Annotated in this window: 50 protein-coding genes and 1 tRNA gene (1 of these 51 running past the window's edge); 14 read left to right on the top strand and 37 right to left on the bottom strand. The window is 52.3% G+C overall.

The window, feature by feature from the left end:
* The 11 genes from lipA to Abci_RS11030 form a co-directional block, all read right to left on the bottom strand.
* On the bottom strand, positions 1–311 hold the 5' portion of the coding sequence (gene lipA, locus Abci_RS11080; RefSeq protein ID WP_048839239.1) for a lipoyl synthase. Its footprint begins 661 nt before the window's first position; 311 of the gene's 972 nt are visible here — the first part of the coding sequence; the start codon lies at positions 309–311; its stop codon lies beyond the left edge, outside the window.
* Between the two features lie 137 nt (positions 312–448).
* Positions 449–1861, bottom strand: a complete 1413-nt coding sequence (gene lpdA / locus Abci_RS11075; RefSeq protein WP_048839238.1) for a dihydrolipoyl dehydrogenase — start codon at positions 1859–1861, stop codon at positions 449–451.
* A 16-nt stretch (positions 1862–1877) separates the two neighbouring features.
* On the bottom strand, positions 1878–3110 hold the full coding sequence (locus Abci_RS11070; RefSeq protein WP_048839237.1) for a pyruvate dehydrogenase complex dihydrolipoamide acetyltransferase: 1233 nt from the start codon (positions 3108–3110) through the stop codon (positions 1878–1880).
* Positions 3111–3122: 12 nt separating this feature from the next.
* Positions 3123–4484 (bottom strand): pyruvate dehydrogenase complex E1 component subunit beta, encoded by a 1362-nt coding sequence (locus Abci_RS11065; protein WP_048839236.1) that lies wholly within the window; start codon positions 4482–4484, stop codon positions 3123–3125.
* A 6-nt stretch (positions 4485–4490) separates the two neighbouring features.
* Positions 4491–5501: a pyruvate dehydrogenase (acetyl-transferring) E1 component subunit alpha gene (gene pdhA, locus Abci_RS11060; RefSeq protein WP_048839235.1), complete on the bottom strand. Its 1011-nt coding sequence runs from the start codon at positions 5499–5501 to the stop codon at positions 4491–4493.
* Positions 5502–5619: 118 nt separating this feature from the next.
* On the bottom strand, positions 5620–6102 hold the full coding sequence (gene moaC / locus Abci_RS11055; RefSeq protein ID WP_048839234.1) for a cyclic pyranopterin monophosphate synthase MoaC: 483 nt from the start codon (positions 6100–6102) through the stop codon (positions 5620–5622).
* A 1-nt stretch (position 6103) separates the two neighbouring features.
* Positions 6104–6970 carry an indole-3-glycerol phosphate synthase TrpC gene (trpC, locus tag Abci_RS11050; protein WP_048839233.1) on the bottom strand — a complete coding sequence of 289 codons (867 nt, stop codon included), beginning with the start codon at positions 6968–6970 and terminating at the stop codon, positions 6104–6106.
* Between the two features lie 2 nt (positions 6971–6972).
* The gene (trpD, locus tag Abci_RS11045) at positions 6973–8097 is read right to left on the bottom strand and encodes an anthranilate phosphoribosyltransferase (RefSeq protein WP_048839232.1); all 1125 of its coding nucleotides are present in this window, start codon (positions 8095–8097) and stop codon (positions 6973–6975) included.
* Positions 8098–8099: 2 nt separating this feature from the next.
* On the bottom strand, positions 8100–8696 hold the full coding sequence (locus tag Abci_RS11040) for an anthranilate synthase component II (protein WP_048839231.1): 597 nt from the start codon (positions 8694–8696) through the stop codon (positions 8100–8102).
* Between the two features lie 56 nt (positions 8697–8752).
* The gene (gene trpE, locus Abci_RS11035) at positions 8753–10288 is read right to left on the bottom strand and encodes an anthranilate synthase component I (RefSeq protein ID WP_048839230.1); all 1536 of its coding nucleotides are present in this window, start codon (positions 10286–10288) and stop codon (positions 8753–8755) included.
* The gene (locus Abci_RS11030; RefSeq protein WP_048839229.1) at positions 10285–12201 is read right to left on the bottom strand and encodes a peptidyl-prolyl cis-trans isomerase; all 1917 of its coding nucleotides are present in this window, start codon (positions 12199–12201) and stop codon (positions 10285–10287) included. Before Abci_RS11030 ends, trpE begins: the two co-directional genes overlap by 4 nt.
* A 228-nt stretch (positions 12202–12429) precedes the next feature.
* Here Abci_RS11030 and tpiA point away from each other — a divergent pair, with 228 nt between their 5' ends.
* From tpiA to kdsA, 4 genes are all read left to right on the top strand, one after another.
* The gene (gene tpiA / locus Abci_RS11025) at positions 12430–13170 is read left to right on the top strand and encodes a triose-phosphate isomerase (protein WP_048839228.1); all 741 of its coding nucleotides are present in this window, start codon (positions 12430–12432) and stop codon (positions 13168–13170) included.
* A 26-nt stretch (positions 13171–13196) separates the two neighbouring features.
* Positions 13197–13568, top strand: a complete 372-nt coding sequence (gene secG / locus Abci_RS11020; protein ID WP_048839227.1) for a preprotein translocase subunit SecG — start codon at positions 13197–13199, stop codon at positions 13566–13568.
* Between the two features lie 141 nt (positions 13569–13709).
* Positions 13710–15341, top strand: a complete 1632-nt coding sequence (locus Abci_RS11015; protein WP_048839226.1) for a CTP synthase — start codon at positions 13710–13712, stop codon at positions 15339–15341.
* Positions 15338–16168, top strand: coding sequence for a 3-deoxy-8-phosphooctulonate synthase (kdsA, locus tag Abci_RS11010; protein ID WP_048839225.1), 831 nt, complete (start codon positions 15338–15340; stop codon positions 16166–16168). Before Abci_RS11015 ends, kdsA begins: the two co-directional genes overlap by 4 nt.
* 83 nt (positions 16169–16251) lie before the next feature.
* Here the strand turns inward: kdsA and gyrB are convergent, their stop codons facing one another.
* The 6 genes from gyrB to mutM all read right to left on the bottom strand — a co-directional run bounded on the left by gyrB (position 16252) and on the right by mutM (position 24276).
* On the bottom strand, positions 16252–18693 hold the full coding sequence (gene gyrB, locus Abci_RS11005; protein ID WP_048839224.1) for a DNA topoisomerase (ATP-hydrolyzing) subunit B: 2442 nt from the start codon (positions 18691–18693) through the stop codon (positions 16252–16254).
* A 99-nt stretch (positions 18694–18792) separates the two neighbouring features.
* Entirely contained in the window at positions 18793–19905 is a 1113-nt protein-coding gene (recF, locus tag Abci_RS11000; RefSeq protein WP_048839223.1) for a DNA replication/repair protein RecF, read from the bottom strand.
* A gap of 103 nt (positions 19906–20008) precedes the next feature.
* Positions 20009–21133, bottom strand: coding sequence for a DNA polymerase III subunit beta (gene dnaN, locus Abci_RS10995; protein WP_048839222.1), 1125 nt, complete (start codon positions 21131–21133; stop codon positions 20009–20011).
* A 127-nt stretch (positions 21134–21260) separates the two neighbouring features.
* On the bottom strand, positions 21261–22697 hold the full coding sequence (dnaA, locus tag Abci_RS10990) for a chromosomal replication initiator protein DnaA (RefSeq protein ID WP_048839221.1): 1437 nt from the start codon (positions 22695–22697) through the stop codon (positions 21261–21263).
* Between the two features lie 340 nt (positions 22698–23037).
* Complete coding sequence (gene rpsT / locus Abci_RS10985; RefSeq protein ID WP_048839403.1) at positions 23038–23307, bottom strand: 30S ribosomal protein S20; 270 nt, start codon at positions 23305–23307, stop codon at positions 23038–23040.
* A 123-nt stretch (positions 23308–23430) separates the two neighbouring features.
* On the bottom strand, positions 23431–24276 hold the full coding sequence (gene mutM / locus Abci_RS10980) for a bifunctional DNA-formamidopyrimidine glycosylase/DNA-(apurinic or apyrimidinic site) lyase (RefSeq protein WP_048839220.1): 846 nt from the start codon (positions 24274–24276) through the stop codon (positions 23431–23433).
* Between the two features lie 29 nt (positions 24277–24305).
* Between mutM and Abci_RS10975 the strand changes: the two genes are divergently transcribed.
* From Abci_RS10975 to Abci_RS10955, 5 genes are read left to right on the top strand one after another with little or no spacing between them, the layout of a single operon-like run.
* Complete coding sequence (locus Abci_RS10975) at positions 24306–25088, top strand: class I SAM-dependent methyltransferase (RefSeq protein ID WP_048839219.1); 783 nt, start codon at positions 24306–24308, stop codon at positions 25086–25088.
* A gap of 8 nt (positions 25089–25096) precedes the next feature.
* Positions 25097–26335 carry a bifunctional phosphopantothenoylcysteine decarboxylase/phosphopantothenate--cysteine ligase CoaBC gene (gene coaBC, locus Abci_RS10970; RefSeq protein WP_048839218.1) on the top strand — a complete coding sequence of 413 codons (1239 nt, stop codon included), beginning with the start codon at positions 25097–25099 and terminating at the stop codon, positions 26333–26335.
* A gap of 20 nt (positions 26336–26355) precedes the next feature.
* Complete coding sequence (gene dut / locus Abci_RS10965) at positions 26356–26835, top strand: dUTP diphosphatase (RefSeq protein WP_048839217.1); 480 nt, start codon at positions 26356–26358, stop codon at positions 26833–26835.
* Positions 26832–28598, top strand: coding sequence for an ABC transporter permease subunit (locus Abci_RS10960; RefSeq protein ID WP_048839216.1), 1767 nt, complete (start codon positions 26832–26834; stop codon positions 28596–28598). The genes dut and Abci_RS10960 overlap by 4 nt, the downstream gene beginning before the upstream one ends.
* 2 nt (positions 28599–28600) lie before the next feature.
* On the top strand, positions 28601–29956 hold the full coding sequence (locus tag Abci_RS10955) for an ABC transporter ATP-binding protein (protein ID WP_048839215.1): 1356 nt from the start codon (positions 28601–28603) through the stop codon (positions 29954–29956).
* Positions 29957–29980: 24 nt separating this feature from the next.
* Here Abci_RS10955 and msrA read toward each other — a convergent pair whose 3' ends face one another.
* The 4 genes from msrA to Abci_RS10935 form a co-directional block, all read right to left on the bottom strand.
* Entirely contained in the window at positions 29981–30511 is a 531-nt protein-coding gene (gene msrA / locus Abci_RS10950; protein WP_048839214.1) for a peptide-methionine (S)-S-oxide reductase MsrA, read from the bottom strand.
* A gap of 79 nt (positions 30512–30590) precedes the next feature.
* Complete coding sequence (locus Abci_RS10945) at positions 30591–33284, bottom strand: valine--tRNA ligase (protein WP_048839402.1); 2694 nt, start codon at positions 33282–33284, stop codon at positions 30591–30593.
* Between the two features lie 135 nt (positions 33285–33419).
* Positions 33420–34106, bottom strand: coding sequence for a DUF2497 domain-containing protein (locus Abci_RS10940; RefSeq protein ID WP_048839213.1), 687 nt, complete (start codon positions 34104–34106; stop codon positions 33420–33422).
* Positions 34107–34136: 30 nt separating this feature from the next.
* Entirely contained in the window at positions 34137–35564 is a 1428-nt protein-coding gene (locus Abci_RS10935; protein WP_048839212.1) for a TolC family outer membrane protein, read from the bottom strand.
* Positions 35565–35856: 292 nt separating this feature from the next.
* On the opposite strand from Abci_RS10935, the gene Abci_RS10930 reads away from it, so the two are divergent.
* A tRNA-Cys gene (locus Abci_RS10930) sits at positions 35857–35930 on the top strand.
* 74 nt (positions 35931–36004) lie between these two features.
* Here the strand turns inward: Abci_RS10930 and Abci_RS10925 are convergent.
* A complete protein-coding gene (locus Abci_RS10925; RefSeq protein WP_048839401.1) occupies positions 36005–36796 on the bottom strand; it encodes an SDR family NAD(P)-dependent oxidoreductase in 792 nt (263 codons plus the stop codon).
* 72 nt (positions 36797–36868) lie between these two features.
* Between Abci_RS10925 and Abci_RS10920 the strand changes: the two genes are divergently transcribed.
* On the top strand, positions 36869–38029 hold the full coding sequence (locus tag Abci_RS10920) for a GNAT family N-acetyltransferase (RefSeq protein ID WP_048839211.1): 1161 nt from the start codon (positions 36869–36871) through the stop codon (positions 38027–38029).
* Positions 38030–38038: 9 nt separating this feature from the next.
* Here Abci_RS10920 and thiL read toward each other — a convergent pair whose 3' ends face one another.
* The 3 genes from thiL to nrdR form a co-directional block, all read right to left on the bottom strand.
* Entirely contained in the window at positions 38039–39052 is a 1014-nt protein-coding gene (gene thiL / locus Abci_RS10915) for a thiamine-phosphate kinase (RefSeq protein ID WP_371861373.1), read from the bottom strand.
* Positions 38997–39530, bottom strand: a complete 534-nt coding sequence (gene nusB / locus Abci_RS10910; RefSeq protein ID WP_048839209.1) for a transcription antitermination factor NusB — start codon at positions 39528–39530, stop codon at positions 38997–38999. Before nusB ends, thiL begins: the two co-directional genes overlap by 56 nt.
* Before the next feature lie 67 nt (positions 39531–39597).
* Complete coding sequence (nrdR, locus tag Abci_RS10905; protein ID WP_048839208.1) at positions 39598–40074, bottom strand: transcriptional regulator NrdR; 477 nt, start codon at positions 40072–40074, stop codon at positions 39598–39600.
* Positions 40075–40226: 152 nt separating this feature from the next.
* Between nrdR and Abci_RS10900 the strand changes: the two genes are divergently transcribed.
* Complete coding sequence (locus Abci_RS10900; protein WP_048839207.1) at positions 40227–40712, top strand: copper chaperone PCu(A)C; 486 nt, start codon at positions 40227–40229, stop codon at positions 40710–40712.
* 76 nt (positions 40713–40788) lie between these two features.
* On the opposite strand, the gene glpK is transcribed toward Abci_RS10900, so the two are convergent.
* From glpK to Abci_RS10840, 12 genes are all read right to left on the bottom strand, one after another.
* Positions 40789–42288, bottom strand: coding sequence for a glycerol kinase GlpK (gene glpK / locus Abci_RS10895; protein ID WP_048839206.1), 1500 nt, complete (start codon positions 42286–42288; stop codon positions 40789–40791).
* A 29-nt stretch (positions 42289–42317) separates the two neighbouring features.
* A complete protein-coding gene (locus Abci_RS10890) occupies positions 42318–43139 on the bottom strand; it encodes an MIP/aquaporin family protein (protein ID WP_048839205.1) in 822 nt (273 codons plus the stop codon).
* A gap of 59 nt (positions 43140–43198) precedes the next feature.
* Positions 43199–44719, bottom strand: coding sequence for a glycerol-3-phosphate dehydrogenase (glpD, locus tag Abci_RS10885; RefSeq protein WP_048839204.1), 1521 nt, complete (start codon positions 44717–44719; stop codon positions 43199–43201).
* A 123-nt stretch (positions 44720–44842) separates the two neighbouring features.
* On the bottom strand, positions 44843–45610 hold the full coding sequence (locus Abci_RS10880; RefSeq protein WP_048839203.1) for a DeoR/GlpR family DNA-binding transcription regulator: 768 nt from the start codon (positions 45608–45610) through the stop codon (positions 44843–44845).
* A gap of 4 nt (positions 45611–45614) precedes the next feature.
* Complete coding sequence (gene recQ, locus Abci_RS10875) at positions 45615–47489, bottom strand: DNA helicase RecQ (protein ID WP_084597639.1); 1875 nt, start codon at positions 47487–47489, stop codon at positions 45615–45617.
* A 7-nt stretch (positions 47490–47496) separates the two neighbouring features.
* Positions 47497–47874: an OmpA family protein gene (locus Abci_RS10870; protein WP_048839202.1), complete on the bottom strand. Its 378-nt coding sequence runs from the start codon at positions 47872–47874 to the stop codon at positions 47497–47499.
* A gap of 112 nt (positions 47875–47986) precedes the next feature.
* Positions 47987–49687 (bottom strand): thiol reductant ABC exporter subunit CydC, encoded by a 1701-nt coding sequence (gene cydC / locus Abci_RS10865; protein WP_048839201.1) that lies wholly within the window; start codon positions 49685–49687, stop codon positions 47987–47989.
* 3 nt (positions 49688–49690) lie between these two features.
* Positions 49691–51412, bottom strand: a complete 1722-nt coding sequence (gene cydD / locus Abci_RS10860) for a thiol reductant ABC exporter subunit CydD (protein WP_048839200.1) — start codon at positions 51410–51412, stop codon at positions 49691–49693.
* A 116-nt stretch (positions 51413–51528) separates the two neighbouring features.
* Entirely contained in the window at positions 51529–53199 is a 1671-nt protein-coding gene (locus tag Abci_RS10855) for a sensor histidine kinase (protein WP_048839199.1), read from the bottom strand.
* Between the two features lie 97 nt (positions 53200–53296).
* Positions 53297–53458, bottom strand: a complete 162-nt coding sequence (locus Abci_RS10850) for a NepR family anti-sigma factor (protein ID WP_240554460.1) — start codon at positions 53456–53458, stop codon at positions 53297–53299.
* Between the two features lie 131 nt (positions 53459–53589).
* Complete coding sequence (locus tag Abci_RS10845) at positions 53590–54165, bottom strand: sigma-70 family RNA polymerase sigma factor (RefSeq protein ID WP_048839197.1); 576 nt, start codon at positions 54163–54165, stop codon at positions 53590–53592.
* 124 nt (positions 54166–54289) lie between these two features.
* Positions 54290–54709, bottom strand: coding sequence for a sigma-70 family RNA polymerase sigma factor (locus Abci_RS10840; protein WP_244877656.1), 420 nt, complete (start codon positions 54707–54709; stop codon positions 54290–54292).
* Positions 54710–54899: 190 nt separating this feature from the next.
* Between Abci_RS10840 and Abci_RS10835 the strand changes: the two genes are divergently transcribed.
* Positions 54900–55646: a response regulator gene (locus Abci_RS10835; protein WP_048839195.1), complete on the top strand. Its 747-nt coding sequence runs from the start codon at positions 54900–54902 to the stop codon at positions 55644–55646.
* 91 nt (positions 55647–55737) lie between these two features.
* Positions 55738–57552, top strand: a complete 1815-nt coding sequence (locus tag Abci_RS10830) for an ABC-F family ATP-binding cassette domain-containing protein (RefSeq protein ID WP_048839194.1) — start codon at positions 55738–55740, stop codon at positions 57550–57552.
* The last annotated feature ends 119 nt before the right edge of the window (positions 57553–57671 follow it).

Genomic DNA, 57671 nt, shown 5'->3' with positions numbered 1-57671 from the left:
TGGGGTAAGCCGGTAGTGACATTGCAGAAAGAGCAGGCGCGTGTGCAAATTTCCCCCATGATCATCATGGTTGCGTGGCGTTGAGACCAACATTCCCCAATATTAGGGCATGCCGCCTCCTCGCACACTGTCACCAGACGATTATCGCGCATGAGTTGACGGGTCTCATGATACACTGGGTGAGTAGGTGCTTTAACGCGTATCCATTCCGGTTTACGCGCAATCGGGTTATCTGGGCGGTGCGCCTTTTCCGGATGCCTGACTTTACTTGCTCCACCTTTACGGTGATCGATTAAGACACGAGTAGACATGATGCCCGCCTGCACACAAACTTAAGACTAAGGAATAGAACTGTGACGCTCCCTCCTTCACGTCAAGGCAGAAGCGTCACAGATAAGCTAGCAAAAGCATCACACCCGTGCGATGACCATATTAGGCTAGAGTTTTGCTAGAAATGCAGCGCCCCGCTATAGGCTGCCAAAACCGCTTCATGCATCGACTCAGAAATAGTCGGATGCGGGAAAATGGTTTCCGTCAGTTCCGCTTCGGTCAGTTCTCCGGAGCGTGCAATGACATAGCCCTGAATCATCTCGGTCACTTCTGCGCCAATCATGTGCGCCCCGAGTAGCTCGCCTGTTTGTGCATCAAAAACCGTTTTGACCAGCCCCTCGGTTTCTCCCATTGCCAAAGCCTTACCATTGGCAATCAGCGGGAATTTCCCGACACGCACTTTGTAACCGGCTTCCTTTGCGCGTGCTTCTGTGTAGCCAACAGAAGCAACCTGCGGCCGACAGTAAGTGCAACCGGGAATTTTGGTTGCATCAATAGGGTGTACGGTTTTGCCTGCAATAGCTTCCACACACATCACCGCTTCATGGCTGGCTTTGTGTGCGAGCCATGGTGCGCCTGCCACATCCCCAATGGCGTAAACGCCAGCCTCTCCCGTACGGCACAAAGCATCAGTTACAATATGCGTACGATCGACGGTTATTTTGGTGTTTTCCAACCCCAGATTTTCAACGTTCCCCACAATACCAACAGCCGAGATAACACGGTCTACAGTAATGTTATGGGTTTTACCGCCAGCTTCCACGGTAACCGTCACGTCTGTCGCATTTTTTGAAAGCGGGCCAAGCTTGGCGCTTGTGAAAACTTTCATGCCCTGTTTTTCAAAAGATTTCTGGGCAAGCGCGCTGATTTCTTCGTCTTCCACTGGCAGTACGCGCGGCGCAACTTCCACAAGAGTTACGTCTGATCCCATATTCCGGTAGAAAGACGCAAATTCAGTGCCAATTGCTCCAGAGCCAATAACGAGGAGCCGCTTGGGTAACTCATCCGGCACCAAGGCTTCCCGGTAAGACCAAACAAACTTACCATCAGGCTCAAGCCCGGGAAGCACACGGGCCCGCGCCCCTGTTGCTAGAATAACATGCCGAGCCGTAAGGGTTGTCTCAGCACTGTCTTTTTGGCTGAGTTTAACTTTGCGTTTACCTTCCGGGCCAATGCCGTCCAGCTTCCCATATCCGTTAAAAACGGGGACTTTCGCCTTTTTGAGGAGGTGCGCAACACCGGACGCAAGCTGTTTGGAAACAGCACGAGAGCGCCCCACAATTTTGGTGAAGTCAAAGCTGACCGCATCAGCTTTGAAGCCATACGTGTCTAGATCATGCAGCAGGTGGTTGATTTCTGAAGCACGCAGCAGGGCTTTTGTGGGAATACAGCCCCAGTTAAGGCAAATGCCACCAAGATGCTGAGCCTCTACAACACCGACTGAAAGCCCAAGCTGCGCAGCCCTCAATGCCGCGACATATCCGCCAGGGCCACCGCCTATGACAAGAATATCAAAATCTGTCTTACTCATGGGTGTGTTCCTAACTTCAAATCACGAGGCTTAAAGGGGATTCCACGATAGAACGGAAAGCGGAGAGCCACTCTGCTGCGGTAGACCCATCCACAACACGATGATCGACCGATAGAGTTACGGTCATGACGGTGGCTATAGCGATCTCACTCCCTTTTACCACTGGCAGCTTACGGCCTGCTGCAATAGCAAGGATGGCAGCCTGCGGCGGGTTGATGATGGCAGAAAAATCTTTCACACCGTACATGCCCATGTTGGAGATGGAGAAAGTGCCTCCCTGAAACTCTTCAGGTTTCAGTTTTCCAGCCCGTGCCCGTTTTACCAGATCTTTAGTTTCCTGACTGATCTGCTTCAGGCTCTTTTTATCGGCCTGTTTGACAATAGGCGTAATCAGCCCGTCAGGAATGGAGACAGCCACGGAAATATCAACATCATCATACATGATCATGGCATCATCAGTGAACGACGCATTTACGCTGGGAATACGCTTCAGAGCGACTGCTGCAGCTTTTACCAGCATGTCATTCACGGATAATTTGAACGTGTCAGGCCCTTCTGCCGGAGATGTGGCGTTGAGCTGGGACCGCAGCGCCAACAGGGCGTCCAACTCTACGTCAACAGACACATAGAAGTGCGGAACCGTGCTTTTTGACTCTGCCAGTCGCTTTGCAATGACCTTGCGCATTGTAGAATGCGGAACGATTTTATGGCCACCAGAGGAAAGTGGAGCTTCTGGTGTTTCCTGGCCTTTTACAGGTGCTCCCTTCTGGGCCGCGGCATCCACGTCTTTTCGTACGATACGACCGTTGGGCCCGCTACCTTTAACCGTAGTGAGGTCTATGTTTTTCTGGGACGCAACACGTTTGGCCAAAGGAGAGGCAAACACCCTGTTCTTGGGAGGTGTTGCGGCAGCAAGAGGTTGTGATGCTGCTTTTGGTTCGGAGGCAGCCGCTTCAGGTTCTTTTTTAACAGGGGCAGCAGTGGACGCGCTCTCTGGCACCGCCTCGCCTTCTTCTACAAGGATGGCAATGGGCGTATTTACACTAACGCCTTGTGTACCTTCCTGAACCAGAATGCGGCCAAGAATACCTTCTTCCACCGCTTCCACTTCCATGGTGGCTTTGTCGGTTTCAATTTCTGCCAGAACGTCTCCGGCAGAAATGGTATCCCCTTCCTTTTTGAGCCAGCGTGCAACTGCCCCTTCCGTCATGGTGGGGGAAAGAGCTGGCATAAGAACTTCAGTAGCCATGATATGGTTCCCTCACACTATGCCGCGCACGGCATCCACAATGTGGCTGGCCTGAGGCAAAGCGAGTTTCTCAAGGTTGGCGGCAAATGGCATAGGCACATCTTCCCCTGCGATACGCACAGGGGGTGCGTCCAGCCAATCAAACGCGTGTTCAATGACCTGCATGGCCACTTCCGCGCCAATGCCGGCAAAGGGCCAGCCTTCTTCAACCGTAACGAGACGGCTGGTCTTCTTCACGCTTTCAACAACGGTGGCGGTATCAAGCGGGCGCAGCGTACGCAGGTTGATAACTTCCGCTTCAATCCCTTGCTGTGCCAGTTCTTCAGCCGCCTGAAGCGCAACACCGACCATGATGGAGAATGTTACGATGGTAACATGAGCCCCTTCCCGCTCCACTTTGGCTTTACCAATCGGGAGAATGAAGTCTTCGTCGGTTGGGCACTCAAACTTCCGACCGTAGAGAATTTCGTTTTCCAGAAAGACGACGGGGTTCGGATCGCGAATTGAAGCCCGGAGTAGACCTTTTGCATCCGCGGATGACCACGGTGCTACAACCTTTAGTCCCGGTACATGTGCATACCAGCTTCCGTAACACTGTGAATGTTGCGCGCCTACACGTGCGGCTGCGCCATTAGGCCCACGGAACACGATGGGGCACCCCATCTGACCGCCTGACATGTAAAGCGTTTTAGCTGCTGAGTTGATGATATGGTCAATCGCCTGCATTGAGAAGTTCATGGTCATGAACTCGACAATGGGTTTAAGGCCGGTCAATGCCGCGCCAACAGCCATGCCGGTAAAGCCGTGTTCGGTAATGGGCATGTCTATGACACGCTTTTCACCAAACTCGGCCAGCAAGCCTTGGGAAACCTTGTAAGCGCCCTGATACTGCGCAACTTCTTCACCCAGAAGAAAGACATCTGGGTCACGACGCAACTCGGCCGCCATGGCCTGATTGAGGGCTTCACGCACAGTAATTTCAGCGGTGGGGCCCCAGTCCTTTTCAGGTTCTGGAGTGCTTAAAGCACGAGGTGCAGCAGACGCACTGACCGGGGAGGCCACCGGTGCATCATCCGTCTGATGTGCGGGTGCAGCCTGCGGTGCAGCCGCGGATTTTTCAGGGACTTCTTCCCCTTCGCTGACCAAAATAGCAATGGGAGTATTCACCGCTATGTTCTGTGCGCCTTCTGGCACAAGAATGCGGCCGAGAATACCTTCCTCAACAGCTTCAACTTCCATTGTGGCTTTGTCAGTCTCAATTTCTGCAAGGACATCACCACTGGAGATAGCATCCCCTTCTTTCTTCAACCACCGGGCGATTGTGCCTTCGGTCATGGTGGGAGAAAGAGCGGGCATTAAAATATCAGTAGCCATGAGTTATCAAGCCTCTAGCAGAACGTCAGTGTAGAGTTCGGCAGCGTCAGGCTCGGGGCTTGTCTGCGCGAATTCAGCAGAATCATTAACAACAGCTTTAATGTCGTTTTCGATGGCTTTCAGGTCTTCTTGTGTGGTCCCGGCATCCAACAGAATCTGACGGACGTGCTCAATAGGGTCACGCGTCTTGCGGATTTCGTCCACTTCTTCACGTTTACGGTATTTTGCCGGGTCAGACATGGAGTGGCCGCGGTAACGGTATGTCATCATTTCCAGCAAATAAGGGCCTTTGCCTGCACGGCAGTGGGCGACGGCTTCAACAGCAGCTTCGTTCACGGTTGCAATATCCATACCGTCAACGCGTCGGCCGGGAATGCCCCACGGCTCACCATTGCGCCACATTTCGTGCGAGGCAGAAGCACGCTCTACACTCGTGCCCATACCGTACAAATTGTTCTCGATAACAAATATGCAGGGCAGCTTATGCAAAGCAGCAAGGTTAAAGCTTTCGTAAACCTGACCCTGGTTAGCAGCGCCATCCCCAAAATAAGCAATCGAAACTTCGTCTGTACCGCGATATTTGTTAGCGAACGCCAGACCAATGCCTAAAGCAACCTGCGCCCCAACAATACCATGCCCACCGTAAAAATTCTTTTCGCGGGAGAACATGTGCATGGAGCCACCCTTCCCGCGGGAATAGCCGGTGGCGCGACCTGTTAGTTCAGCCATGACACCTCTGGGGGTCATGCCAGCAGCCAGCATTTGCCCATGGTCACGGTAAGAGGTGATAAGCTTGTCACCGTCTTTCAGTGCCATCTGAATACCGACAACAACGGCTTCCTGACCAATGTAAAGATGGCAGAAGCCACCAATCAGCCCCATGCCGTAAAGCTGCCCGGCTTTTTCTTCGAAACGGCGGATAAGCAACATGTCATGAAATGCTTGGGTAAACTGCTCGCGGGTCAGGGATGGCCCATTCCCCCCAGTTTTCTGAATATCGTCTTTACCCGCCTGCATCGGCTGTTTCCTTTTTTATAGTCAGAAGTGCAAAAAATTCAGGAAGTCTCTTAAAACCAGAACGACATGCTGCATCTCCAGCCGCTTGGCTGCCATGTTTTTTATCGGGTGCAACTGTCTATGACTTGGCGTCATAGTCTCCAGACTGTCCCCCGCTTTTATGCTCAAGGTGGATGTCGGAAATACGCATTCCACGGTCCACCGCCTTGCACATATCATAGAGCGTAAGCGCTGCGGCCGAGACCGCTGTCAGTGCCTCCATCTCTACGCCGGTTGTCCCTGTTGTAACAACGGTCACGCTGATCTCAATCCCGTTATCAATGGGCAAAAGATCAACCTGAACACTGCTGAGGGCCAGTGGGTGGCATAAAGGTATGATATCTGCGGTCTTTTTTGCTGCCATAATGGCCGCTATCCGCGCAGTTGCCAGCACATCACCTTTTGGTGCTGTGCCAGAGACAATCATCTCCAGCGTTGCTGGCAGCATGTAAATGCTACCTTTTGCTGTTGCGCGCCGCTTGGTGCTCGGTTTGCCCGAGACATCCACCATATGTGCATGTCCCGCATCGTTAAGATGCGTCAGCCGGGAAGATATGCTCATATCAGGAAGAGCCGAGAAGCGCCCGTACCGCCTGTCCTGGGTCTGGTTGCCGCAGGAGCGATTCCCCAACCAGAAAACCAGTGGCTCCAATTTCGGCCAAGCTCATGACGTCTGCGTGAGTTTTGATGCCACTTTCCGAGACAATAATACGGTCCGGCGGCACCAGAGGGGCGAGTTCACGGGTGGTCGCAATGTCTGTTTTTAAAGTTTTGAGATTACGATTGTTGATACCGATCAGGAACGTGTCGAGCGCCAGAGCTCTGTTGAGTTCCTCTTCATCATGAACTTCAACCAGAACGTCCATCTCCAGACCCTTGGCATGATCAACCAGTTCAAGGGCTTCTTCGTCTTGCAGGATACTCATGATGAGAAGAATGCAATCCGCACCAATCATCCGGCTTTCATAAACCTGCCACGGGTCGAGGATGAAGTCCTTGCGCAGCACGGGCAAGGAGCACGCGGCCCGAGCTGTCTGAAGATCCTCGTTCTGTCCGTGAAAGCAGGAGCTTTCGGTCAGAACAGAAAGGCAGGCCGCTCCAGCATGTTCGTAGGCCTGAGCTATTTTTGCCGGGTCATAGTGCTCTTGCAGGATGCCTGCTGAAGGAGAGGCTTTCTTTATTTCTGCTATCAGGCCAATGGAGCGGTCAGCGGCCTTTTCCTTGAGCGCACGACCAAACCCACGGGGCGCATCCTTACTTTCCTGGGCTCTGGCCGTAATCTCCTTTAACGGAAGAAGAGTTGAACGGTGCTCAACTTCAATCCGGGTGCGGGCGCAGATACGAGAAAGCACATCGGGCAACTCTTCCGCACGAATGCACGCTTCAACGTCAGATACGCCTGTAGTGGATGAAGAGGGTGTTTCGTTCATGGTCATCCTGTCACGTTTGGAGCATGCGTAGAGGCAGAAGATGTACGCAAACTGGTTAGGACTGCCAAGGCAGAGCCATCATCAAGAGGTCGGCTGACGTAGGACACACTCTCCTTAAGAGCTGTGGTGTCAATTTTCCCGTCAGTCAAAAGTTTGGTGCGGCCAGCAACATGCAGTGCGCATGCGGCATTCAATACGACGGTATCACGATACGCGCCGGAAGCACCGTTTAGAAGGGCTAAAAGCGCTTGCGCATTATAGGTCGCGTCATCGCCCTTAATGTCAGAAATGGGAGCCTGCCGTAAACCAGCCATTTCCGGGGTCAGGGTGAAATGATATTTCTGTCCCTGATCCAGCGCAACCACCTGTGTCGGGCCTGCCAGCGTTATTTCGTCAATACCCTGACACTCCCCTTCCGGTTGACCACACACAGCCCAGACTGTGTGTGATCCCAGAAGGCTCAAGACGTCCACAATATTGTCGAGCCACTCAGCGGAAAAAACACCCACAAGCTGACGTTGGACAGATGCCGGATTAACAAGCGGGCCAACTAAGTTGAAGAGTGTCCGGATACCGAGGGCTTTTCTTACCGGCGCGGCGTGCCGCATGGCGGGGTGGTGATGGGGAGCCGCCAGAAAGGTGAGATGGTGCTGTGTCAGCTGGTTGGAAAGGGCTTCCAAATTGTCCAGCGGTTCAATTCCCAGTGCAGCCAGAACGTCTGAGGCACCGGTGCGCGACGACACGGCACGGTTGCCGTGCTTGGCAACTGGAATGCCCAAAGCTGCCAGAACAAACGCAGTAGCTGTGGAAATGTTGAGCGTGCCGTAATTATCCCCGCCTGTGCCGCAGACATCTATGGTGTCGGGTGGCACGGTGGGCAGCGAAATCATGCGAGCGCGCAAGGCTCGCACAGCTCCCAGTAGTTCGGCCTGCCCTTCCCCCTGCACGCGCATGGCCGCGAGAAACGCGGCGATGCGTTCAGGAGAAACACCACCTTCTACAATGATGCCAAAAGCCTGCTCGATCTCATGGGTATTTAATCGCTGGCCAAGGCATAGCTTATTCAGCAGCGATAAAAACACCTCATCTGGTGAGAGGGCATTTTTAGGAAGAGAATAATTAGACATGCTTAAGGCTGCGGCTTTTTGGCAACCCATTCCTGCGCATGGGTCAAAAAATTACGCAAAATGTCATGCCCGTATTCTGAGGCAATGCTCTCGGGATGGAATTGCACGCCAGATATGGGATATTCCTTATGGCGTACCCCCATGATCACACCGTCTTCTGTCCAGGCAGTGACTTCCAGAATGTCAGGAATACTGTCAGGGGCAAGCGTCAGGCTGTGATAGCGTGTTGCCTTAAAAGGGTTAGGAAGCCCCTCAAAAACACCAGACCCATTATGGAAGACCGGGCTTATCTTGCCATGCATAGGTATAGGAGCACGAACCACGTCAGCCCCGAACACCTGCCCAATAGCCTGATGCCCAAGACAGACGCCAAAAACGGGTATCAGACCGGCAGCCTGTTTAATAAGATCACAGCAGATGCCAGCTTCGTTAGGTGAGCATGGCCCCGGTGAGAGAACAATGGCATCTGGGGTTAAGGCAAGAGCCTCTTCGACAGTTAAGCTGTCATTACGATGGACCTGACAGCTTTCCCCGAGTTCACCCAGGTAATGCACCAGGTTGAATGTAAAACTATCGTAGTTGTCGATCAGAAGGATCATTGCAGTATGATGGCCTTGTGTTGCCGTTGCGTCAAATATCAGGTGCTATAAGGCAGTCACCAGCCATGCTGAGTTTGGGTGAGTGCATGTTCTGCGGCGCGGAAAACGGCGCGCGCCTTCTGCCGTGTCTCCTCATACTCAGCTTCTGGCACGCTATCCGCCACAACGCCGCAGCCCGCCTGCACATGCATCATACCATCTTTAACAACGGCCATACGGAGCCCGATACATGTATCCATATCTCCGTCAGCTCCAAAATACCCTATGCAGCCAGCGTAGGTCGCCCGACGGGTTCGTTCAAACTCATCAATAATTTCCATAGCCCTGATTTTAGGTGCGCCGGTTAAGGTCCCCGCTGGGAAAGCGGCAACAAGTGCATCTAGCACGTCAACATCGGCTCGTACTGTGCCTTCCACATTGGAAGAGATGTGCATGACGTGGCTGAAGCGTTCAATAACGAAGCGCTCCGTGACCTTCACGCTACCAGCTTCGCACACGCGCCCAACATCGTTGCGGCCGAGATCAATCAGCATGAGATGTTCAGCAAGCTCTTTTTGGTCGCTGAGCAAATCCTGCTCAAGTTTCAAATCTTCTTCAGGGCTTTTGCCTCGCGGCCGTGTGCCAGCAAGGGGCCGTACGGTCATTTTACCATCTCGGACCCGGACAAGAATTTCCGGTGAGGAGCCGACGAGGGAAAAGGTTCCGAAATCTAGGTGGAATAGAAATGGTGCCGGATTAATCCGGCGTAGGCTGCGGTAGAGAGAAAGGGATGGCAGTGGGAACGCGGTAGAGAACCTTTGGCTCGGGACAACCTGAAACGCATCCCCTGCCGCAATATAGTCCTGTATTTTCTCAACGGTCTGACAAAATTCAGCTTTTGTGAAGGTAGAGTGCGGTTCCTGAAATTCGCCAATTACGGCTAGCGAACGGTCCAAAGGCAACCCGGCACTCAGGCACGTCTTGGCTTGGGTAAGAAGTGCCTGTGCGTTGTCCCACGCCGTTTTTGCGGTCTGGTGAGGCGTTGGGCGAATAGGTGCAGCCAGAATGAGCTCATCACTCACCGTGTCAAAAACCGCAAAAAGTCCGGGCCGAATAAGAATGGCTTCAGGTAAATTGAGGTCATCTACCGGGGCATGAGGCAGATGTTCCATCTGCCGCACCATGTCATAACCCAGATAGCCAAATAACCCGGCAATCATGGGGGGCAGGCCCGCAGGAAGGTCTAACTTACTTTCCTGAACCAGTGCGCGGAGCGAGGCAAGAGCCGGATCATGTTGCTTTTGGGGTGCCCCCCCAGGCTCATCAGGAGCCCGATCAAGCGTTACGTCCCCTGCATGGCAGGTCCAGACAAGGTCAGGCTTGAGAGCAATAACAGAATAGCGGCCACGGGAGACACCACCCTCTACACTTTCCAGAAGGAGAGTGTGTTTATGTGTGGTGCTATCAAAATGACGCAACCGCATGTAGGCGGAAACCGGTGTCAGCAGATCGGCTGGTTCAACAGAAAAGACAACACTTCCCTGCCCTTCGCTCCAGCGTTTTTCAACGTCCTGAAGAGAGGGAGAGGCTTGCAGGTGTGTGTTCAGGCTCATGGAGAAGATGTCCCGTCAAACCCAAGGGAACTCAGCGTGGCCGTAACAGCGCGTTCGGTAATTTTGGGAGGAAAGCGCTTGGCAAGTGCATCGACGTAAGAGGCAACCAAGTCATCCCCCTCAGATTGCGTCAAAGCGTCTCTCACCCGCTGAAATGCAACCGGGTCAGCCAATGGATCGGGCGTATAAACCTTGGTCACTGTGGCGATGAGGAAAGAGGTGTCGTCCTGCGCCATAACCGACTGACCGGCTTGCATTTGTGGCAGATAGCCCATCAGCTCGGAAGGAATGTTTTTATTGGGAGCGCTGCGCGAGAATGAAAGATCCTTAACGCTTTGTGCTGCACTCGCTGTCTGGGCAATTCCACCATGGTCTTTTGCTGCCGTATAAATGGCCGTAGCGCGTAGGTCCGCAGCATGTTTGCGGGCTTCTGCCTGCCAAGCGGCAAGAACATCAGCTTTCGCAAGCTCAAAGCTGCGGGGCGCTGCTGGTGTAATGGCGTCTACCTGCACGGCAAACCAGCTATTGTCCGGGCCTTCGATCAGGTTGGGCTGATTACCTTTTGGAAGGGAAAAGACCTTTTGAAGGAGAGCCTCGCGCAGCTTGCCTGATGCAGGAAGGGGGGCCGGTTCCTTGTCTTGCGTGTTGCCGTTGGCATCCATGGTGCCTGCGGCTGCAACCGCACCAATGTCAGCGGGAATGGAGTCTAGACCGCTGCCGGCAATGGCATCCTGCAATTGGCGGCTTCGTTCAGCGACAATGGATGGAGCTTTGGCTGTGCGATATTGTTGCAGAATATCTTGTTTGGCGACCTCAAATGGCGTGGTGCTTGGTGCCGTAATCTTGTTGACACGGAAAACAGTCCATCCAGCCTCGGTTTTTACAGGCCCCTGAACCTGGGTTAGAGGTGCTGCGAAAACAGCCTTGCTGAGAATTTCTGACGGGATCCCGGAAGCCCGTGTTCCTGGCATGTCCACAGAGGCTCCGCCTTTGGATGCAGCCTGCACGGCATTCCAGTCCGCACCACCCTGCCACAGGGCAGCCGTCTTGCGCGCGGCTTCCTCGTCAGGGAGGGTTACAACCTGCACATCGCGTGTTTCAGGCACGTTGTAACGTGACGATTCCTCGTCGTACACGCGCTTTAAATCTTTATCATCGACGGTAATCGTCTGGGCTGCCGTTGCTGGAGAGAGAACGACAATACGGGCGTGACGAAATTCGGGAGCCTGGAACATCCAGGGATGGTTTGCATAGTAACGTTGCAGGACTGCATCGCTCGGGGTGGGGGGTGTAGCTTGTTCGGAAAACGGAACACGTACCAGATCAACAACCCGCGTTTGCAAACCAAAAGCGGAAAGACGGCGTGCCATGAGTGCTGAGGATGTGCCGCCTTGTGCAACAGGCTGTAAAACTGTGCGCGATGTTAGATCATCGCGGATCAATGTCAGGAAATGCTGCTCGTTCATACCCCGCTCACGCAGGCGCGCATTGAGGATAGTGCGGTCAAATTGCCCAGTGGGCCCTTTAAAATAAGGGAGTGAGAACACCTCATCCCGCACGGCTGAATCAGGCACACTGATGCCGAGGCGATGCGCTGCCTCAAGCACCTCTTCCTGTCCAATCAGGCGTTGTAATACCTGATAGGCAACCTGCTTCCGCAACGCAGGCGGAAGCTGTGACGCGTCTGATACGCCCATCTGTTTTGCCATGTTAGGCAACTCGGATTGTATGGCCTGCGCAAGATCATCAGAACCAATACGTCCGTTGCCGACTTTTGCCACAACGTCCGTCTCTGTTCCCATATAGTTCACGACATCACCAATGCCCCATCCAATAAATGCGAGAAACAGGACGATGGCGATAACCCGGCCTAACCAGGAATCAACAAAAACGTGACGAAGATAGGAAATCATGAACGCAGGATCCGATGGGAGACAGAACAGCATATCACGGCATGCCGTGAACGCGGCACCATAAGCGGCCAGAGAGCGCTTGACCAGTCGTAAGAACGGTAAGGCTCGTTAAACTCGTATCCTACTTGCCTCGAAGTGCAACTGTATGGTTAAGGCTATCTCACCCCTCAGGTGGCGGGCACCCTGTGCAACAACGCCGCTGCGTAGTTCACAATAAGGAAGACAGACATGAGCAGACAAATCATCGTCGGTAACTGGAAGATGAACGGCACAACCCGTGATTCGCAGGCGCTTGTGCAGGCTCTCCTTGGTAAAGTGATAGCGGACGGGCCAGAGGTGGTAATCTGCCCGCCCTTCACGCAGCTTGCTCTACTGGCTTCCGCTCTGGAACCGTCGCCTATCGGTTTGGGTGCTCAGGACTGCCACAAAGACGTTTCCGGAGCACATACGGGTGACATTTCCCCCGCCATGCTGACCGATCTTGGCGTATCACACGTCATTCTCGGGCATTCTGAACGTCGTCAGGAGCATGGTGAGTTGGATGAGACCGTGCGGGAAAAAGCCGTTGCGGCTGCAAAAGCTGGTTTAACCCCCATTGTCTGTGTTGGGGAAACGGAAGATCAGCGCGAAAGTGGTGATCATTTTGATACGCTTGGTTGGCAGATCAAAGGCTCCTTGCCTGACGGTTTTTCTGGTATTCTCGCGTACGAGCCCATCTGGGCCATCGGCACAGGGCGTGCTGCAACCACCGAAGAAATTGCGGAAACCATGACATTCCTGCGGGAAGAGCTTGTCCGTCAGTTTGGCGAGGCTGGAAAAACTATCAAAATTCTGTATGGTGGCTCTGTTAATGACAAGAATGCGGCTTCCATTCTGTCGATTGCGGATGTAGCAGGAGCGCTTGTTGGTGGCGCCAGCCTGAAAGCTGAAGCGTTCTTGTCCATTATCAGTGCAGCATCTGCTGCCTGAAATTAGTATCTTACCCGGAAGAAGACATGACCACAGCCCTGCTGATTCTGCATTTTTGTGTAACCGTAGCCCTTATAGGCACTGTGCTTATTCAGCGGAGTGAAGGTGGTGGCTTGGGTATTGGCAGCGGTGGGCAGGGCATGGGTGCTTTCATGTCCGGACGTGGGACTGCAAACCTGCTGACCCGGAGTACAGCGGTTCTTGCTGGTTTATTCATGCTCCTATCTCTTGTGCTGGCCGTCCTCAACCGCGGTGCAGTGAGCGGGGCTGGTCATGATATTCTGGCTCAGGCTCCTGTTGCGCCTGTATCTGCCCCTGCACAGCCTGCTCCTGCGGCGGCAACAAATGCACCGGCTGCGCCAGCTGTGCAGGCCCCTCAGCCGCAGACGCAGCACTAATTCTATGAAGATCGCCCCTCCCCCTTTTCTTAAGGGCGGAGAGGGAACGTGCCTCTGTTCCTCCGCGCTTGTAGAAAGCTGCGGAGGAATTTTTTTGTCCATCTTTACCCACCCGGTTCTGTCCGTGTAGGAAGCCTGCTCATGACTCGTTTTGTATTTATCACCGGTGGTGTGGTGTCCTCCCTTGGTAAGGGCATTGCTTCCGCAGCCCTCGCCTCCCTCCTTCAAGCACGTGGCTACAAAGTCCGCTTGCGTAAGCTGGACCCGTATCTCAATGTGGATCCGGGTACGATGAGCCCCTTCCAACATGGGGAAGTATTTGTCACGGAAGATGGTGCCGAGACAGATCTCGACCTTGGTCACTACGAACGCTTTACGGGCGTGAATGCGACCAGAGAAGACAATACAACAACAGGCAAGATCTATTCTGACGTTATTGCCAGAGAGCGACGTGGGGATTATCTGGGCGGCACTGTGCAGGTTATCCCGCATATTACAGACGCCATTAAAGACATTGTGGTTGCCAACACGGACGATGTCGATTTTGTTCTGGTCGAAATTGGCGGTACAGTGGGGGATATTGAAAGCCTTCCCTTCCTTGAATCCATCCGTCAGCTCCGCAATGACCTTGGGCCGGCTCAGAGTATGGTTGTGCACCTTACCCTGTTGCCATGGATCCCATCAGCAGGCGAACTGAAAACCAAACCGACCCAGCACTCCGTAAAAGAGCTGCAAAATGTTGGTATTCAGCCACAAATTCTTCTGTGCCGGTGTGACCGCGCCATTCCGGATACTGAACGCCGGAAAATTGCTAATTTCTGCAACGTGCGGCCTGAGGCAGTTATTGCCGCGCGGGATGTTGATACAATTTATTCCTGCCCGCTTGCGTACCATGCTGAAGGTATGGACAACGAAGTCCTGCGCTATTTCGGACTGCCGTTTGAAGAAGAGCCAGATCTTTCTGGCTGGGAAAAAATTGTTGATGCCATCCGCCGCCCGAACAATGAAGTGCGTATTGCGGTTGTTGGTAAATACACAGCCCTGCTGGATAGCTATAAATCCCTCAATGAAGCTTTGCTTCATGGCGGTATAGACCACCGGGTCAAGGTGCGGCTTGACTGGGTAGAGGCCGAAGCGCTTGAGAAATCAGAAGAGGCCCTGGAGCGTCTTGCTAAGGCTGACGGTATTCTGGTTCCGGGTGGCTTTGGTGAACGCGGGTCAGAAGGTAAGATTGCCGCTATTCGTTATGCACGTGAGCAAGGTATTCCGTTCTTGGGTATCTGCTTTGGTATGCAGATGGCTGTTATTGAGTGCGCCCGGAATCTTGCAGGCATTCCAGACGCGTCATCCACAGAGTTTGGCTATACCAAGGAACCCTTGGTAGGGCTTATGACTGAGTGGGCCCGGGGCAATGAACGTTTGCGCCGCAGTGAAGGTGGAGAGCTCGGCGGGACCATGCGCCTTGGTGCCTACCCTGCCGTGCTGAGCACAGGCTCTCGTGCAGCTGAGGCTTATGGCACGACCGACATCAGGGAGCGCCATCGCCACCGCTATGAGGTGAATATTCACTACCGCGAAAAGCTTGAGGCTGCGGGTTTGAAATTCTCAGGCTTGTCTCCTGATGGTATCTTGCCTGAAGTCGTTGAATATCCGGATCACCCCTGGTTTGTGGCAGTGCAGTATCACCCTGAACTGAAGTCTCGTCCTTTTGCTCCACACCCGCTGTTCTCAGGTTTTGTCGGTGCGGCTCTTAAGAAAGTGCGGCCAGCATGAGTGGAGTATTCCACAATTTTCAACTCGGGACCCAAACGGTTGGTAATGACCAGCCGTTTGTTCTGATTGCGGGTCCTTGTCAGATTGAATCCGCTGCGCATGCATTTGAGACGGCAAGCGCATTGAAGGAGATTTGTGCGGCGGCTGGCGTTGGGCTGATTTACAAAAGCTCTTACGATAAAGCCAATCGCACCAGCCTCACCAGTGCGCGTGGGGTGGGACTGCACCAGGGTTTGGAAATTCTTGCAGACATCCGTCAACAACTGGGCATACCAGTTTTGACAGATGTACACACGGCAGAACAGTGCGCCCCCGTTGCAGAAGCGGTTGATATTATTCAGATTCCCGCTTTTTTGTGCCGTCAGACAGACCTTTTGTTGGCAGCAGGCAAAACGGGCGCTGTTGTGAACGTCAAAAAAGGCCAGTTTTTGGCCCCGTGGGACATGCAGCATGTCGCTGCAAAAATTGCGTCAACGGGGAACCAGAAAATTATGTTGTGTGAGCGGGGTACCAGTTTTGGATATAATACCCTGATCAATGACATGCGTGGCCTGCCTATTATGGCGCAAACTGGCTACCCAGTTGTTTTTGATGCCACACATTCGGTCCAGCAGCCGGGGGGGCTTGGTGGGTCTTCGGGTGGACAGCGCGAGTTTGCGCCTATTCTCTCACGGGCGGCTTTGGCAATAGGGGTTGCTGCCCTGTTTATTGAGACGCATGAGAACCCAGACGCAGCACCAAGCGATGGTCCTAATATGCTGCCCATAACGGCACTGCCTAAGTTACTTGAGCAGTTCAAAGCGATAGACGCGCTGATCAAAAGCTGACCATTAGATTTTACTTCTAGGTGTAAACAAAAAGGGGCAGACTTTCAAAAGTCTGCCCCTTTTTGTTTTTCTACCTAGGTTCTTTACACGTCCAGATTGGCAACTTTCAGGGCGTTCCCGACAATAAAGTCACGACGGGGCTCAACCACGTCACCCATTAGCGTCGTAAAGACTTGGCTGGCTTCTTCCACATCTCCAACTTTCACCTGCAACAGGGTACGCATAGACGGGTCGAGGGTGGTTTCCCAAAGCTGAGCATCGTTCATTTCGCCCAAGCCTTTAAAGCGGTTGATCGCCAAACCGCGGCGACCTTGTGTCAGCAAACGAGTATAAAGCTCTGATGGTCCAGCAAGCTCTACCTCTGAACTCTCATGTTTCAGGCTTACACCTGTTCCGAACTCTTTTTGCAGACGTTCTAACTGCGCGGTAAGCCAACGGGCATCCGCTCCCGCAAAACTTGTGGGGTCAATCCGGTAGACTTCCCCCACACCGCGTACATTGCGCGCCAGCTCAAGGCCATCTTCACTCGCCACAACTTTCCACCCACGTTCGTTTTCGGGGGAAGCTGCATCCAGATTTTGTTGAAGCGTACTGACCCTGCCCTGCACAATGGCGAGGTCAGCCGCAAGCGCACCAGCAAGTGCAACCTGCTCAATAATCCACTTTGGAATACGGTTGGATAGGCGGGCAATTGCTTGCGCGGTCTGCCGTATGAAAGGAAGATCAGCCTCCAGTTCTTCGCCGCTGACAGCGCGTTTGTCGCTATAAACGAAGCTCGCATTATTAAGCGCTTTATCAAGCAGATACTGCTCCAGTGCGGCATCGTCTTTTAGGTAACGCTCTTCATTCCCGCGTTTGGCACGGTAAAGCGGTGGCTGGGCAATATACAGGTAACCGCGTTCTATCAGTTCAGGCATTTGCCGGAAGAAGAAGGTAAGCAGTAGGGTTCGGATATGTGAACCGTCTACGTCAGCGTCAGTCATGATGACGATGCGATGGTAACGGAGTTTGTCGACCGAAAAGCCGCCCTGATCTGCCTCGCCCCGACCAATGCCTGTGCCCAATGCCGTAATCAGAGTGCCAATTTCAGCGGATCCAAGCATACGGTCAAAGCGGGCACGCTCGACGTTCAGAATTTTACCTTTAAGCGGCAGGATAGCCTGAAAACGACGATCTCGACCTTGTTTGGCCGTGCCACCAGCAGAGTCACCCTCAACGATGAAAATTTCAGCTTTTGAAGGATCCCGTTCCTGACAGTCAGCCAGTTTGCCAGGCAGAGAGGAAATATCCAGAACACCCTTGCGGCGTGTCAGTTCGCGTGCTTTGCGCGCGGCCTCACGTGCGGAGGCAGCATCCAGCACTTTGGAGACAACAACCTTAGCTTCTTTAGGGTGTGTTTCAAACCAATGGCCGATCATGTCGGATGCAGCAGCATGAACAACGGGCTGCACTTCTGAGGAAACCAGCTTGTCCTTTGTCTGTGAAGAGAATTTCGGGTCTGGCACTTTGACGGACAGAACAGCCGTCAGGCCTTCTCGCATGTCTTCACCGACCAGAGACTGAGAGTCTTTTTTAGCAATACTCTCGGCATATTTGCCGACAATACGGGTTAAGGCCTGCCGGAAACCAGCAAGGTGAGCGCCGCCATCACGCTGGGGAATATTGTTGGTAAAGCACAGCATTGTTTCGTGGAAACTGTCATTCCAGCTCAACGCGAACTCAACTTTGATACCGCTTTCCTCGTTTTCAAGGCTACCTGTGATGGGAGGGGTGACAATCGGTGTCCTGGCCCGGTCCAGCCATTGGACAAATGCTTCTAGGCCGCCATCATAGTGGAAAATTTCTTCGCGTTTTTCTTCCGTGCGATGGTCTCTAAGAACAATTTCTAGCCCGGAGTTCAGGAAAGCCAGCTCCCGAAGGCGGCGTTCAAGAATGGCAAAATCGAATACGGTTTTCGGGAAAGTTTTGTCACTTGGTTTGAAGGTAACCAGCGTGCCCCGCTCTTCTGATGAAGGGCCGACAACCTCCAGGGCGCGGTCTCGTTCACCATGTCTGAACGTGATGACGTGTTCTGTGCCTCCACGCCAAATGCGGACTTCCATTTTTTCAGACAAGGCATTGACCACAGCAGCGCCAACACCGTGCAACCCGCCCGAAACTTTATATGAATTCTGGTTGAATTTACCGCCAGCATGAAGGCGGGTCAGCACGACTTCAGCAGCGCTAATGCCTTCCTCAGCGTGCATATCTGTAGGAATGCCGCGACCGTTATCCCGCACACTCACCGTGTCATTGGGAAGAAGAGTGACAATGCAGCGCGTGGCATAGCCAGCTTGTGCTTCATCCACTGCGTTATCAATAATTTCAAACGCCATGTGATGAAGGCCAGAGCCGTCATCCGTGTCCCCAATATACATGCCAGGGCGTTTTCTAACGGCATCAAGTCCTTTCAAAACGGAGATTGATGACGCACCGTAATCTTCTTCCATACCGGTCGGTGGCGTAGTCTGAGAGTGGTCAGTCATGAGTAAAACGTACTCCGGAGATGGAAGAATAAAAAACGACTTTCGTTCTTATACTCTGCCAGCCCGTTGGAGGCCAGATTCCTTAAGCTGTTTTCTTGGTCATGCGGAGAGAAACTGACCATTTCTCAGGGTGCTAAATTGTGCGGCCCCATGCAAATCTTCAAATAATCCACTATCGGTGCCGGTTAGAATGGCGGTCGTCTGAAAGGTTTTCAGGCGTGCCAACAAAGCGGCGCGTTTGGCGTGGTCAAGATGAACCAAAGGCTCATCAAAAAGTAGAATGGGCGGGGCCCCTCGGTATTCTGTCACTAAGTCTGCATGAGCAAGGATAATACCAATCAGCATCGTTTTCTGTTGGCCGGTGCTGGCTGTGGACGCCGGGAGGCCTGTCGCAAAATCGGAAAGCGTAAAATCCGCCCGGTGTGTGCCCAGTGTAGCCCGGCCGCGTTCCCGATCTTCTTGCCGGTTGGCGTGTAAGCGCTCCCTTAGCCAGTCTTCGACCACAAGCGCTGCGTTGTGCGCTATCTTGTCCCCGACAACGCAGTCTAGTTCCCCACGCGTGGCCGGAAAACCAGAAGTTGCTTCACCGGCTGAAAGACATAGGTGCTGGACTAAGTCCTGACGAGCGGCCGCTATGGCAACAGCATGGCGGGCCATGGAGGCTTCAAGGCCCCCTAGCCAGCTATTTTCAGTAAAGCGAGTTTGCAAAAGGCGATTACGCTGGGCCATTGCGCGGTCATACGCCGTGAGTTCACGTGCATGGTTGGGACTGATAGCCATAACAAGCCTGTCCAGAAAACGCCTGCGGCCAGATGCATTATCACTGAAAAGCCTATCCATCTGTGGTGTAAGCCAGACAGCTGCCAGCGTATCTTCAAGAGATTCTTTTTTTGGTAAAGTTCTGCCATTGAGTAGGTGAACACGTCTGGCGGCCTCACCACCAGGCACAATGCCGGTTGCAAGATCAACGTACTCGTTATCCAGGTGAAACCGTGCGCTAATGCCCCATTCTACGCTTTGATTGTAACCAAGTTGCGCAATCGGGGCTCGTCGCAAGCCTCGGCCTGCCGTGAGAAGCGAGAGAGCTTCAAGGAGGTTGGTTTTTCCGCTGCCGTTTTCGCCCGTTAAAACAACGAGTGAAGTTTCAGGCTCCCACACTAAGCGGGGATAATTACGGAAATTGGTAAGCGTAAGCTTTTTAAGCCGGGGCATAGTATCCGGGCACGCTCACGGTATGAGAGAAAAGCACGGACAAAAATGATAATCCCGGCAGGTTTTTAAGTTTGAAGTTAAAAACCTGCCGACAATATTCACCTTAGACGCGCATTGGCATCAGCACATAGAGTGCTGAGGGGCTATCAACATCGCGCACAATGGTTGGCGCAGAGCTGTCGGAAAAAGCGAATTCAACGTCTTTTTCAACTTGGTCCGTGATATCGTTTAGGTAGCGAGCCTGAAAACCGATTTCTAGTGGTTCCGCATCAAAGGAGATGCGATTATCGTCCAGTTCTTCCTTTGCTACACCCTGCTCTGCACTACTTGCGGAGAGTGTCAGCAAACCTGGTTCCAATACCAGTTTTACCGGGCGCGAACGTTCCTGGCTGATGGCTGCAACACGCGCCACAGCGTCAGCAAAGTCTTTTTTGCTGACGCGCAGAATGCGCGTATTATTGCGAGGAATAACACGATCATACTCGGGAAAAGTGCCGTCAATCAATTTTGACGTCAGCATGATTGGGCCAGCAGTGAACTGGATACGCGTCTCAGAAAGCGCAATTTCAATTTCTTCTGGCGCTTCATCAAGAAGCTTGCGCAGTTCCGCGACTGTTTTGCGCGGGATAATGACGCCTGGCATTGTTTCCGCGCCAACCGGAAGCTCAGCTTCTACGCGTGCTAGGCGGTGGCCGTCCGTTGCGACAGCTCTGAGGAGCGGTTTTCCGTCATTTTCTGTGGCGTGGAAGAAAATACCATTCAGGTAATAGCGGGTTTCTTCTGTAGAAATTGCAAAGCGTGTGCGGTCAATCAGGGACCGTAGAATGGTTGACTTGACCTTGAAGTGGCAAGGAAGCTCCCCTGCCCCCATGGACGGGAAATCATCAACACTCAGTACGTTCAGGCGTGTTGCAAAGCGGTCTGCACGCAGTTGGAGTGGCGTGTCACCTTCAGCCTGATCAAGTTCAACCTGGACATTATCCGGAAGCTTACGGACAATTTCGTACAGAACAGAGGCAGGCGCAGTCGTGGCACCTTCTCGAGAAATGGTGGCCGGGATAACTTCCACGACCTCAATTTCCATATCTGTGGCTTTGAGGCTCAGTTGGCCATTTACAGCCTGAATAAGCACGTTAGCCAGAATGGGGATGGTATTGCGCTTTTCAGCTACACTCTGGATGTGTGCCAAAGCCTTGAGCAATGTTGTGCGCTCAGCTGAAAACTTCATCTATACCTCATCCCTGCGTGTTACGCCCCGGCGGGAGACATGGAGCGCAAAATCATTTGTGGAATCTACCAGCCGTCGGCTGGTAGGTCTAGAAACAAAGCGTTTTAATCTTAGGAAAAGCGGTTTCTCAACTTTCCAGCATACGTCTTAGCAGCTCAACATCTTCAGCGAAGGCCGTATCACGTTCCATAAGCTCTGTGACCCGTGATACCGCATGCATGACTGTCGTATGATCGCGGTTACCAAATTTACGACCAATTTCCGGGAGCGAGCGGCTTGTGAGTTGCTTGGCCAGAAACATTGCCACCTGACGCGGGCGTGCTACTGCACGGGCCCGACGCGCGGAAGACATGTCAGTAAGCCGAATATTCCAGTGCTCAGCCACCTTCTTCTGGATTTCCTCAATCGTCACACGCCGGTCGTGAGCCTTGAGAATATCGTGCAGAACGTCCTGAGTTGCTTCGAGTGTTACAGGGCGACCAAACAGATTGGCGTGAGCAATCAGGCGGTTAAGCGCGCCTTCAAGTTCACGCACGTTGGACGTGATCTTGTGTGCCAGAAACTCAAGAACCTTGCTTGGCACCACCACACCAGACGCGGCAGCCTTTGATTCCAGAATTGAGATTCGTAGTTCAAAGGTTGTGGCATGGATGTCAGCCACCATACCGCAGCCCAGACGCGTACGAAGGCGGTCTTCCAACCCTGAAAGGTCTGAGGGTGATTTGTCGGCGGAAACAATGATCTGTCTGCCGGCATCAACAAGGGCGTTGAACGTGTGGAAGAACTCTTCCTGCGTATTATCCTTGCCAATCAGGAATTGCAGGTCATCAATCATCAACACATCAACAGAGCGAAGCTGCTCTTTGAATTCCATGGTCGATTGAGAGCGAATGGCCGCAATAAACCGATACATGAATTTTTCGGCAGACATATAGGCGACCGATACTGTGCCGCTCTGGAGTAATTCTGCGCCGATGGCATGCATAAGATGCGTTTTGCCCAATCCCACGCCGCCATAAAGGAAGAGCGGGTTAAAGCCAACGCTGGATGGTTTTTCAGCCACACGCCGTGCACAGGCATAGGCGAATTCGTTAGGCTTGCCGACTACAAACGTATCAAACGTGAAGCGGCTATCCAGCACGGCAGCAATATCACTTTTGACTTCTGGCGCCACTCTTGGGGCATCTTCAGAGTCAGCTTGCGGTGCAGTGCTGGCGTCAGTAGTTTTTTCTTCTAATGCCAATGGGGGTGCTACGGGGTCTCCGGGGCGAGCAACCTGAAGCTCAACGCGCCGAATGGCTGAGACCTCCTGATTCCAGAGCTCACTCAACCGGTCACCATATTGGCTGCGCACCCAGTCACGGAGAAAACGGGTGGGAAGCAGGAGGGTGATTTCGTCGCCATCAACCGGACCAAGCGCGATTTTTGTCAGCCAGGTACGGTATTCTACCTCCCCAACTTCGCCCTTCAGTCTTGAACAGATCCGTATCCACGATTTCTCAAGAGCCTTGCCCTCATCAACATGTGAGAAGGCGCTTTCGTCATCGTCCACTCCGATTGTCATCTATGCTCCCGAGCGGTCAAAACAGCGCGGTAAGCCGCGTGTTGTTTACGAATATACGACTGCCATCTTCAAGGCAGCCAAACAGCCTGATTTCTGGCAATTTTACAAAAACGACCAATGAAAATAAGACCTGAAAACCGAGTTTTCAGGTGAGGTCCATGGCGCTTCGTGCGTTCCGCCAGAAATAGTGCAGAGCGCGGTGCCGGGCAATGAAAATCTGCTTTTTCAGATCTGCACGCCTGTCATGCTCTACACAAAAACAAAGCCGAACCATCTAGATGATGATTCGGCTTTATAGTCGTCATAGTCGGCAAGCTGCTATAGCAGCCCGAGGCTGGCCTCAGGCTGTTGCGATAGCTTTGATGCGTGCAGAGAGACGAGAAATTTTGCGAGAAGCTGTGTTGTGGTGAACAACGCCCTTGCCTGCAGCGCGCTGAATTTCCGGCTGAGCAGCGCGCAGTGCTTCCCGCGCTTCTTCCTGGTTGCCAGCAGCAATTGCAGTTTCGACCTTTTTGATAAAGGTGCGCATACGAGATTTACGAGCAGTGTTACGTGCAGTCCGCTTAGCGGTCTGCCGGATGCGCTTACGCGCTGAAGCGATATTCGCCATGAGTTCTATTCTGTCCAGCACAAAAGAGAAAGCAGGCAGACCCAAAAGGTGTGCCAACTAAAAGAGTAGCGGTGCTGTAATCCACACGCGCCCCGTTCGTCAAGCATGTTCGTGCTTTTGGCACTAAAAATCACGGGCTTTCTGCCGAATGGGACAGAAAAAAGTGGAGCGCCCAGCCTGCGTTATATGCTGCACGCCAGAGCATTGCGGTTTCTGCGGGCACTCCGGGCAACGCTGGCCTGCTCGTCCATAAACTTGCCATGCGTGCTGAAAGTAGCCCAGCCCTCCTTCAGGTCGGACATAATCTTTCAGGCTTGAACCGCCGGCAGCTATCGCTTCGGTCAGAACGTCCTTTATGGCTGGAACCAGCGCTTTGATGTCTGTTGCAGCAAGATCTTTGGAAGGTGTGGCCGGGTGAATTCTGGCCCGATAGAGTGCTTCACACACATAGATATTTCCAAGGCCTGCAACATTTTTCTGGTCAAGGAGTGCCGTTTTGATAGGGCTCTTTTTGCCCGCAAGACAAAGTGCCAGCGCCTCTGGCGTGAACGCTGGTGTAAGCGGCTCCGGACCCATTGCCTGCAATAGGCGATGTTCATATTCGGAACCTGTCCTGACAAGGTCAATCATGCCAAACCTGCGGGGGTCAACAAAGCTGCATCGCTTGCCATCGTCGGTTACAAACACGACATGCTCATGTGGTGTCGGGGTTTTGGGAGAATCGAGAATGATTCGCCCTGACATCCCGAGATGCAGCATTATTGATATGCCGCCCGAAAGCCGGATAAGGATATATTTGCCACGGCGCTGAAATGCGGTAATGCGCCTTCCAGCAACACGTTGGGAAAAATCGGCAGGAATCTGCCATCGCAGGTCATGGCGTCGCACATGAACTGTGTTCAGGGTGCGGTTTAGCAGAGCAATCTGCATACCGCGCATCACGGTTTCTACTTCAGGGAGTTCCGGCATGAGTAAAAAGCAGGTTATAGGGTAAGATCATGACCGACAATAGCTTTGCGCCCTCCCCTGGTTCTTCCGCCTCAGCCGCAGAAGAGACCGATTTTGGTTTCCGTTCCGTCAGAAAGGAAGAAAAGAAGCCGCTTGTCCGTGCTGTTTTTGACAGTGTTGCGGGTAAGTATGATGTGATGAACGATGTCATGTCCTTAGGCATCCATCGTATCTGGAAGCGGATTTTCGTAACGGAACTTGGCCCGCAACCCGGTTTGTCCCTGCTGGATCTGGCTGGCGGCACCGGCGATATCTCATTTGGCTGGCTGAAGGGTGGCGGCGGTCCTACCGTTATGACCGATATTAATGCGAGCATGCTGTCCGTGGGGCGCGACCGTGCTTTAAGTCAGGGGCTGGTGTCAGACCTGTCTTTTTGTGTTGTGGATGCTGAGGCCATCCCCCTGAAGGATATGTCAGTAGACCGCGTCTCCATTGCCTTTGGCCTGCGGAACTGTACCGATAAAATGGCTGTCATTCGTGAGGCGCGTCGTGTGCTGCGGCCGGGTGGGCGTTTCATGTGCCTGGAATTTTCACGCGTGCAGGTTGCAGCACTTTCGCCAATTTATGATGCATGGTCGTTCAAGGTTCTACCCGCTATGGGCAATCTGATCGCGAAGGATCGTGCCAGTTATCAGTATCTGGCTGAGAGCATTCGGACCTTCCCAGATCAGGAAACCTTGGCTGAGATGTTCCGGGAAGCAGGGCTGTCTCATGTAAGATACCAATCTCTTTCTGGCGGTATTGCCGCCATTCATTCTGGTTGGCGACTGTAAAAGAGGGAATGATGCAGCGGCCAGTCCGGTCAGTTTTGCTGATTGTCAGCGGGAGTATTGCAGCTTTCAAGGTCCCTGATCTTGTCCGCTTGCTCCTTGCTGATGGTGTCCAGGTCCGCTGTGTTCTTACGCATGCGGGAGCACAGTTTGTAACGCCGCTGACTCTTCAGGCTCTGACTGGAAAGCCAGTTTATACGGAATTGTTCTCACTCACTGATGAGCAGGAGATGGGGCATATTGCCCTTTCCCGCTCAGCTGACCTCATTGTGGTATGCCCTGCTTCCGCCAACCTTTTGGCAAAAATGGCGCAGGGTCTTGCTGATGATTTGGCAAGCACCATTCTTCTGGCGACAGATGCCCCTGTTATGGTCGCACCTGCCATGAATGTGCGCATGTGGGAACACCCCGCAACGCGCGCTAACATAGAGCAACTTCAAAAGCGCGGTGTGCTCCTTATTCCACCAACCTCAGGCATAATGGCCTGTGGAGAGTTCGGTCCAGGCCGGATGGCAGAACCTGTGGATGTCAAAGACTGCATTATTGCCTATTTCCGGCGTAGTCTTCAGCAGGGTGGTGGTGCGCTTTCAGGGAAGCGGGCGTTGGTGACGGCTGGCCCCACGCACGAGCCTATGGATCCTGTGCGTTATATTGCAAACCGTTCATCTGGCCAGCAGGGGTACGCCATAGCCAATGCCTTGGCTGATCTTGGAGCTGAGGTCACGTTAATTAGCGGTCCGACGACCCTGCGCAAGCCTGCGGGGGTTGCCGTGCAGGACTGTGAGACAGCACTGGAAATGCAGGCCTTAGTTGCAGCGATGCCGGTGCAGGACGTGGCAGTTTGTACTGCGGCTGTAGCGGACTGGCGCCCCGCGCAGATAGTTGGCCAAAAAATAAAAAAACAAAGTCGCGATGATGTGCCTGCACCCTTGGAGTTGGTTCCCAACCCTGACATCCTTGCAGACATCTCGGCTCCCTCCCCTTCTCGGCCACAGCTTGTTATTGGGTTTGCCGCAGAAACTGAAAATGTTGAGGCGCATGCACGGGCTAAGAGGCTCCGCAAAGGCTGCGATTGGATTGTCGCCAACGATGTAGGTGAAAATTCTGACGTTATGGGCGGGCGTGAAAATCAGATTACACTGATAACCGAGCAGGCTAGTGAGCAGTGGCCGCGGCTGGATAAAAATGATGTTGCTCAGAGGCTTGCCGCTCTTATCTCTGAGCGCCTTTCGGGTAAGATAGACCTTTAAAATAAGGATGGAGAAAAAGAATGCCGGTGCCGCACGCAGGAAAAACCCCTCTTACTGTGCGGGTGGTACGTCTCCCTCATGCTGCTGACCTACCCTTACCTACCTATGCCACAAAAGGTGCTGCGGGTCTGGATCTTGTAGCGGCAGTTACAGAACCAGTTCTTTTGGCTCCCGGTGAGCGTGTGCTGGTGCCTACAGGGTTAAGAATTGCACTGCCGGAAGGTTATGAGTTGCAGGTTAGGCCGCGCTCAGGGCTGGCGCTGAAACATGGTATTATTCTTCCCAATTCCCCCGGAACTATAGATGAAGATTATAGAGGGGAATTAGGGGTCATCATGCTCAATACGGGCAATGATCTGTTCCGAATTGAACGCGGAGCACGTATTGCTCAGGGAGTTATTGCGCCCGTTGAGCGTATTGAATGGGATGAATGTGCCACACTGGACGAAACTGCACGCGGTGAAGGTGGGTTTGGCAGCACAGGAACCGGAGTGCCATGAAGCGCGAGCGGCCAGATTTTACAATCAAGCCGCCTTTTTTCTCTGCCCTGAGAGGTGATAACGCACGAGGCGGTATAGGCTTGGTGCTCCTGATCTGTCTCACGGGTTTTCTCGCAGCAATGGGCGTGTTTTCGGGCACGGTCATTGCGCAAAGCCCTTCCCTTTACAAAACACCAGATGACCTTTCATCCCTCAATCTCTTGGCATCCACGTTTTGTACTGCGGCCCGTATGGGGGCAGCTCTTTGCTGTGCCATCGTAGTAGCCCTAGCCAGTGCGGTTGCTGCTACGAAAAATCAGTATGCAAGGTTGTTGCTGGAACCTACTCTGGAAGTCTGCCAGTCGGTGCCTGTGCTGGGGCTGTTTTTTTTCATCTTATTGGCTTTTCAGGCCAGCATGGCGCATCACGGACTCTCGCTTGAAATGGCTACGGTCATGACGGCCACTGTGTGTGTGGCATGGCGTTTGGCCGGGGCTGTTTATCGTGCTTTGAGATACCTCCCTGCGGATCTGGATGAGGCAGCGCTTTCTTTAAGACTCACGAGTTGGCAAAGGCTGTGGTCTCTAGAACTACCGTATGTTTTACCCGCACTTGTTTCGAGTTTACGGGTCTCAAGTGCTGCGACGTGGCTAGTCATTACTTTTTGCGAGGGTGCGCGTATTGCGCCCAGCCATGGCATGCTGACCGGCTTGGGTGCTTTTGCCAGTGCAGCGGCCTTTCATGGTAATATTTGGGAAGCAGTTTGCGCGGTCTTGGCAATGGGTCTGGTTTTGCTAGCCTACGACCATATTCTGTTTCGTCCGGCAACAGCATGGGCGCAGCGCTTTGAAAGTGTTCCGATACCGGAAAATATTTCAGATCCGTTTTTTCTACGGTGGTATCGGCGCAGTTCTATCATAAATCTGCTGACATCCTCTCTCCGTAAGGTTCTGCGGCAGCTTGGTCGTTTGCCTATAGGTGCAAAACCTTCTTCTGTGTCGGGCGGCAAAAGCCGATTGGAAAGCAACGTACGACGCGGTTTGGTGAAGGGGATTTTTTTCTGGAGTGTCTGCGTGGTCGGGGCTGCGTTAGCACTTCTTTTCTGTTTGCAGACCTATTCCGTGGCTCAGTACCAAGATGTCTTGTTGAGAGGGCTGGCTACAACCGCTCGTACATTGATCATTCTTATTGTGAGCTCTCTTATCTGGGTTCCTATCGGCGTTTATGTTGGGCAGCGACGTTCCATAGCCTACAAAGTAGCGCGGTTTGCGTACTATGCCATGGCATTTCCGGCCAATCTTCTGTTCCCGTTTTTCGCTTTAGCCACCGTCAGTCATCATGAACCTTCGGACATATGGGTTATTGTTGGCCTATTAATTAGCGTGCAGGGTTTCATTCTGGTGAGCGTTATTGACGGCATGAAATATTTTCCGCCTACTCTTCTGGAGGTAGGGCGTAATTTTCATGTCCGGGGCGTCCTGCTTTGGCGCAAGGTCCTCGCTCCCGGTATCCTACCATATTACGTGGTTGGTTTATCTACCGCGTCCGCCACCATCTGGAATGTCACTATTGTCGCTGAGAGCATGGAATGGGGGGGGCAGACAACCCAGGTCTACGGGCTAGGCGCATACATTGCTCAAGCAATGCGGACCGGTTCCGTTCATCAAGTCGCCTTAGGATGTGTCTGCATGACGATCATGGCCATGATGAGCAACTTGCTAATATGGCACCCCACAATGCGGTATGTTCAGCGTACCCTCAAAATTTCTGACAAGGCACTCTAACAATGTCTCGCAGTTTGCCAGTTTCCTTAGGGCTCACAGACACCGTCCCTCTTCTGGAAAGTCGGCACATAGGCCAAGCTTACCAGAAAGAGAGCAGTGTTGACCTTCTGGTGCTGGACGATGTGAACCTGAGCATTCAAGAGAACGAAATTGTCGGTCTGCTTGGTCGTTCTGGCTCAGGTAAATCAACATTACTTCGCATTCTGGCAGGGCTTGTCACGCCAACGTCAGGGCAAGTCTTATGGAAAGGAAAACCGTTTACTGGACCGTTGGCTGATGTTGCTATGGTCTTTCAGTCTTTCGCGCTTTTCCCATGGATGACGGTTGATGAAAATGTAGGGTTGGGTCTTGAGGCCGGTACTCTACGTGGAGTGGAATTAGAGCAGCGTGTTGAAGAAACCATAGAACTTGTGGGGTTGGGTGGGTACGAAAACGCATGGCCTAAGGAACTGTCGAATGGCATGCAGCAGCGTGTAGGCTTGGCGCGAGCTTTAGCCATAAAGCCATCCCTGCTGCTTATGGATGAGCCTTTTTCTGCGCTAGATGTTCTGACAGCGGAAAACCTGCGAACGGACCTCATCGAACTATGGAGCGACAAGCGGCTACCAATCCAGTCCATTCTATTGGTAACGCATAATATTGAAGAAGCGGTTTTGATGTGTGACCGCATCGTTATTTTTTCATCCAATCCGGGCCGTGTCGCTCATGTGTTGGAGGTCCCATTTGCACATCCCAGAAACCGTGAAAATCCTGAATTCCGGCAGTTGGTTGATCATATTTATGCGTTGATGACACAACGTGCTCCAATAGTGTCGGAAGCTGACTTGGCCGTCTCACCAAAAATTTCTACGCCTTCGACTAGTGGATTGTCTGCCCTTCCCCCCGTCTCAATAACCATGATGATTGGTATGATGGAAGCATTGACCGCTTCACCCTTAAACGGGCGGGCCGACTTACCTATGCTTGCAGAAAAATTACAGCTTGAATTGGATGACCTGTTCCCGCTTGGCGAATCTCTAGAACTGCTCGGTTTGGCTGAACTGGAAGATGGCGATATTTTCCTGACACACGAAGGTCTTCACTTCGTCTTGAGTGACTTGGAAGAGCGGAAGGCTATTATGGGTCATGCCCTGATACATAATGTGCCACTGGTTAAAATGATTCAGAGCGCTTTAGACGAAAAAGCGAACCACAGCGCATCTGCTTCCCGATTCAGGAAAAGTCTAGAAGTGTGCATGTCGCCTGATTATGCCAAGCAAACTCTGCAAACCGTGATTGGTTGGGCACGATTTGCAGAGCTATTCGATTTTGATGAGGAGACTAGCCGTTTTTATCTGGAAGATGATGATGATAGCTAAATATCATCGTTTTCCCGTAAATCGTTATTGGTAACGGCTAAAAAACTCTTTACGCATTTTGGATACTTTAGGAGCTATAACGGCAGAGCAATAACCCGTTAGAGGGTGTTTGCTATAATAATCATGGTGTAGTTCTTCAGCAGTCCAAAAGTGATCTAGTGGCTTTATTTCAGTCACGAGTTTTTGGCCCCAGATGTGACTATTTTCTATTTCATCCCGTATGCTCTGTGCAGAGTTCTTCTGGGTGTCATCACTGTAAAAAATGACCGACCGGTATTGCGTCCCGCAGTCATTCCCTTGCCGGTTAAGCGTTGTGGGATCGTGCAATGTGAAAAAAATACGCAGGAGATCATCGTAAGTCATAATGGCAGGGTCAAAGGTAACCCGTACCACTTCAGCGTGCCCGGTTGTTCCCGTACACACCTGCTCATAGGTTGGCTCTGACGTATGCCCCCCTGCATAGCCTGGGGTCACGGCTAAAATACCCTTCATGCCATTCAACACAGCTTCTACGCACCAGAAGCAGCCACCGCCAAAAACAGCTTGTTCAGACATTGGTTACGTCCTCTTTTCTCTGTGTGAATGTCTTGTTGTGATGTGAGCACACATCACAACAAGAACAAGGGGGAAGTTTTTAGGAAATACGTAAAAGGGCCGCTTTCAAGCGCTGGCTCTCTCCTTGTTGCGCAACAAGACGCTCTCTCATTTCCTGCACAATTTCAGGTTTGGCTCTGGCAACAAAGTTTTCGTTCTCCAGTTTTTTTTCTGTTTTGCCAATTTCATCTTCTGCTTTTGTAAGCTCTTTCTGCAAACGATCGCGCTCGACCGTAATATCAATAAGGCCTTCCAGCGGAATGATCAGGGTCGCTTCATCCAGAACGGCTTGAGCGCATCCCTTTGGCAAATCCCCTTCCAACGCGGCGACATGAGAAACTCGTGCCATGCGACCAATGGCCTCTTGCCACCGCTCTGCCCGCGCAACAGTTTCTGGATGGGCGTCCTTCAAAAATACGGGTGCTTTTTGTGACGGCGGGACATTCATTTCCGAGCGTACTGTCCGCACTTCCGAGATCAGGCGGATGATCTGGTCACATTCCGACAAAGCAGCATCAGCATTTTGCAGTTGGACAGGTGTCGGCCATGGCTCAGAAATAAGGGTGCCTTCGCCACCAAACCCAAACGCATGCCAGAGGTCATCTGTAACAAACGGCATGACAGGTTGTAGAAGGCGCAAAATCTGCCCCAACACATAAGCTGCTACGTTACGGATCTCATCTGCTTCATTCTGGTTTTCAGAAGCGAAAACGGGCTTTGCCAACTCTAGGAACCAGTCACAAAAGCGGTTCCATACAAAACGGTAGCATGTAAGGGCATAGTCGTCGAAACGGTAGGCCTCTAAAGCTTTCGTTGCATCCGTAATTGCTTGAGAAACTTCAGTAATAATCCATTTTCCGAGAGCGGACTGGACTGTGTGTGGGTCAAAATCGGCAGAAGCCTTAACGGCATTCATTTCGCAGAAGCGAGCAGCGTTCCAGAGCTTTGTTACAAAAGCCCGGTAATCCTCAACCTTTTTACGGCCAAGCTTTACATCTCGCCCAATGCCCGTAAGCGAGCAAATTGTGAAGCGCATGGCGTCTGCGCCGTAATCGTCAATGAGCTCAAGTGGGTCAATCCCATTGCCCTTGCTTTTCGACATTTTCTGGCCACGCTCATCACGCACCAGGCCATGAATAAAGACATCTTTAAAGGGAACATCACCCATAAAGTGCTGACCCATCATAATCATTCTGGCAACCCAGAAGAAAATGATATCGAAGCCGGTAACCAGCACATCGGTTGGATAATACCGTGCCAACTCTGGTGTTTTATCTGGCCAGCCCAACGTTGAGAACGGCCATAACCCGGAGGAGAACCACGTATCCAGCACATCTTCGTCCTGAATAAGCGGCGTGGAGCTGCGGTAATGCTTTATTGCCTGTTCCTGAGCGTCTTCTTCATTGTGGGCAACAAAGACTTCACCGTCGGGTCCGTACCATGCTGGGATCCGATGCCCCCACCAAAGCTGACGGGAAATGCACCAGGGCTGAATATCTCGCATCCAGGCGAAAAACGTATTTTCCCATTGTTTGGGAATAAAATTGACCTTACCGCTTGTCACGGCTTCCACTGCAGGAACAGCAAGCTTGCCAGCATCACAATACCATTGCGTTGTGAGGCGAGGTTCCACAACAGCACCGCCACGTTCAGCATGTGGTACCTGATGGCGGTGAGGCTCAATTTTTTCTAGGCAACCAAGAGCTTCAAGCTCAGCAACAATTGCTTTGCGCGCGTCTTCACGCGTTTGACCAGCCAGAGACCGGACAAAAGCAGGATCGGCCAAGCCACTTATCGTGTGAAGTTCCGCGTCAATATCATCTAAGATAATGCGCGCCTCTTCATCGAGAACAGATAGCATGGCGAGGTTGTGACGGCGGCCAACTTCAAAATCGTTGAAGTCGTGTGCAGGAGTGATTTTAACGGCCCCAGTCCCTTTTTCAGGGGCTGAGTACTGGTCGGCGACAATAGGAATAAGGCGGCCAGTCAGCGGCAGGCGTACATTTTTACCAACAAGGTTCCCGTAACGGGCATCTTCTGGATGGACCGCAACAGCCACATCCCCCAGCATTGTTTCTGGTCTGGTGGTTGCAACTGTAATGGTTGTGTCTGTCTCACCGTCTACCGGGTAACGGATATACCACAGGTTACCGGCAACATCCTTACTTTCGACCTCAAGGTCAGAAATGGCTGAACGGAAAGTAGGGTCCCAGTTAACGAGGCGGCGGTCTCTGTAGATCAACCCCTCTTTGTACAGTGTTACAAAGACTTCCTTAACGGCCTTGGACAGTCCTTCGTCCATCGTAAAACGTTCGCGGGGCCAATCTAGCGATGCACCAAGCCGACGGAGCTGGCGGGTAATGCCGCCGCCAGATTCCTCTTTCCACTTCCAGGTACGCTTTATGAATTCATCGCGGCCAAGCTCCTGACGGGTTGTCTTTTCCGCAGCCAAGGAGCGCTCTACAACCATTTGTGTTGCAATGCCGGCGTGATCTGTTCCTGGCTGCCACAAGGTATCGTATCCCTGCATCCGTTTCCAACGGACAAGGGTGTCTTGTAGCGTCATGGTCAGAGCATGCCCCATATGGAGCGTACCAGTGACATTGGGTGGCGGGATCATGATGGTGAAAGGTTTTTTGTCGCAGTCAGGCTGAGCGGAAAAAGCCTGCCGGCTCTCCCACAGACTGTAGAGGCGTTTTTCTGTTTCAGCGGGCTCAAAAGTCTTGTTCAGCATCATATCCAACCAGAAAACATAAAAAAGGCGGAAGGTATTGCCACCCCCGCCCTAGCAAAGAACATCTTTGCCAAACACTATGAACAGCACCCCAACAAGCCGCCGTGCACCGCTAATTGAGGTGAAAGCTCTTTGTTAAATTCCACGCTGTGTTAGGCGTTCCACTTCTTCACGTACAGCAGCCTGTACGATGGTTGGCAGATTGGCATTCAGCCATTTCTTCAGGAAAGCGCGAACTTCCTGACGGACGATATCTTCAACGGTCAGAGACCCTTCATTGGTAACAGCCACTTTTCTCTCCTCGTAGTCTTTCAGGTATTTTTCCTGAAGGGTTTTCTGCAGCACGGCAAATGAGCTGCTGGTATCAGAAATTGCTTCTTCGCTCAGTGGGATAGGCAAGGAATCAGACATGGGTTTTGCCTTCTTGGTCAAGTCTGTTTGTTTAGCATGAACCACAGGAAAATTTGGTTCGGTTTCATCATCTTGGTCATCAGAAGGCGCAGAAGCAGAATTTTGATGCGCAACAGCAGCGCTATGGCCCAATGTTTCTGCGGGGCTACCTTGTTGCTGATTTATTGAGCCTAAATGGGTGCCGTGTCCAGATATCTGTTTCTGTCCGATATCAGGCATGGAAGACTGTGGCTGCTGAGCAACTTCCTCCTGCATGGCGGGAGACAGAACCAACATATCATCTTCATCGTCATCATGACTTGGTTCTTGGGCTCCATCAACTGCGCGTTCTTGCTGCAATGTATTGCGGATGGATGCCAAGACGTCTTCTATAGACTGGTTTGCTTCTTTAGGGTGTGGATCTGAAGTCATAAGACAATGTTCCGGACAAGGACGTGGTTATTATCGGCCGGGTTGATTAAGGGCATAGTCGTTAATGCCCCACAACCTGTCTTTTACAGCCTGATAGTAAGCTTTTTCATCATATAAAGGCACGTTCAGTTTAAGGTCGGCCGCTGTCAGACGTCCTATGGCTGAGGCTACGTTATAGGACGTCAAAACAAGGTTGCTAAGACTTTGAACCAAAGCGACCTGTGCCTGCAACAGAGTTTCCTGTTGCTGCAAAACTTCAAGGGTAGTGCTTGTGCCTACAATGGCCTGTCTTTCAACGCCATCCAAGGCCACGGTCCCGGCGCGTATTGCTGCACGATTACTCGATATGGCAGCCTGATAGGAAACCAATCTTTGCCAGTTTGAAGCGGCACTTTGTGCTGCGGTCCGTCTCTGAACATCCACTTCACGATGGGATTCTTGTTGCTGCTGCTTTGCCTGCCTTACGGCTGCATATTCCGACCCACCTTGGTAAACAGGAATTTCAAAATTCAGCATTGCATATTTATTTTCATTAATTTGATGATTGAGACTCTGATTCAGTTGTTTCTGGTACGCTGCCGTTGCGGAAATTTTGGGCATGATCGCAGCTATAGCTACAGCCACACTATCTTTTTTGGATGCTTCAGTAAAAAGGGCGCTTATGACATCAGGATTATTACGCACAGCAAGGTTGACGGCTGATTGGGATGAGTTAACAGGCAGTACCAAAGGCTGTGGAGGCACTAGATTAGGCGGGGGTGCCATCCCTACAACTTGCATGTAGGTTGCCTGTGCAGTTTGTAGAGTACCTTCAGATTGCTGCCTGGTCGCTTTAGCTGTGGCGTAGGCGGATTCGGCCTGAGCAACGTCCGTGCGGGTAATTTCGCCAACTTTAAAACGCTCGTTAGTCGCACGCAGCTGCTGCTGCAATACGCGTTCGTTATTGATATTCAACTGGAGAAGTTGTTCGTCCTGAATTACGCCGACATAAGCGTTTACGACATCCATAAAAACTTTTTGTTCTGACGAGATTAAGTTGGCGCGCGCAGCCATTACCTGATTAACGGCTTGGTGTGTCGCAGCCGTTGTTTTGCCGCCTGTGTAAAGAGGCTGGTTTATAGTGACGCCAGCTGTGTACCCGGGAGTGTCGTAGCGCCGGTTGTAAGAACCTGATCCACTGCCCCCTTGGTAATCATTCATACCTTTATAGTAGGATAAGCCGACATTACCTGTTACCGTCGGGCGCCACCCTGCCAAGGCGGTAGGAACTTGTTCGTCCGCGGCGCGAAGCGTGGCGCGGGCTTCCTGTAATGTGGGATTGGTCAAATAAGCAGAAGCAAGAGCTTCTTGAAGCGTGTGGGGCACAAAAGCAGGAGAGCCGCTTCCATCATATTTCTGGGCCCACGCAGTTGTGCTGCACAAGGCTGCAGCCAAACCTACCCCATAAATACGCTTCATAACACGCTCCTCACCACGATTTGGCACTTTATACATCATGAATTGACGACACGAAAGGACTAGAGGCCTCAGTTTAGTCGATAAAAGCCTCTGAGAATACTCGATGAACACGGATATTTTTTAATAGGAGTTTACGTATTTTATTTCTTAATAATTTAACCTCGCGGCAAAGCGGAATTTATGGCCATTCCGTGTGGGGTTATAGTGCTTAGGATAATATTTTTTGGCTGTCGTATGGGAAAGTGGCTCTTGACCCTACATCTAAATTCATGCATAAGGCCCTCACGTCATCGGTCCGGTGGCAGAATGGTGATGTAGCGGACTGCAAATCCGCGTACGTGGGTTCGATTCCCGCCCGGACCTCCACATTTTGTGGAAAACTTTATCCCCAAAATTTTTTGAAAATGCACCTCTTATCGAGGTGACTTAATCTGCGTGGGTTAATCTTGGTCTGCTTTCAAAGATAGCAGGATTTTCTTACGCAGAAATTGGGGCACTAGCCTCTCTACAATTCTTAAAACCCTGAATTGCCACGGGAAAACATATTCAGCTTGGCCAATGGCTACAGCCTGCATAATTTGCCGTGCTGCGCTGCCTGCTGACACAAGGAAGGGGCGTGCTCCTTTAAGGCGTTGGCTCATTGGCGTATCAACGAACCCAGGGACGATAAGGGTGACCTTGATATTGTGTCGGCCCCAGTCCAGTCGTGCGGCCTCGGCAAAGCAAGCCAGTCCGGATTTTGAGCTGCTATAAGAGGCCGCAAAGGGAAGCTCGTAAAAGCCAGCAACAGACCCGATAAACACAATCTTCCCCTGCCCTCTTGAAATCATGCGCTGTGCTGCAGCAGTGGCGAGGGTTACTGGGAGGGTATAGTTTACGAGAGCTAGTTGAAGTACTTTTTTGGGATCTTCCGTAGTGGCATTGGCTGGCTTGATATCGGATAAACCAGCTCCAAGAATCAACAAATCCAGCGAAGCGCGTTTGTCGTCTTCAAGAAGCGCATCAAGTGCTACTTGCCCATCCGTCAAGTCTATCTGGCGCGTGATGACAGCAGCCCCGCGCGCGCAGCAGAGAGTTGCCACCTGCGTCAGCCGTTCCGCGTTGCGCCCCCAGAGAACAAGAGTGCGGCCTGGTCTTGCATATCGTTTCGCTAGCTCTGCCCCAATTCCACCTGTGGCACCTGTGATCAGGATAGAACGCGTGGCCGCGTTGTTTGTAGGTATTTCCCTCACACTTTTTCCTTCCCCATTCGACAGGAATGATGCATCACCTTGCGGTTTAGAGTTGTAGTTGACGGAGCGCAAATGACCAAGCCTGACCAGATTGTCGTATCCCCAGTTGTGGGTGCCCGTCAGCTTGCCCTTTTTATCCGCCTCCCTCGACTCTTGTATAGTGGTTTGCCTGATTATGTGCCTCCATTGGACATGGAGCAAAAGGGAATGCTTAATCCCAAGCAGTCTCCTTTTTTTGCGCATGGTAAAGCCTGCTATTTCCTTGCATGGCGCGGTAACAAGCCCATCGGAAGAATATCTGCACAAATAGATTTTCTAGCCTTAGAAAAGACGACCGAGCCAAGAACAGGTTTTTTTGGTGCGTTGGATGCGCTGGATACAGCGTGCGTGAAGCCGCTTCTTGATGCTGCTGAAAATTGGTTAAGGCAGTTCGACATAGAGCGTATTCGGGGGCCTTGGACCCTGAATAGTAATGGCGAATCTGGCACCATGATCGCGGGGCAGAACGAAGCACCCATGGTCGGCATGGGATGGCACCCGAAGATGCTTGGTCCGGCCATTGAGGCCGCTGGCTTCGAGAAGGCCGTGGATCTGTTTTCCTACAAAATGGAAGTGAGTAAGGAGGCTGAGCAGGCAAATCAGGTGCCAGCCAACCTTCGGCAACGGCTTGGTTCTGTTACGGTACGGGGGCTAAGGACCAACCATATTCCGGAAGACGCTGAAATTCTGAAAGATATTTATAATGACGCGTGGGCTGGTACATGGGGAAATGTGCCGCTGACCAGTCATGAAGTTCAGTCTCTTTTAAAAACCATGAAGCCTATTTTGAAGCCTGAACAATATGTTTTGGTTGAATTTGATAAAGAGCCAGTCGCAATTGCTCTGGTTGTTCCAAATGTTTACGATGTCAGTGGAGATCTTAACGGAGCGCCTTCTCCCTTGGGTTGGGTCAAGCTTGCCACACGCATACTCCGCCACGATTTTCGTTCAGCGCGGGTAATCTTGTTGGGCGTCAAAAAGAAACTCGCAGGAACGGCTTTAAGCGCCATTATTCCCGCGTTGCTCATTGACGAACTGATGCAGCGTGGGCGGCATCTTCCCTATCGAACAATTGAGTTGGGATGGGTATTGGAGACCAATACCGGCATCCGAAATCTTATAGAGCGCATTGTGCCTGAGCCCTACAAAACTCACAGAATGTACGAAAAAACACTCGAAACCTCTGGTCATTAAAAAATGGAGCTAGAGATGGCTCCATCCATGGTGTGCAAAAGTCATTTCTGCTCCATCGCGTCCCAGGACAGTGACGCCTAACTGCTGTTTGCAAAAATGTCCAATGCGGGTGACTGGGACAGGCCCTGCTACAGTGGCCATGACAGGGTTCTGTAAGAGTGTTGCTTCATGTTCAGGCGGAACACTAAAAAGGATTTCGTAGTCATCGCCCCCTGTCAAACATGTTTCAAACCATTTGTCCCCGCAGGCTTTTGCTGCTGAAGACAGTGGAATTTGAGAAGCATGCAAGACTACGCCTAAACCATTTTCACGTGCCAGATGTCCCGCGTCTTGTATCAGGCCATCGGAGATATCCATTGCTGCGGAGGCTATACCAGAAAGAGGTAGGCCAACACGCGGCTGCGGCAAACGGTAACGATCGGCCAGATGGCCAGAGGCGTCTGTAAGTTTGCCAAGCAATGCCTGTAAGCCAAGCGCGCCATCCCCTATCATACCTGTAACCCAGAGACCGTCACCTTCTCTGGCGCCCCTGCGTTTTATGGCCTGACCCGGTATGACCGAACCTAAAATAGTAAGAGAGAGAACCAGTGGTCCCTTGGTGGATGTCGTGTCTCCACCCATGAGGCTGAGAGAAAAAATTTTCTGGTCTTGTTCTAGCCCGTTACAGAACTGCGCAAACCAAGTGTCAGGTAAAGTCTTGGGGCGTGCCAAAGTAAGAAGCCAGCCTTCAGGCTTTGCTCCCATTGCAGCCAAATCAGAAAGATTGCAGCGTAGGAGCTTGCGCCCAACTGTCTCCGGCGGATCCGTTGGTAGAAAATGTACATTTTCCACCATGGCATCAGCCGCTATGACTAGGTCTTTCCCCGGTGGCGGAGTATAGACGGCGGCATCATCACTGAGGTCTAATGCCGCTGGGCCAGCCAGTTTAGCGAAGTGTTGCTTTATAAATACAAATTCCGCAGGCAGATCAGTCTGTGGAGGTGTCCTCAGCAAGCCCGACATCAGTACTATCCGTCTGTCCATTCAGGCGCTTTGTCACTGTGTCCAGCACCCCATTTACCAACTTGGGTTCATCGCCAGAGAAGAACCCGTGTGCAATATCCATATACTCATTAATGAGAATTGCAGAGGGCAAATCCCGCTCCAGCGCCTCACCAATGGCAGCTTGAAAGAGTGCGCGTAATACGGGGTCCAAGCGCGATACCGGCCATGTGGCCGGAAGGGTCTCGTTTAGCTGTTCCAGAATGGCGTTATGATGAGCAGTTGCCTGCTTGACAACGGCAATGAACAGGCGGGTATCAGGCTCGGGAACGTATCCCTCTTCATAAGAGGCGTTATCCAAGGTTGTCCCGAACCGATGGACCAGAAACTGCTGAACAACACTTTCAGCCCTGTCATTATTCTGTTCGATTTGGAACAAGGCCTGAACTGCTGCAACGCGCGCAGCGGTGCGCGGGCGTTGTGCACCCTTAAGTTCTGTTTGATTGTGCAGCTCAGTCATCCCTATCTCCTGCCTACCCGTGTACTATGAGTCAGCGGGGCTACATGACGCCTTTATGGCTCAAGGTCTAGTCTTTTTCCTGATTTTCAGGGCCCAGACGGTCCATAGACGTCAAAATTTCTGAAAAGTCTTTTGCCTCGGTAAAATCTCTATACACGCTGGCAAAGCGTACGTACCCCACTGTATCTACCTCACGCAGCACATCCATGGCCAGAGCGCCAATCCGTACGGATGGGACTTCTGTTTCACCAGATGCTTCAAGCTGCCGGACTAGACCAGAAACGATCTGTTCGATTCGGCTGTCGGGTACAGGTCTCTTGCGTAAGGCAATCCGGATGGAACGAGCCAGTTTCTCCCGCTCAAACGGCGCACGACGACCATCCGCCTTTACGACAACAAGATCTCTGAGTTGAACGCGCTCCACCGTTGTAAAGCGTTGTCCGCACGATAGGCAGGCTCTGCGCCGCCTTATGGCAGACCCTTCTTCATTAGGGCGGCTGTCCTTTACCTGGCTATCCGGATTATCACAAAAGGGACAACGCATAGATTACCTTCATTTCTTACTGCCGGCACGGTTTAGAACAAAAAATGACAGCCTTGCCCTTTATAGAAAACAGTGCGGTATAGTGATGCCTCTATAAATAGGTCCACCCTGCCTCTTATGACAAGAGAGAGCGGGCCAATGCGGGAGTTCTTATGACTGTACGACCGGCTTTAAGCCTTATGACCAGCCTTTTTTTGGGCAGTGTCGGTGTTGGTTCTGCTTATGCAGCCAATCAGGACGTGGGACATTCCATGCCCGGCCAGTCAAATGTCCAGCAAGATATGGTTATTTCTGACGTGATTATGGAGAGCAGTGATGAAACGCCCAATATTTACTCTCTCTATTTCACACTGAAAAACAATGGCGATGAGCCTCATCTTTTAACGAGTGTTACGTCTCCATCGTGCCCCACCCTAATCGGGCATCATTCTGATCAGGAAAGTACTCCAGGCACTATAAATCTCTTCACACATTTGCCCCTGCCTGCCCATACAACCCTCGTATTTCCGCATGGGGGGTACCATTTATTATGTATGAATTCTGACCAGCCGATTCAGGTCGGGCAGGACGTCTCCGTTAAATTTTCATTCATGGGCGGAGCCACTAAAGACGTTACGGTCAAAATACGTAAATCTTAGATTGTTAGACTCAAAAATTAAGGCGTAGCCCCGCAGACGTAAAATATCTCTTCGGGACTACGCGTAAAACAGAAAATTAGAGTGGGTTATTTTGAGACAAGGTACGTCGCACAGCCTGATGCCAGCCTGCAATCATGCTGCGTCTTTGTTCATTGGGCATGGATGCCTCAAATGTTGCGCCGTGCTGCCATGTGGCGGCCAGTTCCTTTTCATTGTCCCACACACCAGTGGCCAAGCCTGCAAGGAAGCCTGCGCCCAAGGCTGTCGTTTCAATATGCTTGGGGCGCTCCACTTTGACCTGAAGCATGTCTGCCAGGAAGTTACAGAACCAGTCATTAGCGGACATTCCACCATCAACACGTAGTGCGTCAGTGGTGCCACCACCATCCTGCGTCATGGCGGTTATGAGATCTAATGTCTGATAAGCAACGGATTCCAAGGCCGCACGAGCGATATGGGCCGCAGTTGCGTCAAGTGTGAGACCACAAATAAGTCCCCGTGCATCAGGGTCCCAATGTGGTGCACCAAGACCGACAAACCCGGGCACCATATAGACCCCGTGGCTATGCGGGATACGGGTTGCCATATCATCGGTTTGCGATGCATGCGTAATCAAGTGCAGGCCATCACGGAGCCATTTAATGGCAGCCCCGGCCACAAAAATGGAGCCTTCCAGAGCATACGTGGTTTTGCCACCCATGCGGTAGGCAATGGTGGTGAGCATACGGTTTTTGGACGCAACAGGCTTCTCACCTGTGTTGAGAAGAACAAAGCATCCGGTGCCATAAGTCGCCTTTGCCATGCCGGGCGTAAAGCAGGCCTGACCAACCACGGCGGCCTGCTGATCGCCTGCCATGCCAGCGATGGGAATGGCGCGCCCGTAAAGCGAGGGATCAGTTTCGCCAAAAATAGTACTGTTGTCTTTTACTTCTGGCAGCAAAGCGGCCGGAATGCGGAAAAGACGCAGAAGGTCATCATCCCATTGTTGGCGATGAATATCGAACAGCAGTGTACGGGATGCGTTAGTGATGTCGGTTGCATGAACTTTTCCGCCGGTCAGACGCCAGAGAATGAAGGAATCAATGGTCCCAAAGGCCAACTCGCCTTTCTCTGCACGGGTTCGGGCATCAGATACGTTATCGAGTATCCATGCCAGTTTCGTGGCTGAAAAATACGGATCAATCAGCAAACCTGTCCGTTCACGTACAAGCGTTTCTGCGCCTTCTTCGCGCAGTTTCTGGCAGGTGGCGGCTGTCCGGCGGTCCTGCCAGACAATGGCGCGGTGAATAGGCTTGCCGGTTGCGCGCTCCCACACCACAATTGTTTCGCGCTGATTGGTAATGCCTATGCCCGCAATGCGGTCCAGCATGCCGGATTTTTCCAACGCAGCACGGGACGTCTTGAGAACGTCATTCCAGATGTCTTCAGGGCAATGTTCTACCCAACCGGCATCAGGATAATGCTGCGCGAACTCACTTCGCGCACTGGCAACCTCGAGGGCATTTCGATCAAAAACGATGGTTCGGGTAGAGGTCGTTCCCTGATCAATAGCGAGGACATGATCTTGCTTGCTCATCGAGGGTTATCCTTTTTGATTGACGTCGTTCAGTCGTGAGCGATGTGAGAAGAAGACTGGTTTGAAGAAGGCATAAATGGCCTTAAAACAGCTTGGTACAGGCCACCGCCCACCACTCCTCCAATAAGGGGCCCTGCGATAGGCACCCACCAGTAATTCTGCGGGGATGGAAGTGCGCTTGGCCCCCACCCAGCGAAGTAACAAAAGAGCCTTGGCCCCAGATCTCGGGCCGGATTTATAGCCCATGCCTCAAGATAGCCAGCTGACGCCCCAATAATAGCCACCAGAAGCCCGATGATGAGAGCGCTGGAGTTCGCCTGTGGCGCTTGGGTGTTATATTCACACGTGATTGCAAAAATACCCAGCACCAGTATGGCCGTCAGAATAATCTCGTCCATGAAGGCATGCATGGGGGAGATGAACTCACCAGGATGTGTGAAAAATACGCCCGCCCCTGCCCCATCATGCAGCCTGTCAAGTTGGTTGACGGCAGCGTAGTGGTCAATCACTGGAGAAAACAACGCATATACAATGATAGCCCCTAAGAACCCTCCAAGTATCTGCGCGGCGCAATAAGGCAGTACCTTCTTCCAGGAAAAATTCCGGAAACAGGCCAATGCAAGTGTGACTGCGGGGTTGGCGTGCGTGCCGGACACGGCACCCGTGACATAGATGGCTATGGTCACGCCCAGTCCCCACACAATGCAGACCCCCCAATAAGCCTGCTTATAAGGGCTGGGATCGTAGAGCGAATACATCGCCGCTACGGAATCCCCAAAAACAATGATGATGAATACAGCAATACATTCTGCAATCAGTTCACCAACATAAGCCCGGGCTTTAGTCGTCATACTTCCCTCTTTATTCTTTATTATTCTGGGAAATAACTACCTGACCTCACTCTTGAGTGTCAGGCAGCCTTCTGTTGCACATAATCAGAGACTTTCTGTCTTTCTGCTTCACTCAGGTGTAAGCCCAGCTTGCTCCGGCGCCACAGAATATCCTCTCCTGTCCGTGCCCATTCGCGCTGTATCAGATAGTCAACTTCACGGGTAGTCAAATCCCCGCCCAGAACTTCTCCCAAGTCCTTCAGACTGGTAGCTTCCCCAATAATTTCATAAACACGGCTGCCATAATTGCGGAGCAGACGCCATGCCGTTGCGGCAGGCAACCAAGGCGCGGCACGGCCCAAACGGGCAAGGGCCGCATCAAAGCCCCCTTCTCCAATATCACCACCCGGCAGAACTTCGGTCGCCGTCCAGCTTGCACCAGCTACTGCGGGCAAGACAGGAGCCAACTTCTCCAACGCATGTTCAGCCAGTTTGCGGTATGTGGTTATTTTCCCGCCAAAAATGGACAGCAGGGGCGCGCCGTCTTGCGTGTCGAGGTCCAGAACATAGTCCCGCGTTACCGCAGAGGCGTTGGCTGATGCATCATCATACAGCGGACGCAGGCCTGCATAAGTCCAGACGACATCGCTTTCCCTAACATCTTTTTTGAAATAGCGGTTCACGCTTTCGCAAAGATACTTAATTTCGTCAGGAGCAATGCCGACTTTTCCCGGAGCTTCGTTCCACGGAATATCCGTTGTGCCAATGAGGGTGAAATTCTGCTCGTATGGAATGGCAAAAACAATTCGTTTGTCCGGGTTCTGGAAAATATAGGCCTGAGGGCCGTCAAAAACACGCGGGACAATGATATGGCTGCCCTTGACCAGACGGACAGACTTAGAATTGGGAATATTGAGGGTTTCAGCAAGTAGACGGGCAACCCATGGGCCAGCGGCGTTTACAAGAGCGCGTGCCTGCACCTGTGTTGTTTTCCCAGTAACTCGATCTTCCAGTTCAGCCTGCCAGAGGCCATTGCTACGCGTTGCTTTTATAAGACGGGTGCGGGTCCGGATATCTGCCCCACGTTCTGCGGCATCCAGAGCATTCAGGACAACAAGGCGACTATCCTGTACCCAGCCATCCGAATAAACGAAGCCTTTGGTGTAGTCGTCTTTGAGCGGCCGCCCGGACGAATGCGTGCGGAAGTCAACAGCACGAGACTTGGGGAGCGTCATGTTGGACGCAAGGTGATCATACAGGAAGAGCCCCGCTTTGAGCATCCAGGCGGGCCGCACCAGTTTGGAATGCGGCAGCACAAAACGCATGGGCCATATAATGTGAGGTGCCATTTTCAGCAGCCGTTCGCGCTCGGTCAGAGCCTCACGCACAAGGCGGAACTCATAATATTCCAGATAGCGCAGGCCACCGTGAATCAGCTTTGTGCTGGCAGATGAGGTGTAGCTCGCAAGGTCATCCTGCTCGACCATCAGAACAGACGCCCCGCGGCCAACGGCATCACGCGCTATGCCTGCGCCATTTACGCCGCCACCCACAATAAGCAGGTCGTAAGGACGATCTACGGGAGCCGAAGTGTCTGCCATTTTCTATCCGATCCTACATCTGAAACTATGTTTTCCTTCGTATCCGAAAACAAAAGGAAAATACAATGGCTCAATTATGACATTGAAGCCGCTTTCTGAAGTTTATTTTTCTTTTCCGAAAATTTAGCTCTGTATGACATGCAAATCTACACCCGCCTCGGCTACAATTCCGGCTAATGCAGCTGGCAAAGGCTGGTCCGTATAAAAGGAAGTGATTTCGGACAAATGCCCAACGCGCGCCATGGGGCGCCGTTTAAACTTCGTATGGTCAGCCAGAAGAATAGTTGTGCGAGAGTTGCGGATGATAGCCTGTGCGGCATTGATTTCATCAGCGTCAAAATCAAGAAGCGTCCCGTCTTCATCAATACCGCTGATGCCAATCACACCGTAATCCGCCCTATATTGCTCAATCATGGCTGCGGCTGCTGGGCCGACAATGCCGCCGTCTCTTAGGCGGACAGTTCCGCCAGTAATGATCAGCGTGCATTCTGGGGCCGGTGCCAGCAGAGAGGCTACATGAATATTGTTGGTAATAACCCGTAAAGCCCGATGGTTCCGCAATGAACGGGCAAAGGCTTCGGTTGTCGTCCCTATATTGATAAAAAGCGATGCTCCGTCAGGAATAATGCTTGCCGCCGCATGGCCAATGGCATCCTTGGCCTTGGGATTAAGAATCTGTCGTTCAGAATAGGCAATGTTTTCGTTGGAAGATAAAGCTGAGGCTCCGCCGTGGTGGCGTGCAATCATGCCCTCTGCTGCCATGCTATTCACGTCCCGGCGTACCGTCTGCACTGTTACATGCAGTGCTTTCGCCAGATCTTCGTTCGCGGCATAGCCTTGTCGCTGCACGAGTTGCAAAATCTGGGCGCGTCTTTCCTGTATGGATGCCATGCAACTATACCTTTGCAGCGAGAACGGCCAAAACAGCGGCACCATAGCGCTCAAGCTTGGAGCGCCCTACCCCTTTGATCAGGGCTAGTTCATCCAGAGAAAGCGGACCGGAGAGCGCAATATCTCGAAGTGCAGCATCATGAAAAATCACATAAGGGGGAATTTCCTGCTCCCTGGCTTCATCCAGACGCCATTTACGGAGAGCGTCAAAAATAGGCTGTTTGTCTTCGGGGAGTGCTTCTGGGCTGCTCTGGGTCCTCCCGCGGAGCGTGGCAGCATTTTCAAGCTCGGCAGTGGCATCAGCCCTGAGTTGTAGACTCTGCTCCCCGCGCAAGATCGGGCGTGCAATGTTAGCATTCAGGGCTAGGCCACCATATTGCCCCTCGCTCCGCAATGCACCGTGGGCAATCAACTGGCGGGTTACGCTACGCCAGAAGCTTTCCGGTTTATCCTTACCAATACCCCAGACCGAAAGACTATCATGTTGGTTGCGCTCAACCATATCGGTTCGTTTGCCGCGCAAAACATTAATGATGTGCAGAGCACCGTATTTTTGCCCGGTTCGGTAAATTGTTGAGAGAAACTTACGTGCTGCCTCTGTACCGTCAAAAGTTACAACCGGATGCCTGCAGTTATCGCAATGGCCACATGGTTCGGAAAGCGTTTCACCAAAACAATGCAACAGCGCCGCAGTACGGCAACCAGTGGTTTCTGTAAGAGCAATCATTGCCTCCAGACGGGAGCGCATCACCCGTTTTTCCGTGTCCGGTGCATTGGAAAGCTCCAGCCAGTGGCGGGCACGCGCCATGTCATCACCACCATAAAGAAGCACTGTGTCAGAGGGCAGTCCATCACGCCCTGCTCGGCCAATCTGTTGATAGTACCCTTCTGGTGATGCAGGCATATCCATATGAATGACCGCACGCACGTCTGGCCGGTCAATCCCCATGCCAAAAGCAATCGTTGCCACAATAACAAGAGGCTCGCCGGCGCGAAAGCGAAGCAGAGCGGCCCGCTTTTCCAAGGGCGAAAGACCCGCATGAAAAGCAAGAGCCGTCCATCCTTTTTCCCGTAAGGAAGCCGCTATCCGCTCAGTTCTGGCACGGCTGCCACAATAGACAATACAGGCCTCGTTTTTATGACGTTCCAGCGCGGAAACTAGCTGTTTCGTTTCCGAACCCTTAGGGAGAGCCGTAATATTGAGATTGGGCCTGTGAAAGCTGGAAACCAAGACGCTTGCCTGCGGCATGTCTAATGCCGCCAGAATATCGTCTCGAGTACGTTGGTCTGCTGTGGCTGTCAGGGCAATGCGTGGAACACCGGGAAAGTGCCGTGGCAGGGCTGCCAGTGCGCGGTATTCAGGCCGAAATTCATGGCCCCAGGCAGAGATACAATGCGCTTCATCAATAGCAATGAGAGAAATTTTTTGCCGGGAGAGCCGCTCTAGTGTTCCGGGCGATAAAAGTCGCTCAGGGGAGACATACAGGATGTCGAGAGCACCGGCTGCCAAGTCATTCCGGATTTTCGCAGCCTCGTCGCTTTCCAGCTCTGAATGGAGGGCGGCGGCATTGATTCCAACCTGACGTAGGCCTGCTACCTGATCATCCATCAGTGCGATAAGAGGGGAAACCACAAGCCCCATGCCGGGGCGGCATAAGGCAGGCACTTGATAACAAATGCTCTTGCCGCCGCCAGTCGGCATCAGGACAAGGGTCTCCTGTCCTGCCATGACACGCTCTACAGCTTGTGCCTGAAGGCTCCGGAAGTCAGGGTAGCCAAAAACGGAGAGTAGCACCTCTTGCGGGGTGCTGCCCACAAACCGATCCCGCCCTTGTGCACCGTGATTATCAGGAGCAGGTTCGGTTTGAGAGTCAGCCATTACCGAATTAGGGGCTAACCAGTTCAATTTCCACGCGGCGAGATCCGACGGTTGAGGCTTCCGTGCTGGACGGTGCGCGTGGGGTCTGACGAATGCGGTCGCCGGAGACCCCATCATCATGCAATTGCTGCGCTACCAGTTTTGCGCGCTGAACCGCCAGAAGAGCATCGGCGGACAGGTCATTCCCTGCACCGGCATAACCTTCGACCTGCACAACATGAGAAGAATGTTTCTGTGCCTGAGCAGAGGCTTCAGCAATGACGTTACGTGATGCATCGTCAAGCTCAACAGAACTGTTGGCAAAAAACACAACATATTTGCGGGGTGGCTCACTGGCACATCCGGCAAGGAGTGAAAGACCTAGAACAGTCAGCAGGCGGCGCATGCAATGGTTTCCCCAGAGGTATGGTTATCGTGTAGCCATCTGCCATAGTCTGCCTCTGCAAAAAATGAACAGATGGCCTATTTGGTGCCCGTTAGTGAGCTTTTCGTCAATATTATGTCAGCGAAACGGCGGCAGTTCCGCCCGACAAACGCCAAATGCAATCCAGTTTTTCAACACCTGTCAGGCGATGGGCGATCAAAATAACGGTTCTTCCTTCCGTAACCTTGTTCAAGGTTTCCAAGAAGTCGTGTTCCGTTTGTGCATCCAACCCTGTTGCCGGTTCATCAAGAATAAGAACGGGGGCCTGTGTCAGTAATGTACGGGCCAAGGCAATCCGGCGTCCCTGCCCGCCTGAAAGCTTGATGCCTCCCTCACCCAGCCATGTATCCAACCCTTCAGGCAGATTGCGGACAACATCTGCCACGGCAGCATCTTCCAACGCGCGCCACAAGTCGTCCTCAGTGGCATCAGGACGGCCGAGTAACAGATTGGCACGAATACTGTCGTCAAAGAGATGCGTGGCTTGAGAGAGCCACGCAATCCGTTGGCGTAGAGACGAGGTCTCAATAGTTGCCAGATCTATCCCGTCAAAGGTGATCTGGCCATATTCCGGTCGTGCAGCCTTGAGGAGAAGTGCGGCAAGACTGGATTTTCCAACTCCAGACGGCCCAAGAAGTGCAACGCGGCTCCCTGCTGCGATATTCAGGGTCAGACCTTTAAAGACATACGGTCGGTCTTCTGACCAACGGAAATAAAGATTTTCAATATGGATGGAGGGGTGCAACGGTGCTTCTTGCAGCACAGTGCCTGTCGTATGTGAGTGGGGCTCGCTGGTTGCAATATCCATAACGCGCTGGGCTGCTGCACCCATTGCGCCAGCCTGTAGGCCTGCCCGTGTCAGCGTTGATGCGCTCTCGAAAGCAGCGGTGACGAGAAAGAGGCATCCGACACCAGCCAAAGGTGTAATATTTAAAAATAGTTTCCCAGAGACTGCAGCAAGAACCAGAAAAATGGCACTTTGCCCCAAAAGATAAGCGAGGGCATTCGCCTTTGCAGCACGCTTTGCCAACCGCATCTGTCCGTCAAGCAGGACGGTATCTGTGGCTCGGATGTGGGCAAGAACGCGTTTATCTGCGCCAAAAGCACGTATTTCACGTAATCCGCTCACGAGATCCAGAACGCCGATCCGTAAATCTGCGAGGTCACGTGTTAATTTTTCGGCTTCTTTCCTGCCCGACACTGCGATGAGATAAGGAATCAGAAAGGCAGAACAGCCAAATAAAACGGCAACCCCTCCTCCGAGAAGCATGTTGTGCTTGCCTAAAACCAGTAGCAATGTGGGAACTGTCAGACAGGCGCAGGCAAAAGGCAGCAGGATGCGCAGATAAAGCCCATCCAGCGTGCCAATGTCCGACACCAAGCGGGACAGCATATCCCCTGCACGCTTGAAGCCCAGACCTGCCGCCGCGCCATCGGCAAGGGAGCGAAAAAACCAGACGCGTAAGCTTGCCAAGGCACGAAACATGGCATCGTGTGCAAACAAGCGTTCAGCATACCGGAGTATAACCCGGCCAGCGCCTACCCAGCGCAGTAAACTGGTTGTAACCAGAACAGAGCCGAGTACGGTACCCGCAACGCGTAGTCCAGAGGTTTGCATAAGTGCAAAACCGAGGCACAGAGCCAAGAGTGCTAAAACCACACCGATAACAAGCCGTGCTGCTTGAGCATGCCACAATGCTAGAATGTGGCGTACTGCTTGCCATGGTGTCAGCATGTATTTGGTATGGTTCTTGTTCTGACTGGACTGATCCATAGTTCAGGCAGCTCCTTGCCGGCTTACAATAACGCCCCGCTGCAAGTCTATGCGACGCCCGTTGAGCATATGTGCGGCAGCAGAGTGCGTTGCCAGAATTACGGTTTTTTGTGCAGCTAAGCGCTGCAGGCTCAGAAAAACGCTTTTCTCGGTTAACGGATCAAGATGCGCAGTTGGCTCATCCAAAAGCAGTACGGGTGCATTTTTTAAATAAGCACGGGCGATAGCAATACGTTGGGCCTGGCCGCCGGAGAGGCCAAATCCGCCTTCCCCAATCATGGTTTCAAGTCCGTTTGGCAAAAGAGGCAAGAATTCATCAACGGCGGCTGCTTTCAAAGCAGCCTGCAAACTTTCTTCGTCAGCATCCGGGCTGGCAAAAAGTACATTATCCCGGAGTGAGCCTGCAAACAGAACGGGTTTCTGCCCAATCCAGGAGATCATGCGGCAGAGTGAATCCGGCACCAGTGTTTCCAGAGGAGCACCGTTTAGGAGTACACGACCTGAATCTGGCGTTATAAATCCGAGCAGTAGCTCCATGATTGTTGATTTGCCGGAACCAGACTCACCTGCCAGAATAAGCGTCTCTCCCGCAGGGACTGTAAAACTTATATTTTGCAGGGCGGGTCCACGGGCCGGGTCCCATGTAAAGCAGACATCATCTAAAGCAACAGTAACGCCGTTCGCGGTGACGGTTCGTGTGCCCTCAGGTAGGACGGCAGGAACAACTGGGTCCGGCAAGTCCAGTATTGCGGTAGCGGCGCCCTGTGCATGAGCGCGATCTTGATATGCGAGCGCCATGGATCTCAGAGGGGCAAAAAACTCAGGGATGACAATCAGAACAAACAGGCCGTTCCGCAACATTGGCTCAAGCAGGCTGTGCGCCCCCGCCTCTTTTTGAGCTAGTGCATGTGCTCCAGTAAGAGTGGCAAGCACAATTAATGCAACCACCATTGCGCAATCTATCGAAGCAGAGGAAAGAAAGGCTACCCGCAGCACTTTCATGGTGCGGAGGCGTAATTCTTCTGCCGCACCAGCAAGGCGGCGGGTTTCATCTTCGGTGCGGCCAGCAAGCACAATAGTGGCTATGCCTTTTACGCGGTCTAGGAAGCGCGCCTGCAAGCGTGTCATGGCAAGGAACTGATTGCGAGACGCAACTGCGGCGCCAATACCAAAAATGGCTTGGCAGAAAGGCACGGTCAAACCGCATAAGCCAAGTACGAGCGCGGCCTGGGGGCTCACCACGTAAACAGGAATGAGGATAATAAGGGGGGCTGCCATCCATAATACGGAGGCAGGAATCCAGCGTGCAAAGAAACCATCCAGCGCTTCAATCCGGTCGACCGCAGTCGTCGCCAGAACACCGCTATGTGTGTTGCGGAGAAGGGCTGGCCCGCCGGTAAGAATGGAGTGGAGAACGGAGTTGCGTAACCGCTGTCTTGCATTAATGCCAGACTTCGCCGCAGCCACATCGCTGCCCATCATACAGATGGCGCGGATGAGTGCGAAAAGTATGAAGCCGTACAAAGGCCACGATGGACAAGCGGTCACCGGGCCATCGCTCAAGCTCATGAGTGCACAGCCAAGTAGGGTCGCAATACACCATGCCTGCCCTACCCCACACAGAGGAGAGAGTAGACCTAGGAGAATAACTGGCCGTGCTGCCCGTCGCCCTAATAGCGACTGTTTCCGCGTCCAGGCTCGTACTGCTGCTTTTTCACCGCTCATGGGGATAGCCGTTTATACCGGACGGCGCGTAACGCAAATAGTTAACCACGCGCGGCCCGGCTGCAAGCATGGCATATCGGCTCGTCTCCCCCAGTTTCTGCCACAAAGAGTGGCCGCTATTTCTGCTCTAATGGAAAAACAAAACTGTAATGAGTCCCATTCTGGCAGTTTTGAACAAATGTTGCGTTAAGCTGACGTGCAAAGCCTTTAATAAGTTTAAGGCCAATCCCCTGTTGGCCACTTATGTCGCATTGGTCCGGTGTGCATCCAATCCCGTTATCCCCTATATTCAGGGTCACCATCTTGTCCGCATGGGTCAATGAAACAGATATTATGCCAGAACGGCCGTCTGGAAACGCATATTTTATGGCGTTTGTTACCAATTCGGTAACAATCAAGGCCAGTGGCACGGCTTGGTCCGGGTTCATGGAAAAGTCGTCACAGCTTATTTCCATGTCAATTCTGCCAGTCTCATATTCCCCGGCAATATGCAGGGTCTGCCCGCATAATTCTTTCAAAAAGCTGGACATATTAAGGCTGTCCAGCCTGTCCTCGGCGTACAGACTACGATGCAGGGTGGCGAGAGCCCTCACTCTATCCCGGGCTAGGGCAAATTCTGCCCGAAATTCTGGGTTGGAAATGCGACCTGCCTGCAAATTTAGAAGTGACGCAACGATTTGCAGATTGTTTTTTACACGATGGTGAATCTCGCGCATGAGCAGTTCTTGATGCGCCATCGCCTCTTTAAGCCGAGCTTCATGGCGGGAGAGCCTTCGTGTTGCTCTGGTGAAGGCCTGGCCTAAACGTTGTAGTTCCAGAGGCATAGCTCGTGTGATCCGACCATCAAACACGCCCTCCATCTGCCATTTTTGCACAGAGTAGGTAAGCCGGCGCAGTGGCCATACCAGAACGACATTCGCGGCAAGAGTTACGCCACCCAAACCAATGACCAGAAGAAAAACAAGGCCTGAAATTTCCAGAACCATGGTTCTCAAAGCGCTACTTTCATGCGGGGTGCGTGGTGTTGCAACAAGGATGTCGGTCCCCCCGGCTATGGCTCCGAGCGCATAGCCACCCTCGGCTGTAGAAAATGATGCGATTGTACCGCTTCCGTCATTTAGCTGCTTTCTAAGCTGCGTAACGATGTGAGTAGGAGGAGCCGTCCATTTGCAATCAGTGCAAACAGCTTTGAGGTGATTATTCTCGTCAACCAGCCACGCCCGCAGGGGGTTGCTTTCGTCCGAAAAAGCCTGCCAGCCAGCGGCGCTGGATAGAAAAGAGGATTTTCGGGACAGCTTTAAGACACCAATCAGATATCCATGCGTCTCGGGAATGGATAAAAAGACGGCTGGTACGGTGATGCGTAAAAAAGAGCCCTGCTCCTCTGTGCCATCGTCGGTCTGAACGGCTTCTAACAGAGTCGCATCAAATGATGGGAGAGGATCTGGCCTGCCGACCGATGCGCACTTGCCACCCACTGGGGATACAGCGTGAAGCTGTTCACCGTCAGCGTCCAAAACGCCGAGGTAGCAGTATCTTTGCCCGCTCATTGTCTCTGCAAGAGAAAGTGCATGACCTATTTGGTCAGGCGTCAAGCCCATGCTGCCAATGGTTTCCAGAGCGCTGCGAAGGCGGTCTGTATCATGACGAAACTGCAAATCTAGCCGTGTAATGGCTGTGGAGGCGCGTTGAGCGCTACCAACCATCAATTCATGATAGTTATGAATAGCCATTGCGGAGCCAATGCACACCACTGGCACCGCAGATAAGCCTATGATCAGGCGCATTCGCGCACTGGTTGTGCTGAACGTTCGGCCTAATCCAAACAAGACATAATTAAAGACACCCCGCAGGGAATGCGGGAGCCTTTCATGCTTGGATGTCTCAGGCCTCGTCCCGACGGTCTTCTTCAATGAGCTTCAACAGTTCTTCTGGTATGGGTTCATTTGCCACGTCATCGAAAAGCTGGTGAAGTCCACGTTTGAGCCAGAGATCAAACGCCTGGTCAGACGTTTTTGAAGGCGCTCCGGCCTTGTCTTCATCCATAGATTTTTCCATGCGGCGGTACGACCATGGCCCGCCTAACGGAAAAGTCATGTTTTCTGTCCGAATAGCAAACATCTGACATGCCTAAACCCGCTAGTTCGCCCTATAAGTTGCCTAATGAGGCTGCGCCCTCAAACCCTACGCGCTGCCGGACGTTCCTCTGCATCGCGATCAAGTTTACGACGGAGCGCCGCAGCCTGAGATTTCAGACGTTCATTACCAACATGTTCCTCACCTGTCATCCATACTTCTAGCTGACGGCGTGCACGGAACACTCGACTTTTTGCCGTGCCAACGGCGCAACCGGCAATTTCAGCCAGTTCCTGATAGCTCATACCTTCCAGCACGCCCAAAACGAGCGCTTCACGCTGATCATCTGGCAGGCGGGCCAGAGCAGCATCAAGGTCTTTCAGAATAATGCGGTCTTCATGGGGCGCGTTGGTTGCAAGGAAAGAAGCGGGCATATCGTCCACATCCGTTGTTTCCCGCTTTTTGCGCAAATCAGAAATGAATCGATTTCTCAGAATACGATGCATCCATGCTGGAAAATTTGTGCCAGGGGCAAAGCTGTTCTGTGCAGCAAGGGCATTGCAGACAGCATCCTGCACCAGATCTTCTGCCGCTGCGCGGTTGCGTGTGAGAGCCAGAGCTTGCACACGCAGCTTAGGCAGAATGGCGATCACTTGGTCATGGAATGAAGTCGTCATCGGGATACCCTTTGCTTTTAATGCGTTCTTACAAAGGGAATGAACGAGAGGGTGAAAAGGTTACAAAGAATTTTCAGAAAAATATTTTCGTGAATAAAAATTATATATTACAGTGCTTTAGAGGCTAAGATGAAAGCTTCATTAATTCGGATCGGGCGCGTGAGACGCGCGTTTTCATTGTTCCTACAGATGCATTGCACACTAAAGCAGCTTCCTCATAGCTCATGCCTTGTGCACCAATCAAAACCAGCGCCTCCCGGAGAAGTGGGGAAATTTTCCACAACATCTCATCGAGGTCGTGTAGGGCTTGTCGATCGGGCCCACTCGGTTGACTGGCTGCCTGCAGGGAGGCGTTAGATGCATAACATTCTAGCACTTCCTGTTCTTTTTTTCGGCGCCGTGTCTGCTCAAGGAACATGTTGCGTAATATCGAGAACGCCCATGCTTTCAGATTTGTGTCTTCCTGATATTGCTCTGATTTGGCTAATGCTCGTAGGATCGTCTCCTGCACCAAATCATCTGCTGTGGACGGGTTACGTGCCAAAAACCGTGCAAAAGCCCGCAATGATGGAATAATGGAGAGCAGCTCTTTCCTGAAATGTGATGCAGAGGCGCTACTGTCCTGTAAATTATTGCTTTTCAGAACACTTACCTCTTCCTGTAGGCGGTTGTGCGTGTCATCGTTATGTCCCCGCGGGTTTTAACGTTCTTACTCCACGCTAAGGAGATTTGTCATGCCAGAGTCACAGCGCGATGCTTTAATTCAAGCTCTTCCTTATGGCAGACGATACGCGCGTGCCTTGACGCGGAGTCAATCACGGGGAGATCTGCTGGTTGCCCAAAGTTTGCGCAGCCTTACAACCAATCACTCTGGGGACGATCTTCCAGCCTTATGCCGCCTCTACCGTGAAATTTCGCGGCACTTCGTAAACCATGTTCATGTTGATGCCTCCAAAAATGAATTAACCGTGGTGCAGCGACAGATCCTCCTTCTCCTGACTCTGGAAGAAGTGTCACCGGATATGGTTGCAAAAATATTAGATCTGACACCGCAACAAACCAAAGAAGAAGCAGATAAGGCTTATGCTTACCTAAAAACCGGCATCCAGACCTCTGTCCTGATTATTGAAGATGAACCCATTATCGCAATGGATATAGAGGAACTGGTTCTCCAATGCGGCCACAAGGTGGCTGGAGTGGCTCATACGCAGGCAGATGCTATTCACATTGCCCAAAAAACACGGCCGGGTCTGATTTTGGCAGATATCAATCTGGGGGCTGGCGGCGATGGAATGCGTGCGGTGGCTGAGATTACGAAAACGCACAATGCTCCAGTCATTTACGTAACCGCTTACCCCGAGCGCCTGTTAACCGGTGAAACATCAGAACCTAGTTTTGTGATTACCAAGCCATTTGAACCTTTGACACTAGCAGTTGCGACGTATCAGGCGGTCAGCAAATTTGAGTTGGCACATTCTTAAACCCGGGTCCCAATTACAGCCGAAACATTTTTAATCGCGGATTTTTCGTCCATATCTTGCATAACTTGGAATCATGACACAGAAGTGCGGTATGGCACTTCCTCCCCTTTTGCACCTTCAAGATGTCTCTCTTACTCTAGGGGGACGGCCGTTACTCGACAAAAGCAACCTTGCTGTTGCGCGGGGTGAGCGCGTTTGCCTGGTGGGCCGCAATGGCTCGGGTAAATCCACGCTCCTGAAAATTGCGGCAGGCGTTATCCAGCCAGACTCTGGTAGTGTTTTTGTGCAACCTGGAGCAAAGCTGCGTTATTTGCGCCAAGAGCCGGACCTTTCAGGTTTCGCAACGGCATCGGATTACGTGCAAAGCTGCATTGATGAACCGGAAAACACATGGCGGGCGGAAGCCCTGCTTGACGCGCTCGATTTGGACGGTTCGAAAAAAACGGCTCATTTGTCCGGGGGGGAGACACGCCGGTGTGCAATAGCCGGTATTCTGGCTGCCGCACCGGATGTCCTGCTTCTTGATGAGCCGACCAACCATCTTGATATGCCAACCATTGAGTGGCTCGAAAAAGAACTTTTAAGCCTAAATTGCGCCATGGTGATTATCAGCCATGACAGACGTATGCTTTCAACGTTATCCCGTGCCGTTGTCTGGCTTGATCGAGGTATTACGCGTCGCCTGGAGCAAGGATTTGAACGCTTTGAGGAGTGGCGCGAAGAAGTTCTTGAGCAGGAAGAACGCGATGCACATAAGCTTGATAGGCAAATAGCCCGCGAAGAAGATTGGATGCGCTACGGGGTGACTGCGCGCCGCAAGCGGAATGTACGCCGTGTCGGTGAGTTAGCCGCATTAAGGCAGGCGCGCCGAGATGCTGTGCGCGCTACGGGCACTGTCACCCTGGTTGCACAGTCTGCCGGTACGTCTAGTAAGCTTGTTGCTGTTGCGGAGCATGTCAATAAAGCTTGGGGTGACAGGACAATTGTCAAAGACCTCAATCTCAGGATACTGCGTGGTGACCGGCTTGCCATTGTTGGTGCTAACGGTGCAGGCAAAACAACGTTGCTGCGCCTTCTTATAGGTCAGGATTGCCCAGATAGCGGCCATATTGCTCTTGGCCCTTCTCTCGCAATGGTCTCACTTGATCAGCAACGCAAAACGCTTAATCCGGATCAGACCTTAGCCGACACTCTTACAGGCGGTGGTGGTGATATGGTTCAGATTGGTGATGAGAAGCGGCATGTCATCGGTTACATGAAAGACTTTCTCTTCCGTCCGGAGCAAGCTCGTACACCTGTAAGTGCACTTTCAGGCGGTGAGCGTGGGCGGCTTATGCTTGCATGCGCACTTGCTAGGCCATCTAACCTTCTGGTTCTGGATGAGCCAACCAACGACCTCGATTTGGAGACGCTCGACCTGTTGCAGGATATGCTGTCTTCTTATGATGGGACAGTCTTGCTTGTGAGCCATGATCGAGATTTTCTCGATCGAGTTGCTACATCCGTACTCGCAACAGAGAGTGCCGGCACCTGGATAGAATATGCAGGCGGCTACAGTGATATGCTGGTGCAGAAAAAAGGCGGGATTTCAGAAGAAATCAAAACCGGCATTCCTGTTATCAGCGTGGCGCAACCTGCCACGGCAGCAAAAACTCCTGCGAAAAAGTTGAGCTATAAAGATCAGTTTGCTTTGGACAATTTGCCAAAAGAAATGGCAAAGCTGGAGAGCAAAGCGCAAAGTCTTCGCGGCAAGCTCGAAGATACAGGTTTGTATGCAAAAGACCCAAAAGCGTATTCTAAGTTCACAAAAGACTTGGAAGAGGTTGAGCAGGCGCTTGCTTTGGCTGAAGAACGATGGCTGGAGCTGGAAATGAAGCGAGAGGAACTCGCTAACACCACGAAATAACAGTAAAAATTGGGTTGCCAACCCTCTTAAAGTTGGCTATCACGCACACCAACAACCGGGCGCGTAGCTCAGCGGTAGAGCATCGCCTTCACACGGCGGGGGTCACAGGTTCAATCCCT

It is taken from the genome of Acetobacter cibinongensis, from assembly GCF_000963925.1.
Classification (GTDB): domain Bacteria; phylum Pseudomonadota; class Alphaproteobacteria; order Acetobacterales; family Acetobacteraceae; genus Acetobacter; species Acetobacter cibinongensis.
This window is presented reverse-complemented; position numbering and strand designations above follow the sequence as displayed.

What these genes read in the sequence shown, in the direction of transcription:
- lpdA (WP_048839238.1), bottom strand. Translation starts at nt 1,861, where the DNA reads ATGAGTAAGACAGATTTTGATATTCTTGTCATAGGCGGTGGCCCTGGC.
- Abci_RS11070 (WP_048839237.1), bottom strand. Translation starts at nt 3,110, where the DNA reads ATGGCTACTGAAGTTCTTATGCCAGCTCTTTCCCCCACCATGACGGAA.
- Abci_RS11065 (WP_048839236.1), bottom strand. Translation starts at nt 4,484, where the DNA reads ATGGCTACTGATATTTTAATGCCCGCTCTTTCTCCCACCATGACCGAA.
- pdhA (WP_048839235.1), bottom strand. Translation starts at nt 5,501, where the DNA reads ATGCAGGCGGGTAAAGACGATATTCAGAAAACTGGGGGGAATGGGCCA.
- moaC (WP_048839234.1), bottom strand. Translation starts at nt 6,102, where the DNA reads ATGAGCATATCTTCCCGGCTGACGCATCTTAACGATGCGGGACATGCA.
- trpC (WP_048839233.1), bottom strand. Translation starts at nt 6,970, where the DNA reads ATGAACGAAACACCCTCTTCATCCACTACAGGCGTATCTGACGTTGAA.
- trpD (WP_048839232.1), bottom strand. Translation starts at nt 8,097, where the DNA reads ATGTCTAATTATTCTCTTCCTAAAAATGCCCTCTCACCAGATGAGGTG.
- Abci_RS11040 (WP_048839231.1), bottom strand. Translation starts at nt 8,696, where the DNA reads ATGATCCTTCTGATCGACAACTACGATAGTTTTACATTCAACCTGGTG.
- trpE (WP_048839230.1), bottom strand. Translation starts at nt 10,288, where the DNA reads ATGAGCCTGAACACACACCTGCAAGCCTCTCCCTCTCTTCAGGACGTT.
- Abci_RS11030 (WP_048839229.1), bottom strand. Translation starts at nt 12,201, where the DNA reads ATGATTTCCTATCTTCGTCACGTTTTTGTTGATTCCTGGTTAGGCCGG.
- tpiA (WP_048839228.1), top strand. Translation starts at nt 12,430, where the DNA reads ATGAGCAGACAAATCATCGTCGGTAACTGGAAGATGAACGGCACAACC.
- secG (WP_048839227.1), top strand. Translation starts at nt 13,197, where the DNA reads ATGACCACAGCCCTGCTGATTCTGCATTTTTGTGTAACCGTAGCCCTT.
- Abci_RS11015 (WP_048839226.1), top strand. Translation starts at nt 13,710, where the DNA reads ATGACTCGTTTTGTATTTATCACCGGTGGTGTGGTGTCCTCCCTTGGT.
- kdsA (WP_048839225.1), top strand. Translation starts at nt 15,338, where the DNA reads ATGAGTGGAGTATTCCACAATTTTCAACTCGGGACCCAAACGGTTGGT.
- gyrB (WP_048839224.1), bottom strand. Translation starts at nt 18,693, where the DNA reads ATGACTGACCACTCTCAGACTACGCCACCGACCGGTATGGAAGAAGAT.
- recF (WP_048839223.1), bottom strand. Translation starts at nt 19,905, where the DNA reads ATGCCCCGGCTTAAAAAGCTTACGCTTACCAATTTCCGTAATTATCCC.
- dnaN (WP_048839222.1), bottom strand. Translation starts at nt 21,133, where the DNA reads ATGAAGTTTTCAGCTGAGCGCACAACATTGCTCAAGGCTTTGGCACAC.
- dnaA (WP_048839221.1), bottom strand. Translation starts at nt 22,697, where the DNA reads ATGACAATCGGAGTGGACGATGACGAAAGCGCCTTCTCACATGTTGAT.
- rpsT (WP_048839403.1), bottom strand. Translation starts at nt 23,307, where the DNA reads ATGGCGAATATCGCTTCAGCGCGTAAGCGCATCCGGCAGACCGCTAAG.
- mutM (WP_048839220.1), bottom strand. Translation starts at nt 24,276, where the DNA reads ATGCCGGAACTCCCTGAAGTAGAAACCGTGATGCGCGGTATGCAGATT.
- Abci_RS10975 (WP_048839219.1), top strand. Translation starts at nt 24,306, where the DNA reads ATGACCGACAATAGCTTTGCGCCCTCCCCTGGTTCTTCCGCCTCAGCC.
- coaBC (WP_048839218.1), top strand. Translation starts at nt 25,097, where the DNA reads ATGATGCAGCGGCCAGTCCGGTCAGTTTTGCTGATTGTCAGCGGGAGT.
- dut (WP_048839217.1), top strand. Translation starts at nt 26,356, where the DNA reads ATGCCGGTGCCGCACGCAGGAAAAACCCCTCTTACTGTGCGGGTGGTA.
- Abci_RS10960 (WP_048839216.1), top strand. Translation starts at nt 26,832, where the DNA reads ATGAAGCGCGAGCGGCCAGATTTTACAATCAAGCCGCCTTTTTTCTCT.
- Abci_RS10955 (WP_048839215.1), top strand. Translation starts at nt 28,601, where the DNA reads ATGTCTCGCAGTTTGCCAGTTTCCTTAGGGCTCACAGACACCGTCCCT.
- msrA (WP_048839214.1), bottom strand. Translation starts at nt 30,511, where the DNA reads ATGTCTGAACAAGCTGTTTTTGGCGGTGGCTGCTTCTGGTGCGTAGAA.
- Abci_RS10945 (WP_048839402.1), bottom strand. Translation starts at nt 33,284, where the DNA reads ATGCTGAACAAGACTTTTGAGCCCGCTGAAACAGAAAAACGCCTCTAC.
- Abci_RS10940 (WP_048839213.1), bottom strand. Translation starts at nt 34,106, where the DNA reads ATGACTTCAGATCCACACCCTAAAGAAGCAAACCAGTCTATAGAAGAC.
- Abci_RS10935 (WP_048839212.1), bottom strand. Translation starts at nt 35,564, where the DNA reads ATGAAGCGTATTTATGGGGTAGGTTTGGCTGCAGCCTTGTGCAGCACA.
- Abci_RS10920 (WP_048839211.1), top strand. Translation starts at nt 36,869, where the DNA reads ATGACCAAGCCTGACCAGATTGTCGTATCCCCAGTTGTGGGTGCCCGT.
- thiL (WP_371861373.1), bottom strand. Translation starts at nt 39,052, where the DNA reads ATGGACAGACGGATAGTACTGATGTCGGGCTTGCTGAGGACACCTCCA.
- nusB (WP_048839209.1), bottom strand. Translation starts at nt 39,530, where the DNA reads ATGACTGAGCTGCACAATCAAACAGAACTTAAGGGTGCACAACGCCCG.
- nrdR (WP_048839208.1), bottom strand. Translation starts at nt 40,074, where the DNA reads ATGCGTTGTCCCTTTTGTGATAATCCGGATAGCCAGGTAAAGGACAGC.
- Abci_RS10900 (WP_048839207.1), top strand. Translation starts at nt 40,227, where the DNA reads ATGACTGTACGACCGGCTTTAAGCCTTATGACCAGCCTTTTTTTGGGC.
- glpK (WP_048839206.1), bottom strand. Translation starts at nt 42,288, where the DNA reads ATGAGCAAGCAAGATCATGTCCTCGCTATTGATCAGGGAACGACCTCT.
- Abci_RS10890 (WP_048839205.1), bottom strand. Translation starts at nt 43,139, where the DNA reads ATGACGACTAAAGCCCGGGCTTATGTTGGTGAACTGATTGCAGAATGT.
- glpD (WP_048839204.1), bottom strand. Translation starts at nt 44,719, where the DNA reads ATGGCAGACACTTCGGCTCCCGTAGATCGTCCTTACGACCTGCTTATT.
- Abci_RS10880 (WP_048839203.1), bottom strand. Translation starts at nt 45,610, where the DNA reads ATGGCATCCATACAGGAAAGACGCGCCCAGATTTTGCAACTCGTGCAG.
- recQ (WP_084597639.1), bottom strand. Translation starts at nt 47,489, where the DNA reads ATGGCTGACTCTCAAACCGAACCTGCTCCTGATAATCACGGTGCACAA.
- Abci_RS10870 (WP_048839202.1), bottom strand. Translation starts at nt 47,874, where the DNA reads ATGCGCCGCCTGCTGACTGTTCTAGGTCTTTCACTCCTTGCCGGATGT.
- cydC (WP_048839201.1), bottom strand. Translation starts at nt 49,687, where the DNA reads ATGGATCAGTCCAGTCAGAACAAGAACCATACCAAATACATGCTGACA.
- cydD (WP_048839200.1), bottom strand. Translation starts at nt 51,412, where the DNA reads ATGAGCGGTGAAAAAGCAGCAGTACGAGCCTGGACGCGGAAACAGTCG.
- Abci_RS10855 (WP_048839199.1), bottom strand. Translation starts at nt 53,199, where the DNA reads ATGCGCCTGATCATAGGCTTATCTGCGGTGCCAGTGGTGTGCATTGGC.
- Abci_RS10850 (WP_240554460.1), bottom strand. Translation starts at nt 53,458, where the DNA reads ATGGATGAAGACAAGGCCGGAGCGCCTTCAAAAACGTCTGACCAGGCG.
- Abci_RS10845 (WP_048839197.1), bottom strand. Translation starts at nt 54,165, where the DNA reads ATGACGACTTCATTCCATGACCAAGTGATCGCCATTCTGCCTAAGCTG.
- Abci_RS10835 (WP_048839195.1), top strand. Translation starts at nt 54,900, where the DNA reads ATGCCAGAGTCACAGCGCGATGCTTTAATTCAAGCTCTTCCTTATGGC.
- Abci_RS10830 (WP_048839194.1), top strand. Translation starts at nt 55,738, where the DNA reads ATGGCACTTCCTCCCCTTTTGCACCTTCAAGATGTCTCTCTTACTCTA.